Here is a 56,247-nt window from a genome sequence, read left to right as displayed (position 1 = left end):
GGTCGATAATTTGCAAATATTCTGTTTGACTGATTTTGTGAAACCCTATCCATAGGCCAAAACGATCAGCTAGAGAAATTTTTTCATCTAATACTTCAGTATTATTTATAGCATTTGCTTGTTGATTTTCAATTATTTCTCTAGCAAGTAAATGTTTTCGATTAGAAGTTGCATAAACAATTAAATTTTCAGGGCTTTGGATGAGTCCACCTTCTAAGATGGATTTTAAAAATTTATAATTTTGATCTTGTGAGTCAAAAGATAAATCATCGCAAAAAAGAATAAATCTATAAGGTTGATCTGCTAACAATCTGAGTAATAAAGATAAGGAATTTAGATCATTTTTATAAATTTCTATTAATTTTATTTTATGTATTTTTGTTATTTCTGTATGTACCGCTTTTACTAAAGAAGATTTACCCATTCCTCTTGCACCCCATAATAGACAATTATTCGCATTATATCCTTGTGCAAATTGTAGGGTATTTTGGTATAATAATTCTTTAGCACTATCAATTGTTTTTAGCAGATCTAATTGTAGATATTTTTTGTTATTTATTGGTATTAACGAAATTGTTTGAGCATCCCAAATAAAATTATCTGATAATTTTAAAATTTCGCTAGGATCTCTGACATGAGGCGAGGAAATATTTTCAATAGATGTTATTATTTTATCTAGGCGGTTAAGTAGCTCAGATTGAAAAAAGTCTAATTTTGTCATAATTTTCTTATAACATATTTAAATTGTATTATTAAAAAAAATCTTTATAATATGGATAACTTATTTGTAAGTTGATGTTTATTGTATAATCTAGACAATTATGCTATGAGAACATCAGTGAATTAATATATTAATCTATTTAGGAGAGTTATATGTTTATATCATATGCTAATGCTACAGTTGATGCAGGGGCTGGACAAAGTTCTATTTTATTCACTCTGTTACCTTTTGTGCCAATAATTGCAATAATGTATTTTTTAATTGTGCGTCCACAACGTATTCAAATGAAAAAAAGACAAGAACAATTAGCAGCTATTCGTCGTGGTGATACTGTAGTCACTGGTGGTGGAGTCGTTGGCAAAGTTACGAAAGTTATAGATGAATCTAATGAGCTAGAGGTGGAAATAGCAGAAGGTGTACGTGTACGTGTAACTCGTTATTCTGTTGCTGATGTTCGCGTAAAAGGTGATGTTATAACTGATGTAGAAACAACTAATAAAGAAGTTAAAAAACCTGCTAGCAAAAAAACTCGTAAAAAAACTGAAGAATAATTTATGAAAGAAATGGGATCGGCTATTAATATACGCGAGGCATATTTGCCTGGGACAACTCCTATCGATAGTTATGGTAATGGGGGTTTTAGTTTTGCTAAAATGTCACATAAAGGGTCGATAATTTGTTTGCCTTCAGGTATTTATAGTTGGTCACCTACTTCTTGTAATTTTACTATTGAAATGTTAGATCGTGTTTTTTTAGAAGCAGATCAAATAGAAATTTTATTATTGGGTACAGGTAAAGAGCTTCACCCTGTCAATAATGAGTTAAAGAAACAATTGCAAAAATTTAATATATCTGCAGATGCTATGAATACAGGTGCTGCAGTGCGTACTTATAATGTATTGTTAGCTGAAGATAGAGCCGTGGCTGCTGCTTTTTATGCTGTAGATTAAATTATGTCAGTATCTTTTTTGCGTCAGTTGAAAGACGCTCAATATCATCAATATCTTGCTCTATTATATGCTCCAATAAAATTGCGTGAGCCTCTAGCAATATTATATAATTTTCATTATGAAATCTCTCGTTTATTATATCAAACCTCTAATCGTGATTTAGCTAAAATTAAAGTGCAATGGTGGATAGATATTTTTGAAAAATTAAAAAATAACGAAAATGTTAGCAGCTATACACCCTTGGTAAAAAAGATAAATTTACTTATTAATGATTATCAATTACCTGTAGAAAAATTTATTGAATATTGTAATTCACAGTTATCTATGAATAGCGAAATGAAGGATATTGAAGATTTTACAATATATGCTGAAAAAACAAGGGGAAATATTTTATATTTAGCTATTAGAATATTTTTATTAAATAGAAAAAATAATCTTTCCTTTGATTCCATTAATAATATAATTACTAAAGCTGCTATAATATTATTAGGACAAGATATTCTGCGTAATTTTTATCATCCTTATACTAGAAGATTAATACCAGAAATCTTATTTAAAGCTGTTGCTATTGATAGTAATTTAACCATTCTCCAATTGTCTGAGGCGGAACAGAAAAAAATTTATAAAATCTTGTGTGAATTTATCTTTAGTAATTATAAAGATTTTACTATGATAACAGATGTTTTATTGAAAGAGGCTAATTTTTTATTTTTACCTATTTCTTTAACTAAAGGATATTATGATAATTGTCATAAGTTTGATAAAAAAGATTTAGTTAATTTTTTATCTATATCTAAATTAAAAAGTCAGCTTATTTATTTTTCTAGCTTTTATCTTGGTAAATTTCCTATTTTAGGTAATAAATGAAAATCCGATCTATTACATTAGCTAGATTTATTGTTATTCTTTAAAAGAAGTTTTCTTATTTTTGAATAAATTCTGAATGATTTTTCTAAATTATTAGCTTGTGTTATAGTTTATTTGCTTCTTTATTTTTGTATTAGCGCTTAGCAGCATATCTCTTTGCTGTAAGTATTTTTTACATAGAAATTAAGTTAACGGATCGTTTTCTCTATCTATTTGCACAGTGCATTTAGAAGAAATTAGATGTAAATATAACCTATATTTGAATTTTCCATATACCAGTAAATTATTAAAAGATTAATAGTCTACTGATATATGGGACGTTTACGAAAGGTATTGAAACAGAGCGTAAATTTCTGATTATATTTATAGCTATATTAATTGTTAGCTTCTTTTATAGGATATAAATTAGAATAATATTTTAATAAGCTGTTTAAGATGTTATTTTTTATCGCTTGTCGTATTTTTTCTTTTTCTTCGTCTGACATATTATAATGTTCAGTTGATTTTTTTGTCTCTGTTTTAGCTATAATTATAGCTTTTTTACCAGTAGCATCAGGTATTAATAGTAATTTATTAACAGGCATTATAGTTAAATATTGTAGTTGTTCTTGTGATAAATTTTTATCTGCTTTTTCGGCGGTGTTAGCGAAGCTAACGTTATTTAAATATTTTAATTTTTGATTGTGTTTTTTCGCAAATTGCTCTATGGATTCATTTTTTTCTATTTCTGGCATTAATGATTGTAACTGCTGAAAAAACTTCTGTTGAGTTTGTTCTTTTTGCCATGTTACTAAAACTTCTGATTTTACTTCATCGTATGCTTTTGGTGTTGCTTCAATTATTTCTTCTATTTGAAACCATATTGTTTTATTGCCCATATTTATGGTAGTGGGTAGATATAAGTCTTTTTCTTCTATTTCAAAGGCTTTATCTAATAAAGATTTTTCTTGTGGCGTGGTTATTTGTATTCCTTTGTTATTCTTGCCATTTTTATCTATGGTAATAGAATGTAGCTTAAAGTTAAAATTCTTTGCTAAGTCAGGAACTGTTAATCCATCTGCACGTGCATTATTAATTTCAGCATATAAATTTTGATTAGTGTCGTCTTGGATGAAGTAACTTAATTGTCTATATTCAGGCGATAAAAAGTTATATTTTGTTGTTTCAAAATATTCTTTTAGTGTTTCTTCACTTGGTTTAGCAATTTTTTTATAATCTTCAGCTGTTATTTCGTAATAAGCAAAGTTATTTTTTTGTGTATAACCTGTTTCTAAAGCTTTAAGTATTTTATCAGATACATGTAATGAATCTGATAAAGGGTAAATTAGTTGTTTGGTGAGCACTTCATTTTTGGTTGCTGCAAAATATTGATTGGCGGAAATCTGTAACTGGTTTAAAAAATTTTCGAATCTACTGCGACTAAAAACACCATTATTATTTTTAAATAAATTATTTTGTTGAATAAATTCTACAAAGGCTTTTGATGAGACTGTTAGACCTTGTGATCTAGCTGCTTCTGCAAGCAATAATTGAGCTTTGGTATTATTATATACATAATCTAGTAAGCCCATTTGCTCCATTTCTTCAATTGTCAAAGGTCTTTGTAGTCCATATTGTTTGGCTATAATTAGATTCCATTGATTTAATAATATTTGATATTCTGGTAATGTTATTTTGCTTTTGCCCGCTTTAAGAATATAGTTAGAGTTAGTTGCAGAAGAAAATAATTGGGGGATATTCCATCCTAATAAACCTAAAGCTGTGATAGTAAGAAAAATTTTTATAAGTAAAGAGTTTTTTGCTGCACGCAGTTTAGTTATCATGAAAATTACCCTATGTTTTATTCTGTCTGTTTGGCTCAACTTTTTGTTTTATTAAGTGTAAAAAACTTGCATTTTAATATGTATATCTACTATGTATACTTACAATATATACACAAAAGAGGAATCTTATGCAAAATGTAAAAAATCTTATTGTGGGTAATTGGAAAATGAATGGTTTTCTTAATTCCCTAGAGGAGTTAGTTACTATAGAGTCATCTTTAAGCTCAGCCGATAAAAATTTACCGTTTGAAGTAATTTTTTGTCTGCCTGATACCTTAATTTTTGCTGCTAATCAATTGAATCTACATATTTTGCAATTAGGTGCTCAAAATTGTTGTCATGAAAATAACGGGGCTTATACAGGAGATATCTCAGCAGAGCAGCTTAAAGATGTAGGAGCTAGCTGGGTTATTATAGGTCATTCTGAAAGACGATTAAATCACCATGAAACTAATCCGCAAATTGCAAATAAATTAGCACAAGCTTGGGAAAGTGATTTAAATACTATTTTATGTATTGGAGAATCGATAGACGTTTATGAAAAAGGGGAAACTTTAGAGTTTTTAACTAAACAATTAGAGCAAGTATTAAGTGATTCTGCTAATATTGATAAATTAACTGTAGCTTATGAACCAATATGGTCTATAGGTACTGGTAAAATTCCTACTTTAGTAGAACTTGATGAAATATATAATTTTATTCGTTCTTTTCTTATAGAAAAATTAGGTAAGGCAGCACAAAATATTCGGTTATTATATGGGGGGTCTGTGACTAGTAAAAATGCAGCTAATATCCTGAATATTAAAGATGTTAATGGTTTATTAGTAGGGAAAGCAAGCTTGCAAGCTGAAGAATTCTTAAAAATTTGTAAATTTAACTAATTAATGATTAAACATACTTATATTGACTTAAAAAATATGTTATTAGTCGATATATAATTTAATAAGCGAGAAATTTTATGCAAATATTTGTTGTTATAATATATCTTTTTGTGGTTCTAGCACTAATATCAGTGATACTTTTGCAAAAATCTGATGGCGGTGGTTTTGGTAGCAATAATTTTAATGCTAGCAGAGGTAGTAAGAGTTTTATGTCTCGTCTTACCGCAATTTTAGCAACTTTATTTTTTGGTTTGGCGATAATTTTGTTAATAATAGATAGCGTTAGTCATAAAGATAAATCTTTACATGACTTATTGCCAGAAAATAATGAGACCTTAATAGAGCAATTAGGTGGTGTGCCGGATTCCGCTGTTGATAAGATACCACAAATGGATGAAAAGTCACCGGCAAAAAAATCGGTTCCAAAAATTAAAGAGAAGGATAAAGATTCTTCTGGAGTACCAACAGGATTGTAATAATCCTCACTTAATATTATGATAGAGTTTATGTATGGTTCGTTATATTTTTATTACAGGTGGTGTTGTTTCATCATTAGGTAAAGGCGTAGCTGCGGCAGCCTTAGGCGCTTTGTTACAGGCTAGAGGTTATAAAGTTCGTATTAAAAAACTAGATCCATATCTCAATGTGGATCCTGGTACAATGTCGCCATATCAACATGGTGAAGTTTTCGTTACCGATGACGGTGCTGAAACAGATTTAGATCTGGGTCACTATGAGCGCTTTACTGGTCGTCCTGCTTGTAAAAATGATAATATTACTACAGGTCGCATCTATCAGAAAATTATTGAAAAAGAGCGTAGAGGTGATTATCTCGGGGCTACGGTTCAAGTGATTCCTCATGTAACTGATGTTATTAAAGAATTTATTGTAGCTGATAATGAATCGTATGATTTTGTTATTTGTGAAATAGGTGGCACAGTTGGTGATATAGAAGCCATGCCCTTTTTAGAGTCAATTAGACAATTAGGAAATGAGTTAGAGCGGGGCTCATTGTTATATATTCATTTAACTTTAATGCCTTTTATCCCATCTGCAGGTGAATTAAAAACTAAACCTACTCAACATTCAGTGAAAGAATTACGCTCTTTAGGTATTTTTCCTGATATATTGTTAGTTAGATCAGATAGAGATATTCCAGAAGTGGAGCGGGCAAAATTATCCTTATTTTGTAATGTTAGATTGTCTTCAGTAATTCAAGCTTTAGATGTTAAGTCAATCTATGATGTGCCGTTATCTTATCATAAAGAGGGTCTTGATATAGAAGTATTAAACGCTTTTGGTATGAATGTCTGTCCTAATTTAGATATGAGTAGATGGACAGAAGTTTCAAATAGAATCAATAATTTTGACGGACAAGTTAATATAGCTATAGTTGGTAAATATATTGAGTTAAAAGATGCATATAAGTCTTTGATGGAAGCTTTAGTTCATGGGGGCATAGCTAATAAAATAAAAGTTAATCTTGTTTGGGTGGATTCTGAGTCTTTAGTTAATGATAATCCACAAGATATATTGAAGGATATTCATGCTATTCTAGTACCTGGTGGTTTCGGTTACCGAGGCTCCGAAGGTAAAATTAAAGCTATATCTTATGCTCGTTTAAATAAAATACCTTTTTTTGGAATTTGTTTTGGTATGCAAATGGCTGTAATTGAAGCTGTTCGTAATTTGTTAGGTCGTGAAAAAGCGTCTTCAAGCGAGTTTGGTCCTACAGATGAGCCCGTAATAGGCCTAATGACAGAATGGATTAATGACGGTATTTTAGAAAAACGTACTATTACTAGTAATTTAGGTGGTACTATGCGTTTAGGCGCTTACGATGCCAAATTATTGTCAAATAGTAAAATAGCCAGCATTTATGGTACTACTGATATATCAGAACGACATAGACATAGGTATGAGGTAAATAGTAAATATATTGAAGATCTAGCGCAGGTAGGATTTATATTTGCAGGTATGTCTCCAGATGGGATATTACCAGAGACCGTTGAATATGTAGACCATCCTTGGTTTATTGGTGTGCAATATCATCCAGAATTGAAATCTCGCCCGTTTGATGTACACCCTTTATTCGCTTCTTTTATAGAGGCTGCTTTAAAATATAGCTATCAGTTAGGAGAATAATATGTCGGCGATTTTAGATGTTCTAGCAAGAGAAATTTTAGATAGTCGTGGTAATCCAACTATAGAAGTGGAAGTAACTCTAGAAAATGGTGCGTGGGGTCGTGCTGCAGTTCCTTCAGGAGCATCAACCGGAGCTTATGAAGCCGTGGAATTACGTGATAATGATAATCGTTACGGTGGTAAGGGTGTTGCGCAAGCAGTTTCATTAGTTAATAGTCAGATATTTGAACATATTGCTGGAATGGATGCTTGTGATCAATTACTAATTGATAGAATGTTGATTGAATTGGATGGTACAGAGAATAAGGAAAATTTAGGCGCTAATGCAATATTAGGTGTTTCGTTAGCTGTTGCTCATGCTGGTGCTGCTTTTACTGGTTTGCCTCTTTACCGTTATATTGGTGGGGTAGCTGCTAATATATTACCTACCCCGATGATGAATGTTATTAATGGTGGAGTTCATGCAGATAATCTGATCGATTTTCAAGAATTTATGATACTTCCGGTAGGGGCTGGTTCTTTTAAAGAGGCGTTGCGCTTTGGAGCAGAGATATTTCATGTATTAAAAAGTGAGTTAAAGTCTGGTGGTTTTAACATTAATGTAGGTGATGAGGGTGGTTTCGCTCCAGAACTTAAAGATACAAAACAAGCTTTAGATATTTTGTTGCAAGCTATTGAAAAGGCTGGCTTTAGCGCAGGTAAAGAAATATATCTTGGTTTGGATTGTGCATCTACAGAATTTTATAAAAATAATCTTTATCAATATAGCGGAGAAAATGTAAGTAGAACTAGAGAAGATCAAGTAGCTTATCTAGCAGATTTGGTGAATAATTATCCTATAATTACCATAGAAGATGGAATGGCTGAAGATGATTGGGAAGGGTGGAAACTTCTAACTGATACTATAGGACATAAATGTCAGTTAGTTGGTGATGATCTTTTTGTAACTAATAAAAAACGTTTGCAAATCGGCATAGAAAAATCTGTTGCAAATTCTTTATTGGTTAAAGTTAATCAAATAGGCACATTGACTGAGACTATAGAAGCCGTTTCTTTAGCGCATAGATCTGGTTATACAAGTGTTATGTCGCATAGATCAGGTGAGACAGAAGATGTAACTATAGCTGATTTAGCAGTAGCATTAAATTGTGGGCAAATCAAAACAGGATCTTTAGCTAGATCAGATAGATTAGCTAAATATAATCAATTATTACGGATAGAAGAAGATCTTGGCAATATGGCTAATTATGCTGGAATTACAGCTTTTAAATCGTTAAATCACTAGGTATTGCATGGTTATTCAGACAGAACAAAAAACACTTAGTAAATTTTGGCCTGTTAGTTTAATTATCTTAATTTTTGCTATTATTTTATATTTTTGTTATCATATTTACCAAGGCGATTTAGGAGTTAATGCACAGAAATATGTTGATACAGAAATAATTAAAACTGAACAAAAACTGATTGAGTTAAAACAAGAATTAGCTTTTTGGCAGCATAGAGTAAATTTACTTCGGGATGGTACCATTGATTATGATACTTTAGATGAATATATAAGACGTAGTAATGCTTTTATGGGTAAGAAAGAGCTTGTAATTATGATGGATAACTATAACACTGATGGCTTAAGGTAGTAGTTTAGTAATTAACCTGGACTTAGGATGTGGTAAATTAATTTGCCGCTTTAAGGAGAAATATATGAAAAAGCAAACAAAAAGTCTGACGTCAGATATGAATGATATTATTAAAATGGAAATTCCAATAGAAACCGCAGTTGCTTCTTTCTCAAAAGAGGAGGCTATATATGCTTATAGAGATATGAGTTTAATTAGGCGCTTTGAAGAGAGAGCAGGTCAATTATATGGTATGGGTCTTATAGGTGGTTTTTGTCATTTGTATATTGGACAAGAGGCTGTTGTAGTAGGCATACAAATGGCATTGATAGAAGGTGATCAAGTAATTACCTCTTATAGAGATCATGGTCATATGTTAGCTTGCGGAATGGATGCTAAAGGGGTTATGGCTGAATTAACTGGACGTAGAAATGGCTTTTCTAAAGGTAAAGGCGGTTCTATGCATATGTTTTCTCGAGAAAAGAATTTTTACGGCGGTCATGGAATTGTAGGAGCTCAAATTGCTCTAGGTACAGGTATTGCTTTTGCCAATAAATATCGTGGAAATAATAATTTATGTGTAGCTTATATAGGTGATGGTGCTGCTAACCAAGGTCAAGTATATGAAAGTTTTAATATGGCTGCCTTATGGAAGTTACCAGTAATATATATTATAGAGAATAATAAATATGCTATGGGTACTTCTGTTGCTAGAGCTGCTGCTGGTCCTGGTTTTGCTGCACGCGGTTTGCCCTTTGGTATTATAGGTAAACGTGTTGACGGTATGAATGTTCGTGCAGTAAAAGCTGCTGCTGATGAGGCTGTAGCTTGGGTTAGAGGGGGAAATGGTCCAATTGTAATAGAAATGGAAACATATAGATATCGTGGTCATTCTATGTCAGATCCAGCCAATTATCGTAGTAAAGATGAATTACAGGATATGAGAGAACATCATGACCCAATTGAAAATATTAGGGAGTTATTGTTGTCTGATTGGAAAATGTCTGAGGAGGACATTAAAGATATAGATAAAGAAGTAAGGAAAATAGTTCTGGATGCAGTAGAATTTGCTAAAAATGATCCAGAGCCAGATGCTTCAGAGTTGTATACAGATATTTTTCTTTAAAGGATTTGCTATGTCAATAAAAATTTTAATGCCGGCACTTTCTCCTACTATGGAAGAAGGTAAATTAGCTAAATGGAACAAAAAAGAAGGTGATCAAGTAAATATCGGTGATATCATTGCAGAGATAGAAACTGATAAGGCTACAATGGAGATTGAATCTGTCGATGAAGGTGTAATCGGCAAAATATTAGTTAAAGAAGGTACTGAAAATATAAAAGTTAATAGCGTAATAGCGATTTTATTGCAAGAAGGGGAAACTCTAGAAAGTGCAATAGAAGATATGGCGCAAAAAGATAGTCAATCAGATAATGTAGCTCAGATGCAGGATAATTCTGCGGTTGAATCGAAAATTGAAGCTGAATCTGCCGTTGATCCAGTAGTAAAAGCAGCACCAATGTCAGTAACTTTGTTAGATCCAGATATTCCAGCAGGGACAGAAATGGTGGAAATGACAGTTAGAGAAGCTTTAAGGCAAGCTATACAAGAGGAAATGCGTCGCGATGAAGATGTATTTTTAATGGGTGAAGAGGTTGCTGAATATAATGGAGCTTATAAAGTATCACAAGGATTGTTAGATGAATTTGGACCAAGACGCGTTATTGATACACCGATAACAGAACATGGTTTTGCTGGGTTAGCTGTTGGCGCTGCATTCACTGGTTTAAAACCGATATTAGAATTTATGACTTTTAACTTTTCTATGCAGGCGATTGATCATATAGTTAATTCTGCTGCTAAAACTCTTTATATGTCTGGTGGTCAAATGGGAGCACCGATAGTATTCAGAGGACCTAATGGAGCTGCGGCTCGTGTAGGTGCACAACATTCACAATGTTATGCTGCTTGGTATGGTCATATTCCTGGTTTGAAAGTTGTGATGCCTTGTAGCGCTGCTGATGCTAAAGGATTATTAAAGTCTGCTATACGTGATCCAAATCCGGTAATTTTTTTAGAGAATGAATTATTATATGGTAAAAAGTTTTTAGTACCGCAATTAGATGAATATCTGTTACCAATAGGAAAAGCTAGAATTGAAAGAAAAGGTAAAGATGTAACTGTAGTTGCTTGTGGTATGGGAATGGTTTATGCTTGTGATGCAGCTGATATTTTAGCTAAAGAGGGTATTGATGTGGAACTTATAGACTTAAGAACTATAAGACCGCTTGATTTACCAACGGTGATTACATCAGTGAAAAAGACAGGTCGTTGTGTCACGGTAGAAGAAGGATTTCCTCAGTCTTCTGTAGGTAAGGAAGTAGCAACTCTTATTATGCAAGAAGCTTTTGATTATTTAGATGCACCTATATTAACTATTGCAGGTAAAGATGTACCAATGCCTTATGCGGCTAATTTAGAAAAACTGGCTTTACCTTCTGTGGAAGAAGTAGTAACCGCTGTTAAAAGTGTCATGTATAAGCTTTAAGGAGATTGCTATGTCGATAAAAATTTTAATGCCAGCACTTTCACCTACTATGGAAATAGGAAACCTAGCAAAATGGTTAGTTAAAGAAGGTGATAAAGTAAATTCTGGTGATATTATTGCAGAAATAGAAACTGACAAAGCAACTATGGAATTAGAGTCTATTGATGAAGGTATAGTTGCTAAAATCTTAATAGCAGAAGGAGCACAGGCTGTAAAAGTTAATAGCTTGTTAGCTGTTTTAGCAGAAGATGGTGAAGAAATTGAGCAGGTAATAGCCGAGTTGGACGCACCAACAGCAGCGGTTAATACAGCAACAAAAGCAGAGGCGCCGGCAAATAATGCAACTACTGGAACAGAAGCAAAGCCGTTAACAGATACTATAGAAAAAACAAATAAAGAAGTGACTGTAACGGTAAATAATAATGATAAGCTTGTAAATAATCATTCTGGAAAGATTTTTGCTTCTCCTTTAGCTAGAAGATTAGCTAAGGAATATGGTCTAGAGTTAAGTGCGATACAGGCTACAGGACCTAAAGGTAGAATTATTAAAGTTGATGTAGAAAACGCTCGTAATCAAGCAACTATGTCTAATAATATTCCTTTAGCAACTGCTTCTGAAAAAGATATTTTAAGTTTATTTGATCCAGAAAATTATAATATCATACCGCATGATAATATGCGAAAAACTATAGCTAAAAGATTATTAGAATCTAAATTAACTGTACCACATTTTTATTTAACTATTGATTGTGAGTTAGATAAATTATTATCACTTAGACAAGAAATAAATGCAGATGCACCAATCATAGCTACTGAGAAAGGTAATGTTCCTGCATATAAGATATCTGTTAATGATATGGTATTAAGGGCTGTTGCTTTGTCTTTACGTGATTTACCTGCAGCTAATGTATCATGGTTAGATAGTGGTATGATACACCATAAACACGTTGATATCGGTGTTGCTGTTTCTATCGAAGGTGGATTAATAACGCCTATCATAAGGAAAGCAGAAGAGAAAAATTTAATAGTTATTTCGAAGGAAATGCAAGATTTAGCTAAACGTGCTAGAGATCGTAAACTTAAACCTCAGGAATATCAAGGTGGTACGACTTCTGTATCTAATTTGGGTATGTTTGGCGTTAAACAATTTTCTGCTATTGTTAACCCGCCGCAATCAACCATTTTTGCTATTGGAGCCGGTGAAAAAAGACCGATCATTAAAAATGATTCTATTGCAATAGCTAATATTATGTCAGTGACCATCTCTAGTGATCATCGGTCAGTAGATGGTGCATTGGCTGCTGAATTAGCTAAGATATTTAAAGGTTATATTGAAAAACCGTTAAGCTTATTATTATAAAATATGTTGTATGATTAGGGAGAGTTGTTTGTCAAAAGTTTATGATATTATTATAGTTGGCTCTGGTCCAGGTGGTTATGTAACAGCTATACGTGCAGCTCAATTAGGTTTTAAAACTGCTATCGTAGAACGAGAGCATTTAGGTGGTATTTGTTTAAACTGGGGTTGTATCCCTACAAAAGCCTTGTTGCGTTCTGCAGAAATTAAGCATTTTGCTGAAAATGCTAAAGATTATGGTTTAGAAATTAATGGTAATATTAAGGCAGATATCAATAATATTGTAACTAGATCTAGAGGTATTTCTAGTAGATTAAATGCCGGTGTTGGTTTTTTAATGAAGAAAAATAAAATTGATATAATTTGGGGCGAGGCAAAAATATTAAAAGCCACAGATAAAAATTCTCCGGCAGTAATAGAAGTTGCTAAAAGTAATAAAGAAATACGTCAACCTCAAGCTAATATACCTACTAATATTTTGCCTATAGGAAAATATCAAGCAAAACATGTAATTTTAGCTACGGGAGCTAGACCACGAATTTTACCATCAATAGAACCAGATGGTAAATTGATATGGACTTATTTCGATGCTTTAGTACCGAAAGCTATGCCTAAATCTTTAGCTGTTATTGGTTCTGGTGCTATAGGAATTGAATTTGCTTCCTTCTATTTAGACTTGGGATGCGAGGTTACTGTAATAGAACAAATGGCAAATATTTTACCGGTAGAAGATGCTGAAATATCAGTATTTGCTCGTAAAAATTTAGAAAATCGAGGAATGAAATTTTTAACAAATGCTAAAGTTAATAAAGTAGTTAAAAATAGTAATAATGTTACCTTGGATGTGGATATAGCTGGTAAAACTCAATCATTAACAGCTGATGTCTTGCTTTCTGCGGTTGGAGTTCAAGGAAATATTGAAAATTTAGGTCTAGAGCAATTAGGGGTAAAGACTGATAAGTCATCTATAGTAGTAGATGAATTTTGCCGTACTAATGTTAATGGTATTTATGCTATTGGAGATGTTGCCGGGGCACCTATGTTAGCGCATAAAGCGGAACATGAAGGAGTATTATGTGTAGAAAAAATAGCTAATTTACCTAATGTACATCCGTTAGATCGTTCTAAAATTCCTGGTTGTACTTATTGTAATCCTCAAGTAGCATCTGTTGGTTTAACAGAGGAAAAAGCTAAAGCTGCGGGTTACGAAATACGCGTAGGACGTTATCAATTTGCTGCTAATGGTAAAGCTATTGCTTTAGGTGAAGATAAAGGATTGGTTAAGGTTATTTTTGATAAAAAAACCGGACAATTATTAGGTGCTCATATGGTTGGAGCAGAAGTGACCGAACTTATTCAAGGCTTTGTTGTTGCCATGAATTTGGAAACTACTGAAGAGGAACTAATGCATAGCGTTTTCCCTCATCCAACTTTGTCAGAAATGATGAAAGAAGCTGTTTTAGATGCTTATGGAAAAGTAATAAATGCTTAACTTATATAAAGTTGATGTGTTATCTTAACTGTATATTTTAGTTATTCATTATAAATATTAAGGAATCATCATGGTTACAGTGGTTGATAATATTACTAATAGAAAAGTAAGACATCCAGAAAAAGCTAATAAACCAAATAGTCCATTGATGCAAAAACCTGCTTGGATAAGAGTAAAAGCTCCTACTTCTTTAGGTTATAAAGAAACAAGGGATATAGTAAAACAGAAAAAATTGGTGACAGTGTGTGAAGAGGCCGGCTGTCCTAATATAGGTGAATGTTGGACTCAAAAACATGCGAGTTTTATGATCTTAGGAGAAATATGCACTAGGGCATGCGCCTTTTGTAATGTCACAACAGGATTGCCCGGAGCAGTTGATCAAGATGAGCCAAAAAGAGTTGCTGAAGCTGTGGCGGTTATGGGGCTTAAACATGTGGTTATTACTTCGGTGGATAGAGATGATTTACCCGATGGCGGAGCAAAACAATTTGCTCAAGTAATTAAACAGATAAGAGAAATATCACCTGAGACTACAGTTGAAGTATTAACACCAGATTTTTTAAGAAAAGATGGTGCGTTAGAAATAGTTGTAGAAGCTGCGCCGGATGTTTTTAATCATAATCTTGAAACGGTAGCTTCTAATTATTTAAAGGTTCGTCCAGGAGCAAGATATTTTCATTCCATAAGGTTGCTGCAAAGAGCTAAAGAATTATCTCCATCATTATTTACTAAGTCTGGTATCATGTTAGGATTAGGTGAAGAACGAAATGAAGTGTTGCAACTTATGGATGATTTACGTAGCGCAGATGTAGATTTTATGACTATAGGTCAATATTTACAGCCTACTAGAAAGCACCATCCAGTAATAAGATTTGTACCGCCAGAGGAATTTGAATCTTATGCAGTTATTGGTAAAACTAAAGGTTTTTTACATATGAGTTCTAGTCCTTTAACTAGATCTTCACATCACGCTGGTGAAGATTTTGTAAAGTTAAAAGAGGCGCGATTACGATTGTTAAATCAGACAGTATAGTTTATTAAGTAATTTATATTAGCTGTTTAGTTAACCAGAAAAGTACAGCATTAGATAATTTTAAATCTTATGTTGTTATTGGTAAACTAAAGGTTTTTTATCTGTGAATTTTAGTTTTTAATCAAGTCTTTATCTTAAGCTGGTAAAGATTTTGTAAAGTTAAAATAGGTGTAGTTACATTATTACATCAGAAAGTATAGTTTGTTAGGAAGATTTATGAGTAAATTTCATACTACCCATTTAGTTAGACACAAAAGTGAGCAAATGTTTAATTTAGTTGCTGATGTGGAAAAATATCCTGAATTTTTACCTATGTGTAAAAAGCTAATTATAACGGATAGTTATACAGAAGATGATAAAGTTTTTTTAGTTGCTGACATGACAGTAAATTATAAAGGTTTTGAAGAAACGTTTACTTCTCAAGTTACCTTAGATAAAATAAATCATCTTATTAATGTAGAATATATAGATGGTCCATTTAAATATTTGCATAATTATTGGTCGTTTAAAGATGATAACGATATTAATACATGTCAAGTAGAATTTTTTATAGAATATGAATTTAAGAATAAATTATTGAATTTTGCTTTAAGTGGTATTTTTGATAAAATTTTTAAAAATTTTTCAGAAGTATTTGAACAAAGAGCTGACTTTTTATATGGTATTAAGTAATAATTTTATATTAAGTTATGTTCTATTTCTTCAATTGCTAAGGCTAGAATATGTTCTATGGCCATTTCTCTTAATGTATCTCTTGTTTTGTTGCCTAGCAGTAATTTTTTAACCTTAGTTTTGTATGATTTTACTGCAATAGCTATATAAATTAAGCCTACTGGTTTTTCATCAGTTCCACCAGTTGGACCTGCAATTCCTGTAATAGCAAATGCTAAAGTTGCATTAGCTTTTTTTAAGGCGCCTTCAGCCATAGCTGTAGCTGTTTGCTCGGCTACGGCTCCATATTTTTGTAAAATTTCTGATTTTACATCAAGTAAATTTATTTTAGCATCGTTAGAATATGTTATATATCCTTGATCAAAGATTTTTGATACACCTGAAATATTAGTGAGATAAGCTGCTAATAATCCTCCGGTGCATGATTCTGCAGTGGTAATTTTGATATTATATTTTAAACATAATTCTACTAGATATTTTATTTGTTTGTTAATAATTGAATTTTGAATCATTGTATTTCTCAGAAAAAATAAACAGTAACATTTGCAAAAGCGGCAATACCTTCTTTGCGTCCTATAAATCCTAATGTTTCGTTCGTGGTAGCTTTAATTGAGATTTTATCTTGTTTAATAGTTAATAAATTTTGTAAAAATTCCTTCATTTGTTCTACATAAGGAGCAATTTTTGGTTCTTCACAAATCAAGGTTATATCTATATTATTAATTATGCCATTTTTTTGTTTAATTTTATTAGCAGCAAATTCTACAAAAATTTTTGAGGGTGCATTTTTCCATTGTTGGTCTGAAGGGGGGAAATGTACACCAATGTCTTTTTCACCTGCGGTAGCTAATAGCGCATCTGCTAAAGCATGTAGGATAACATCAGCATCTGAATGTCCTTCTAGTTTTTGTGAATGAGGTATAGAAACCCCACAAAGAATAACTTTATCACCTTTAACTAATTTATGTATATCATATCCCATAGCGGTGCGAATATCAGGAAAATAATTTTTATGTTTTTCTAAATCTTCTGGAAAAGTAATTTTGATATTTTGGGGCTCACCCATAATTGTCACCATTGGAATATTGTAAAATTCAGCTATAGAAGCATCATCAGTGAAAGTCTGTTGTAAATTATTATTAGCCGCAATATGTGCTTTTAATATTAATGGAAAATAAAATAATTGTGGAGTTTGTGAAATAGCAAGTATATCACGATTTATAGTATTTACAATTTGTTTGTTTAAGTCAATCTTTTTAACGGTATCTCTAATAGGTAGAATTGGAATAACTCCATTTTTATCAGCCTTTATTATTAGATTATCTAATAATTTTTCAGTGATAAATGGTCTAGCGCTATCATGTATAAAAACATAATCAGGAGATCCATTGCTTAAATATTGTAAAGCTAGGTAAGTTGATTTTTGTCGGGTTTCTCCACCATTGACTAAAATTATTTTATTTTGATATTTTTTAATAATAGGTTGATATAAAGTAAGATCTTTAGGATTTACCACTAAGATTATTTCATTAATATAGTTTATATTGGTAAAAAGATCTAAATTATATTCTAAAATAGTTTTATTATTTATTAAGTGATATTGCTTTGCTCCATAAGGACTGTTAGCTCTACTGCCTGTTCCAGCAGCTAAAATTATAGCCGCTATTTTTTTATTAGTAATATTATTCATTATCATTATTACATATTTTGAGTCGTTTTTTTAGATTATATTTTTTGTCTATTAAGTCAGCAAGAGTTACCTTATTTAAACTATCAAAAAAGGCATTAAGTGCAGTGGACAGTGCTTGTTTTAAACCACATGAATTTATTAGCGGGCAATCCATCTCTTCTGTTGCTAAACATTCGGATAAAGCAAAATTTTCTTCTGTTACTTTAATAACATCTGCTAAAGTAATTTTATTTGGTGCTTTAGCTAAGGTTATGCCACCATTTCTTCCTCGTGTAGTTTTTATAAATCCATGTTCTACTAAAGGGGGTAATATTTTAAACATAAAAAGTTCTGAAGTAGAATATGATTTAGCTATTTCAGAAATTCGGCTTAATGATTCATTGTTAGTTGCACAATACATAAGAATTCGTATAGCATAATTAGTTTGTTTTGTTAGCCTCATTTTTTTGCCTCATTAATAATCAGCGTATTCTAAATATTTTTAGTTTAAATTTCTAGTATTATTTTATTAACTTACTTTTATTTGTGTTTACATTTATATAAAATTAGTTAACTCTTATTTGCGTTTGCATTTATATAAAAAATGTTTATACTCTTAAATATTTTAATAGAAATAGTTAGGAGATTTTACTGTGAATCCTATAGATAATACAAAAGATGTAAATTATAATCGTGAGGTAAATGGTTTTATGGGGCACCCCCGTCCATTAAGACCTCTATTTTTTACTGAATTTTGGGAGCGTTTCTCTTTTTATGGTATTCGGGCTATTCTAGTTCTTTTTATGACTGCTTTAATTCGTAACGGCGGTTTAGGACTAGATGCACATTCTGCTGGAGCTATAATCGGTATTTTTGCTGGTTCGGTTTATTTAGTGGCTTTGCCTGGTGGTTGGTTAGCTGATAATTGGTTGGGGCAACGTAGAGCTATATGGTATGGTAGTGTTCTAATGGCTTTTGGTCATTTATCTATTGCTTTGATGGGTATAGCCGGTACTAGGATGTTTTACATTGGCTTAGTGTTGATCTGTTTGGGGTCTGGTTTATTTAAGACATGTATTAGTGTTATGGTTGGTTCCTTATATAAAGAAGGTGACTCTCGTAGAGATGCAGGATTTTCAATTTTTTACATGGGTATTAATCTAGGAGCATTTATTGCGCCCTTGCTAACCGGATGGTTTGCGGCTCGTAATCAATGGCATATTGGATTTGGTATTGGTGGTCTTGGTATGCTAATAGCTTTAATAATTTTTAGAGTTTTTGCGATTCCATACATCGAGCGGTATAATAAAATCCTTAAAGGAGATGAATTCTGGGGACGTCCAAAAAATTATTCTCCTTTAGTGGCGCCTATATTAACCGGGCTAACGTTAGCATTCATAGTTTATGTGTATTTATTAGATACTGGTTATTTTACATTTAATCCAGTTTTAGTAGCTAGTTGGTTAGCAGTCTTAACAGGTGTATTTATCTTAGTTTATTTTTTCACAATTATGATCTTTGGTAAATTAACATCTATGGAAAGAAAAAAACTATGGCTATGTTTGGCCTTATTAGTTACTGCAGCGTGTTTTTGGGCCGCTTTCGAACAGCAACCAACTTCTTATAATTTATTTGCAGAACATTATACGAATTTAGTTTATTTTGGTTTTACTGTGCCGGTGGGCTGGATTCAATCGATAAATTCATTGTTTGTGATTAGTTTAGCTCCTTTATTTGCTTATATTTGGTTTGCTTTAGAGCGTCGCAATGTGAATTTTAGTTTTACTGCTAAATTTGTTGCTGCTTTAATTTGTGGAGCATTAGGTTTCACTGTTATGTTGTTTGCAGCGCTGCAAGTGATCTCTTCAGGAGCTTCGGTTTCCTTGTTGTGGATAGTAGTTAGCTTGTTTTTACTGACATGTGGAGAGTTGTTACTAAGTCCTATTGGTTTATCAGCAATGTCTGAGTTAGCGCCGTCTTCAATGAAAAGTCAAATGATGGGCTTATGGTTTGGCGGTAGCGCTTTAGGTAATGTAATAGCAGGATTAATAGGTGGAAATGTACATGCTGATTCTATAAATGATCTACCTAATTTATTTGGATCAGTTGTAGTCGCCTTAGTAGTTTGTGCTATAATATTGATCTTAGTTGCGATTCCGATCAATAGATTAATTAAAAAAGGTTAAGCTTTTTGATTACTAATCAGTTATTAATACTAATAACTGATTAGTATAAAATCTTTTAATTTAGATAAAATTATGTTAGTATAATCAAAATCTTTTGATATATGTAAGAAAAACTTGTTGTGGAATCGTTAATAAATTCCATATATATGGTGTACTCTGTAAAACAGATAATGTTAACAATGTTTTTCTTTAGGAATTTAAAATGAATAAAATGATAGAAACAGCAATGACATTAGTCCCTATGGTCGTTGAACGTAGTGCTAATGGAGAGAGATCTTATGATATTTTTTCACGCTTGCTAAAAGAGAGAATTATATTTGTTAATGGTCCAGTTGAAGATAATATGGCAGTTGTGGTTTGTGCTCAATTGTTATTTCTTGAAGCTGAGAATCCTAAAAAAGAAATTTCTTTATATATTAATTCTCCTGGTGGCGTTGTAACCGCTGGTATGGCAATTTATGATACTATGCAATTTATTCGTCCAGAAGTAACTACATTATGTATGGGGCAGGCAGCCTCTATGGGGTCTCTTTTGTTATGTGCGGGTGCGCCAGGGAAAAGATATTGTTTACCAAATGCTAGAATTATGGTTCATCAACCTTCTGGTGGTTTTCAAGGTCAGGCTTCTGATATTGAACGGCATGCTCAAGATATTTTGAAATTAAAGAAACGCCTTAATGAAACATATGTACATCATACTGGGCAATCTTATGAAATTATAGAAAAAACTCTTGATAGAGATCATTTTATGACTGCTGAGGAAGCAAAATCTTTCGGTCTAATTGATGAAATATTAACTAAAAGACCTCAACTGGTGACTGAAAATACAACAATATAGATGTAATTAATGCCTTAATTGATATTTTAGTATCAATTAATATTAATTCAAGGTATATTATAGGGTTGTAATTAGGAAAAGGACAAATAAATGAGCAAAAATGGAAAAGATAAAGATAAACTCTATTGTTCCTTTTGCGGAAAAAGTGAGTCAGAAGTCCGTAAATTAATAGCCGGACCAACAGTCTTTATTTGCGATGAATGTATTGAGCTATGTACAGATATCATGCGTGAAGAATTGCAAATAAATAAAGAAAAGACTCAGGAAGGTCTCCCTACGCCTAAGGAAATTGTCGCCGTATTAGATGATTATGTTATAGGTCAAAGCTATGCTAAAAAAGTTTTAGCGGTCGCTGTTCATAATCACTATAAAAGATTAGCTAATAGCTGTACTGACAAGAATCAAGATGTAGAGTTAGCTAAATCTAATATTCTGTTAGTTGGACCTACAGGATCGGGTAAAACGTACCTGGCGCAAACTTTAGCACGTATCATTGATGTTCCTTTTACTATGGCTGATGCTACTACTTTAACTGAGGCTGGTTATGTAGGGGAAGATGTCGAAAATATTATTTTAAAATTGTTACAGGCTGCTGATTATAATGTAGAAAGAGCTCAAAAAGGTATAATTTACATTGATGAAGTAGATAAAATTACTCGTAAAGCCGAAAATCCTTCTATAACTAGAGATGTTTCAGGTGAGGGTGTACAGCAAGCTTTGCTTAAGATAATGGAAGGTACTGTTGCTTCTGTGCCTCCGCAAGGTGGAAGAAAACATCCGCAACAGGAATTTGTGCAAGTAGATACTACTAATATATTATTTATTTGTGGCGGAGCTTTTGCTGGTCTTGAAAAATTTATTTCTGCTAGAGGTTATCCATCATCTATTGGTTTTAGTGCTAACGTACAATCACCAGAAGATAGAAGATTAGGAGATATTTTTAGAGATATAGAGCCTGAAGATTTAACTAAATTTGGTCTTATTCCAGAATTTATTGGTAGATTGCCAATAGTAGCAACTTTAGATGATTTAGATTTAGATACTTTAGTTGCTATATTATCTAAACCTAAGAATGCTTTGGTGAAACAATATCAAAAATTATTTAATATGGAGAATATTAATTTAACTTTCGAAGAAGATGCTCTATTTGCTATAGCTAAAAAGGCTTTGGAAAGAAAGACTGGAGCCAGAGGATTACGTTCTATATTAGAGAAAATATTGTTAGATACAATGTTTGAATTACCAAACTTAGAAAATGTGGTAGAAATTATTGTATCAAAAGCCGTGGTAGAAGGTGAAGAAAAACCTACATACGTTTATAAAAAAGCGAAGGTTTCACTTGAAACTATTGACAGTGTGAATGTGACAAAAAATAAATCAAAAATTTCTGCCGTTAAAAAATTGAAAACAGGTACTTAAATAATTTAACATTAATATTTATATATTGTGTAGCTGTGATTATTAATCGCCTTAATTTAGATAAGAAAGGTAGTATTATGGAAGAAAATAACTTAGATTGTTCTATACAGGAAGAATATATTTATCCAATGCTACCTTTGCGCGATATTGTTGTTTTTCCTAATATGATATCTCCTTTATTCGTCGGTAGAAAAAAATCTATCGCAGCGTTAGAAGAAATTATGCATAACGATCAGAAAATATTTCTGGTTGCGCAAAAAGATTCTTTAGAAGATACTCCAACAATAGATGATTTATACGAATATGGCACTTTAGCTAATGTCTTGCAAATGTTAAAATTGCCGGATGGAACCGTTAAAGTTTTAGTTGAGGGATTAGGTAGGGCTAAATTAGATTCTTTCAATGCTGATGGACCATATTATAAAGCAAAAGTAGAAATTATTAAAACCCCTGTAGAAAATTTTGTGCAGTTAGAAGCTTTGTCTAGAGCAGTTATTAATGACTTTGCTGAATATGTACAATTGAATAAAAAAATTTCCGTAGAAGTAATAGATGGTTTAAATAATATCGATGACTATGATAAATTAGCTGATACTATAGCTTCTTATTTGCAAATAAAATTGTCAGAAAAACAAGAGTTACTTTCTACTATTGATTTATTAGTTAGGTTTGAGCGTATCTTAGAGGTAATGCAAAATGAAATATCAATTTTGCATATGGAGAAAAAAATTCGTTCGCGTGTTAAAAACCAAATGGAAAAAACACAACGAGAATATTATCTTAATGAGCAAATGAAAGCAATTCAAAAAGAGTTGAACAATGGTGATGACACTGAAGATGAAATTTCAGCTTTAAAAAAACAAATTGCTACTGTTAATTTAAGTGAAGAAGCTAAAAATAAAGCTAACGCAGAAATTAAAAAATTAAAGAATATGTCAGCTATGTCAGCTGAGGCGGCGGTGGTACGTAATTATTTAGATTGGTTATTAAATGTACCTTGGAATGTAAAGAGTAAAATTAAAAAAGATCTTACTGTTGCTGCTAAAATTTTAGATGCTGAACATTACGGCTTAGAAGAAGTTAAGCAAAGAATTTTAGAATATTTATCAGTACAGGCAAGAGCAAAAAAATTAAAAGGACCTATTTTATGTTTTGTGGGTCCTCCTGGAGTAGGAAAAACTTCTTTAGCTGCATCTATAGCTAAAGCGACCGGTAGGAGCTTTGCACGTATAGCTTTAGGTGGTGTAAGAGATGAGTCTGAAATTAGAGGGCATAGACGTACTTATATTGGTGCTATGCCTGGTAAAATCATACAAGTAATGAAGAAGGCTGCTACTAATAATCCACTTATTTTATTAGATGAAATAGATAAAATGGGGCAGGATTTTAGAGGTGATCCAGCTTCTGCTTTGTTAGAGGTGTTAGATCCAGCACAAAATTCTACTTTTGTAGATCATTATTTAGAAGTGGAATATGATTTATCTAATGTTATGTTTATTACGACGGCTAATACTTTAGATATTCCTCCTGCTTTATTGGATAGAATGGAAATTGTTAGGTTATCAGGATATACTGAAGATGAAAAAATTGAAATAGCTAATAGGTATTTGTTACCTAAAGCTATAAGTGATCATGGTCTAAAAAAAGGTGAATTATCTTTAGAAGATCATATTATGGAAAAAATAGTGCAAGATTATACTAAAGAGGCTGGTGTACGTAATTTACAAAGAGAAATTATGAAAATTGTACGTAAGTCTTTGACTGAAATTTTACAACATAAAAAGAAATCAATTAATATCACAGATAAAAAATTAGCGGATTTCTTAGGTCCAAAACGTTATTTATTTGGTCAGATAGAAAAAGCTGATTTAGTAGGTATAGTTACTGGTTTGGCTTGGACACAAGTCGGTGGCGAATTATTAACTATTGAGGGTGTTTCTGTTGCGGGTAAAGGTCGTATGACTGTAACAGGAAATTTAAAGGAAGTGATGAAAGAATCTATTTTTGCGGCTAATTCCTATGTTAGATCACGTTGTTTAGATTTTGGTATTCATCCGAAAGATTTTTATAAATATGATATTCACATGCATGTTCCTGAAGGTGCGATTCCTAAGGATGGTCCTTCTGCGGGGGTTGCGATGATGACAGTTATTGTATCTATTTTAACAGGAATACCAATTAATAAAGATGTTGCTATGACCGGTGAGATTACTTTAAGAGGTAGAATATTACCTATAGGAGGACTCAAAGAAAAATTATTAGCTGCTGTTAGAGGTGGAATAAAGAAAGTTTTAATTCCATACGATAATTTAAAAGATTTAAGTGAAATTCCAGCTAAGGTAAAAAATAGTTTAGAAATTATACCTGTGTCTAATGCATCTGAGGTTTTAGATCATGCTTTAACACGTAAATATCATGCTTTGAAATTAGATGAAAATGAATTAATAATTCCAGATAATGAAATTATTTTTCCGATTGATGATGATCTAGCTACCTCTACTACTGCGCATTAGGTTGATTATTGGTGTTTTTCTGTGAATTATATGTTGTTTTTGAAAAAAAATTGGTTGGACTATTGTCTAATAATTTATAAAGATATTAAGGTATATGTACATTATAGTTATTATATGTAAGAAAGGAACTATTAATGAATAAAACAGAATTTGTGAATTTTGTCGCTGAAGAAGGTGGTTTATCTAAAACTGAAGCAACTAAAGCTGTAGATGTAGTTTTAGCTTGTATCACTTCTGCGTTAGCAAAAGGTGAAGATATTAGAATCCCTGGGTTTGGTAATTTTAGTGTTTCAGATCGCGCTGAATCTAAAGGAAGAAATCCTGCGACAGGAGCAGAGATTGTTATTCCTGCTCGTCGCGTACCGCGCTTTTCTGCTGGCAAAAACTTAAAAGATGCCGTGCAAAAATAATTATCTTTAATATTTAAAAAAGCCTGCAGTAATGCAGGCTTTTTTTTATAACTTTATATCATTTAACCACTTAGTAAAATCTTCTTTTGCTCTTGTAGTTATCAATTGTCTTTTTTGAATATTTTTTTCTTTTCCTTTTAATTTTTTTTCTGTTCCAGTTAGCAATTCTATTTCTGGAAATAATCCGAAATTAATATTCATTGGTTGAAACGATCTTTTTCCCTCACTATTATCTATTAGATGACCTTTAGTTATATGGTTAAGTAATGCTCCAAAAGCTGATGTTATTGGTGGTAAAGTTATCTTTTTATTATAGATATTAGCGATAGCAAAATATGCTGCTAACCAGCCAATTGTAGTAGATTCTACATAGCCTTCACAGCCGGTGATTTGTCCAGCAAAACGCCAATTAATGTTATTTTTTAATTGTAATGTTTGATTTAATAGTAGTGGAGAATTTAAATAACTATTGCGATGTAAACCTCCTAAGCGAGCAAATTCTGCTTTTTCTAAACCTGGTATTTGGCGAAATATTTTAGTTTGTTCTTTATATTTTAATTTTGTTTGAAATCCTACCATATTATATAGGGTTCCTAAGGCGTTATCTTGTCGTAATTGTAGCACAGCATATGGTTTTATATCTGGTTGATGTGCGTTAGTTAATCCTCTTGGTTTCATCGGACCATGTCTTAAGGTTTCTCTACCACGTTTCGCCATTTCTTCTATTGGAAGGCAACCATCGAAATAGGGTGTTTCTTCCCATTGGTGGAAATCAACTGTTTCACTTTCTAATAAAGCATCGATAAAATTATTATAATCATTTTTATCTAGAGGACAGTTTATATAATCTTTTCCGGTTCCATTTGTACCTTTTTTATCGTATCTAGATTGAAACCAACATATATCCATGTCTAAGCTGTTGTAGTATATTATAGGAGCGATTGCGTCAAAAAAGGCTAAAGAATTTGCACCTGCTACATTTTGTATTTGTTCTGCTAGTGCTGGTGACGTTAACGGTCCAGTCGCGATTATTACATTTTTCCAGTCTTCTGGTATTTGCGTAATTTCTTCATTAACGATAGTTACGTTAGGCATTGCTTTTAATTGTTCGGTAATTAATTTAGAAAAATTTTCTCTATCTACCGCTAACGCAGTTCCGGCTGGTACTTTACATTTATCAGCTGTTTGCATAATTATAGAGTTAGCTTTGCGTAATTCTTCATGTAATAATCCTACCGCATTATTTTCAGAATCATCGCTCCGAAAAGAATTTGAGCAGACTAATTCAGCGAATGATTCAGTTTTATGCGCTGGTGTCATTACTTTGGGTCGCATTTCATGTAATATTACGTTAATACCAGCTTTTGCAGCTTGTGCTGCAGCTTCAGAACCAGCTAATCCAGCTCCAATGATATGTAGTATATTGGATTCCTTGTTAGACATTATTTTACCTTAGCTTAAGTTATTGTGTGTAAATTTATTTTATAGTTAAAAAAAAGCTTTTAAAATAACATTTAAAATGTTATACACCTAATAATTAATTTGCGGATGTGGCGAAATTGGTAGACGCACCAGATTTAGGTTCTGGCGGGAAACCGTGGGGGTTCGAGTCCCTCCATCCGTACCAATATTTTTAAAAAATATAATTAAAGCAATCATTTACAGCATATTTTAGATTGTTATATAAGCTTTTCACTTGCTCTTGAGTTTGGGAATCAGCGGTAAGATTTTGTATGTATTTAGAAATTTATCATTTATAGTAGTTGATTTATTTCAATATATTGTCTGTAGCTTAAGCATTTTCATAATAATGACAAAATAATAATAGCTTGTTTTTAACGAATAAAATTTAAAGGTTGTAGCTATTAGTGGAATTTTTAACATTAGTTTCTCTTGTGTTACTAAAGGTAGCTTTTTTATTTGTAATTTATAAGTTTCTATGCTTTTAAGCACAAAATATAGTTATAAACTTTAGTCTATATTTTAATAAAATATTTTTGTTAGTTTAGAATCAATCGAGTCTGAATATTTTATTTTGATAAATTAGAGTAAATAAAATTAATTGTTGGTTTGGTTTTTATTGTGTATTTGCTTAAACAAAAAGCTAGGCATTAGCTTTAGACAATCTATTTTAGTAGATAGGCAGCTTATAGGATATTTTAAAATATAGTAATTTTTGATTAATCTTATTTTTACATTGAGTATTTTTAAAATGTAAAGATCTATTATTTTTTTCATTAGTTCTGCTGTCCTAATTGCGGCTTTAACTAAAGAGCAAAAAGTAACTATAACAACCTTAGCAAGGTATGAATAATTTTTTAGGATTTGCTATAATGCGTTTTATCTCAATGTATCTTAACGTAATATTATACAACTAAGAAAGTTTAATTAGTTTATCAGAATTACTTTTTAAAGCGTATTTTTGATATGTTATTATTTTGGTTAAAGTTTGTGTAATTGTAATAGAGGATAATTTTATAAATTAAGGTGAAATTTTATACTTATTGTAATATTATTAATGGTTGTTGCAAAGATAGGGAAATTTTTACTTGCTGTGTTAGGTATATTTATTATTAGTGGTTAATAACAGCAATCTTATTTTAATATAAAAGGCCTCAATAAATGAGACCTCTTATATTAAAATTTATAGAAAATATTTAGCTTATCAACTTAGATTTTCTAGTTTAGAATTTATAGACTAATTCTAGTTTTAGATTAACAACTTTAGATAGAAAATAGTGCTCAGTATTAAATTTTATTGCGTATTTATCAGCAAAAGTAGCACTTTCTACTCCCAACGACATATAAGGTTCAATATGTATTTCTTCTTTACTAAAGGATGCAGCTCCACCTACAACAAATGAAACTCCTCCTAGGAAAGAAGATTCTGGTATCGCTAATCGGCTTATTACTCCATATTTTAGAGTAACATAAGGATGGCTATCGTCACGAGGATAAGCGACATCAAAACCAATTTCTGATCCTACAGAAATAAAATTTATATCTTGAGTATAACCCAAGGTTAATCCTAGAACAGGAGATACGGTAGTGGATTTACCCTTCTTTATGTGTGACATGATTCCAGGTGATATAACAAGATGATTTCTACCACCAAGATTAACAGCTTTAGTTTTTATACCATTGATAGTAATGTCTTTTCCTATTTGGCTTAAAATTTCTTTATCGTGTGCGTAAGTTATGCTAGGCGCTAGGGCTACTAACATAAAGCTTAATATTAAATAAAATATTTTTTTCATTTTGATTATCCAGTATAAATAATATTAGTTATTTTATAACAATAATGTTTATACTAAAGTATAAAGTATTATTTAGATATCTCTAATATTAATTGTTTATAACTGTATTATATATAATGGGGTTATATTAACGATTATTTATATTAATAGAATATTTGTGGTAGTTGGTGTCTATATCATATTAAGAAATTATAAAAAAATTAAACTGTCATAAATAACTATTAAATAGTTTAGTTGAAAAATTTATCATTTAAACTCAGGCTAATAGATATGTGTCTTTGATTACAAACAGATTAATTAAGTGCTATTTTAATTACAAATATTATTGATATTGGGATCTAATAAAAGGAAAAGAAATTTTATGTTTAAAGATAATTTAATACAAAAAACTTGCGATAAATTTTCAAATATAGGGATAGCTAAAAAGATACTTAGTCATTACGTAACAGAATATATAGAAGAAAATTTACAACGTTGTCAGGATTTGAATTTTGCTAATATGTACCCTTGGCAAGAATTGCAGCTGCCTAAGAATTATTTTTTACAAAAAATAATTAATTATAAAGGTGTAACCTATCTTACCGGAGCTCGTTATATCTCTAAGGATATTACTAAGCCTTTTATAGAATTATTAGCTACCAGCTCTGTCCAGATGGATATCAGCCAGGACGTTAAAGAAATTTTAATAGAGGATTGGAAGGAAATAAAGCCTCTATTTATAAGAAATTTAATAAGTTCAGATAAAGTTCATGCAGATATAGATCAAGAAATATGGGCTGCTAATTTACAAGAAATGCAATCTAAAACTAGTATTACTGACTTATCAATTAAGCTTGCTAAGCCAGAACATTTATCTTTTCTTTTAGATGCCTTGTATAAAGCATATGCTAATATTGCTAATGCAGATAATATGTCTTTATCACCAGCTACAGCAGACGACATACCTGACTGGGTAAATAAAAAACAATTATATATTTTATGTTATTTAGATACAAAAGTAGGTTTTATAGCTTGTGAAGAAAAACGAGTGGGTTTTATGAATGGTCTTTACGTGGCTGAAGAGGTTATTTTGCCCGAATTTCAAGGTCGTAGGTTTGCATCTTTAATGCAAATGATGTTAGCGCAAAAGCTGTCTTTACATTATTCTCCTGATACATTATTTTATGGGACTATTTTATTTAATAATATAGCGTCCAAAAGATCAGCTATGCACGCAGGTAGAAAAAACATATTACAATATGAAAAGATTTACTAATCAATATATGCTTTAATTTATCTAAATATATTATTTTACAGATTATTATATGTGGCATCTTAATAAGAAGTTACTGGTTATTTTTAATAGTTAACTTGATTGCTCAATTAAATTAATGATAGAGTTAAAGACGTCTGCTATTATTTTTTTAACTGTAACTAAGGTTAGATAATTTCAAATTTTAGTAAACTGTAAATCAAATATATAGCAATATTATAAATAAAAAATAGATCTTTTGTTAGTGCGATAATTCAGAGAAATAATAGTTGATATATTTATTATTATATGTTAGTCCGAATTAACATGTAATAAGCTGTATCTTGAGTAGTTTCGATGTCAATTATAAGGAGAATAACAATCAAAGAATCAGAAGATTGTTTTAGTAAGTTTAATTTTAATAGTAAATTATTACATAATTTACAGAAAGTTGGCTTTCATTCTTTAAAAGATATACAAAAACAGGCAATACCATTAATTTTAGCTGGAAAAGATATTGTAGCCGTTGCGCAGACGGGCTCAGGTAAAACAGCTGCTTTTTGTTTGCCAATAATTAATAATTTATTATTAATGGGAGCGAAAAGAAAAGAAAAAACATCATATGCGTTGATATTAGTACCAACTAGAGAATTGGCGATGCAGATAGAAAATGATATAAAGTCATTTATAAATGGTACTCATTTATCTTTAACATTGATGGTTGGTGGGATTTCAAAAATACCACAAATTAAAAAGATTTCTACTGGTACTGATATTTTGGTAGCTACGCCTGGAAGATTGTTAGATTTATTACAAGAGCAACATGTAAAGTTAGATGAAGTAAATTTTTTAGTATTAGATGAAGCAGATCGTATGTTGGATATGGGCTTTATTCCTGATATTTTAAAAATATTAAAATATGTTAAAAAAGATAGTCAAAAACTTCTTTTTTCAGCAACTATGCCAACAGAGATAGTAAAATTATCTAAACAGATAGTAAAACAAGCAGTTTACGTAGAAGTATCTCCGCAAGGGAGTGTTAAAAAAACGATAGAACAAAAAATATATTATTTACCACATGTATTAAAGAAGCAATTTTTAGCTTTTTTATTAAGTAAGCCAAGTTGGAAATCAATAATAATATTTGTGCGTACTAAATATTCTGCGGATGGATTAGCTCGTATATTAGCAAAATATGGTTTCAATTCGTCTGTTATACATGGGAATAAAAGTCAAAAAGCAAGACAGGATAATTTAAATAATTTTAAGAATGGTCTTAGTAGAATTTTAATAGCAACTGATATAGTCGCAAGAGGAATAGATATAGCAGGGGTAGATTTAGTTATTAATTATGATCTACCTGATCAAGCAGATAATTATGTTCATCGTATAGGTCGTACAGCTAGAAACGAAAAATCTGGGGTAGCTATTACTTTATGTGATCTTGAAAAAGAAAAAGATAAATTGATAGCTATAGAGAAATTAATTAAAGAAAAAATTAAAGAAGAAAAAATACCGGAAGAATTTTCAGTTAAGGTAAAGAAAACTAATAATAGATCTAGTTCCAGTAGAAAATACAAAAATAAAAAGATATAATAATTATTATATCTATAAATTTATTGTTATTGCTCTATATAAAAGGTTAGTGTGTGTAAAGCTATGCAAGGCATGGTATTTTAACTTTTGTCCACCATATTAGCAGAGAGATTTATAATCTCTCTGTTTTTTTATAAAGGAGTTTTAACTTATAATGAAAATTTTAGAACTAAAGATACAAAGATATTAGGCTAACATCTTATGGCTCCTCGGGCCGGATTCGAACCAGCGACCGATCGGTTAACAGCCGATTGCTCTACCGCTGAGCTACCGAGGAACAATTTAAGTTATATCAGGTTGATATCATATGTAATAATCTATTGCAATTTTTTTTTTAATTTTTCTAATCTATATTGTGGATATATAAATAATTTTATTAGTTAGGTTGTGTGTTATGTTATCTAGGATAATTCCTAAAAGAAAGTTTCACCGGCAATTATTAGGAGTTTTCTTGATAATGTTAGGGGTGATAGGTCTATTTTTTATCGTTAGAGTGATGTTGATTATAGTTGGGTTACTTATTTTATTTTTAGATAGTAAATTAGGTAAAAAAATATATAAACTTTTAAAAAATTAAATTTTAAATAATTTAAGAATAAATAATTGATGATAAAATGTTAAATTTTATTAAATTATCTTGACGTATTAGTTCAGTTAGCTTAAACGATATATGAAAGGCCCTGTGGCGGAATGGTTACGCAGAGGACTGCAAATCCTTGTATCCCAGTTCGATTCTGGGCGGGGCCTCCAGATTTTAGTTTTAAGGCTATATGTTAACCTAATTTTAGGTGGTTTTGGTAATCTAGTTTTGGTAATAATATGATTACTTGTTAGATAACGTAATGAACCTTAAATTATTGACCGATTTTAGCGGTTGGTATAGTAAGATTTTTTCTCAAATTATAAAATATTAGTATATAATTATTGCGATATGCTTTTAGCTAGTCCAAAAGATAGGTATTTCTTTAATATAATTTTGTAAGATATTGTTTTGTGTCAGATGATGAACGGCTCTTATTGAGAGGTGTTAATATTGCATGTTTCGCAACTATCTATTGTCTTTGGTGGAATATGTGGTTATTGTAAAGAAAAATAATAATATAATCTTTTAAATTATCTCTAAGTAAATCGGGTAGTATTTTGTTAATTAATAATTATTTTTATGTTAATAAAAATAAAACAAGTTATTATGCTATCATAATAGTAGGTTTGGTAGATTATTACATAAAATTTATTTTAAGTAACTAAAGTTTAATAGTATTAATATAAAATCTTATGGAAAACTGGAAAAGGGATTCTATATAGAAAATTTATAATAAATTACCTGCTTATTTTATAGCTAATTTAATGATTCTAAGTGTTGATTATTTTAGCTGAATGGTTTTCCTAAATAATTGCTTTTAGGAAAAACATTTGTTAGTCTAGTGAATGTTTAGGTTGGAGACGATTAAGAGTGAGAAAGAATAAATTAAATTTTTTGAGTCAATTTGTTATTGTTTTCGGCTTATTAGCGCCGGTATCTGTCGCGGCTGATACCCTAAAAGATGCTTTGTCTTTAGTTTACAGAAATAATCCAACAATTTTATCATTTAGAGCTTCATTGCGTGCCTCTGATGAAGATATAGCAATTGCTCAAGCGGCATTTAGACCCGCTATACAGCTAACAGCGGGCGTTAGTGGAACTGGTAAGAATGCTGCGAGCGGTTATAATGTGGGGCCAGTCGCTAATATTAGCATTTCGCAAAATATTTTTGCGGGCTTTGCTGATGTGAACAATCTTTCTGCGACTCAAATGCAAGTGTTAGCTAAACAAGCTAAGCTGCGAAAGCTGGAGCAGGATCAATTATTACTTGCTTTATCTACTTATGCGAATGTTGCTAGTATGAGAGATATTATAGATATTCGTAAAAAAGATGTTGAAGCAATGAAGGCTAGAGTTCAATCGAATAAAGCTAGCTTTAGTATAGGTGAGGGTACAAGAACAGCAGTTTCACAGGCTGAGGCTGCTCTCGCTAGATCTCGAGCTGCGCTAAGTCAATCGTTAGCCACGCTAGATTCATTAGAAGCAAGTTATCAGCAAATCATAGGGGTTAAGCCTGGCAAATTAGATCCTCCTAAAGTTTATTTTAGTCTTCCTAATAGTCTTGAGGAAATGATAGAAATTGCTTTAACAAATCATCCAGCGGTTGTTTCCTCTGGGTTTGTTGTGCGGTCCTTAGAGCATGTAGTGAAAGCTAATATAGGGCGTCTGCTTCCGTCAGTAAATGTTTCTGCAGGGGTTGATTATCGAAATAATGCTTTTATAGATGCAAATTGGACAGATAAAGTAACTTCGAGTGTAGGTGTTAATGTTGTAATTCCTCTGTATCAAGGTGGTCGTTCTACTGCTCAAGTTAGAAAAGCTAAACAAAATTTGTCTGCTGCGATATTTGATCTTGATGCTGCTCGTTTGTCTGTGAGGCAATCAGTAATAGAGGCATGGTCAAAGTTGCAAGGGGCTAAGGCTGCTTTGGTTGCTAATAAGGCGAATATAGAAGCTAGTAAGATTGCTATGGAGGGTGTTCTCGCTCAAAATAAAGTCGGCGAGGCTTCTACTTTAGATGTATTAGTGCAGAGAAATTCTTTAACTGATGCACGAATAGCTTATATTAATAATCAAAGAGATATTATTATAGCTAGTTATAATTTGTTGGCCGCTATGGGGCAATTTACAGTAGAGGTGATCGGCTTGAATGTAGAGAGATACGATCCTGATGCGACATAACCTAGATATATGATTTTTGATATTCACCGCGTAAGTTTATAAGCGGGTAGCTTGCCTATTAATTAGTAATAATGATTTGGATAATTTAAAAGATTTTTTTATTGTTATTCTTAATTGGAAAGATATCTGATAAATAGATTGAAGTAAGCTCTTTTTTGTGTAAAACTTAATTAATATCGATCGCTTAGTGGTTTGGTACTTTGTTTGTTAGGGTTAGTTTGTTATTTTAATCAGAGCGGGAAATTATAATTGTTATAATGAAAGTTGCGCATAATGGCTAAGAACCGTGAAGATTCTGATCAATCTATTGAAGTATTACTTAAATCTATCAGAAAAGCTATAGAAGATGATAAGGCTTGGCAAGATAATAATAAAAATATTGGCGCTGATCACTCACATAGCAAAAAGAAAGACACGTTAGATTATGTTGTCAGAGATGATAATCATAAGCAAAATTTAGCCTATAGTGAAGCTAGTAGAGATTTTGGTTATATCAATAATAATTCTATTGCAGAATATTCTAATAATAAGGAAATATTTAAAAATATTCACAATCAACCAGATAATCGCACGACGGATCTGCGCCATGTAGGTTTAAAGTCAGATCATAATAAGCTTGGATATGAAGAGCAGCGGTTCATTAATAATGCTAATCTGGTAGATGAGAATCGTAAACAAGATAATAATATCAGAAATGTTATTATTAATGATGAACAAGAGAATGAGAAAAGATTATTTGAAAATTTATTCTCTAAAGATTTTCCAGATGAAATATCAAATAGAGAGAATAATTTTTCAAGACAAATATCAGAAGATGATAGAGAAAACCAAACTAGGTACCTAGAGAATGCTTTAGAAAAGTCAATTGAAAAATTTATCAATAGTAAAGAAGCGGATCTTATGTATCTTATACAAGAATGGATTAAAATGCATTCTTCTAAAATAATGGAAAGAGTTATTAGGGAAGAAGTTCAAGAAAAACTCTCTAAAATTTTTAAAGCCAAAGAATAAACATAAATAAATAGGCGTATTGATGGTAGATAAAATATATGACTTTAAAAAATTCGAACAGGAAATAATTTCTTTATGGGAGAAAGAGAATGCTTTTGTAACAAATTCTCCAAATATAGATCCTGCTAATAATTATTCTGTAATTATGCCGCCGCCTAATGTAACCGGTAATCTTCATGTTGGTCATGCGTTAAATGGAACCATTCAAGATATTCTGGTTAGATTTGAAAGAATGCGCGGAAAAAATATTTTATTCCAACCGGGCTTAGATCATGCCGGTATCGCTACACAGATGGTTGTAGAGAGGCAGTTAGCTGCGCAGGGTGAGCCAGATAGATATGAGCTAGGGCGCGAGAAATTTATAGAAAAAATTTGGCAGTGGAAAGAGGATTTTGGGGGGCAGATAGTTAATCAATATAGTCGTTTAGGTGTCTCTTGTGATTGGAGTCGGCAACGTTTTACTATGGATAAGGGTAGTAGTGAGGCTGTTATTAAAGTATTTGTCACCTTATACAAAGATGGATTGATTTATAAAAATAAGAGATTGGTTAATTGGGATCCTAAATTACTTACAGCTATTTCTGATCTTGAGGTCGAAGTAAAAGAGGTGAAAGGTCATTTATGGTATGTCAGATATCCATTAAAAGATAAAGTATTTAATCCTTTAGACGATACAACTTACGTGGTAGTGGCTACTACTCGACCGGAAACTTTATTAGGTGATAGTGGTTTAGCGGTTAATCCGAATGATGATCGTTATCAGCATATTGTTAATAAGTTAGCAATATTACCATTGGTTGGACGTTGTCTTCCTATAGTGGCTGATGAATATGTTTCTATTGAATCTGGGTCTGGAGTAGTGAAAATGACTCCGGCGCATGATTTTAATGATTTTGAGGTGGGTGAGCGTCATAATTTATCTGTTATTAATATATTAACGGAAGAGGCAAAATTAAAGTTAGTTGATAATGATGAATTTTTACAAGGTTTAGAGCTGAACGATAATTTACAATCTTTAATTACTCAATTAGAAGGTAAATCAACTACTGATGCGCGTAATATATTAGTAGAGTTATTAACTAAATATGAATATATAGAAAAAGTTGAAGAACATATTCATAAAGTTCCTCATGGCGATCGTAGTGGTGTGGTGATAGAGCCATATCTAACAGAGCAATGGTATCTTAATGTTGATTCTATGTCTAAACAGGCTTTGAAGGCTGTAAAAGATGGTGATAGCAAATTTATTCCTTCAAGTTGGGATAAAACTTATTATAATTGGCTTAATGAAATTCGTCCTTGGTGTATTTCTCGACAATTATGGTGGGGGCATCAAATTCCTGCTTGGTATGGCCCTGATGGTAAAATATTTGTAGAAGAAACAGAAGATATGGCCAATAAGGCGGCGTTAGAATATTATGGAACTAAGGTCAGCTTAGTGAGAGATCCAGATGTTTTAGATACTTGGTTTTCTTCCTCTTTGTGGCCTTTTTCGACTTTAGGATGGCCTAATAATACGGAAGTGTTGAATCAATATTATCCTACTAATGTTTTAGTGACGGCTTTTGATATAATATTTTTTTGGGTAGCTAGAATGATGATGATGGGTCTTTACTTTATTGGTAAAGTGCCATTTAAAAATATTTATCTTCATCCATTGCTTAGGGATAAATACGGGGCTAAAATGTCTAAGTCAAAGGGTAATGTGATAGATCCTTTAGCGCTAATGGATAGTTATGGTACGGATTCGCTTAGATTCACTTTAGCAATTATGTCAGTACAGGGTCGAGATGTAAGATTGGATGAATCAAGGGTAGAGGGATATCGTAATTTTATTACTAAATTATGGAATGCTACTAGATTTGCAGAGATGCATGATTGTTTTTCCGTAGATGATTTTAATCCTTCTGCCGCTAAATTAGCTATTAATCAGTGGATATTAACCGAATTATCTAACACTAGATTACAGGTTGAAACAGCTTTAGAAGCTTATAAATTTAACGAGGCATCATTAGCGTTATATAGATTTACTTGGAATAGTCTTTGTGATTGGTATATTGAGTTAGCTAAGCCAATTTTAATGGATGAAAATCATTTAGATCGTGATGAGGTTAGGGGGTGCTTGCGTTTTTGTTTAGAGGCTGTATATAAATTATTGCATCCTTTTATGCCTTTTGTAACAGAATTTTTATGGAATAATACATTGGTAGAGGGAAAAAGAGAAAAAATATTAGCTCTAGTTTCATGGCCAAATTATAGTTTTGATTATCCTGAGTCTAAAACTGAATTAACTTATTTGATTGATTTGATTAGTGTTATTCGTTCTGCTAGGGCGCAGATGAATGTTCCAGCTAGCGCGCAAGTTCCTTTGTGGGCGGTGAATTTAAATCAGGATCTGCAGAATTTTCTTAGTAGATATGAATTGTTAATTAAGAGGTTAGCTAGAGTTAGTGAGATAATTTCCTCTACTGCGCCAGCAAAAGATGCCTTACAAATAATAGTAGGTGGAGATAGTTACAATATTTTAGTAGGTGAATTTATTGATCTAGATGTAGAAAAAGCCAGATTGCAAAAGAAAAAAGATAAATTATTAGCTGAGCGTATGAAGTTAATGGCTAAGTTAGAAAATCCTAAATTTATCGCTAATGCTTCAGAGATAGTCATTAGCAATGATAAAAATAGGTTGAATGCGTTAGATGTAGAGATAGAGGCTTTATCTAGAGCCCTAGCTGGTTTTATTTAAATTAAGTTTACTTTTCTAATATGAGCCATATTGGTACATGATCTGAGGGTTTTTCTTTTGCTCTTGTTTCTTTTTGAGCATAAGCGTCTTTTAATTTATTTATTACTTCTGGAGATACTAAAGCGTGATCTATTCTAATGCCGTTATTTTTTTCCCATGATCGTGCTTGATAATCCCAGAAAGTATAAATTTCGTCGTCGCTTTTTGCGCGAATAGCGTCAATAAAGCCTAGATTGAGTAGTTTGTGGTAGTAACTTCTAGATTTTGGTAAAAATACGGCATCTTGTGTCCATCTTTCAGGATATTTTGCATCTTTTTCAGTTGGTATAATATTATAGTCACCTATAAGTATTAATTTCTCTTCTAGCTTTATTAGTTTTGTCGCATATTCGATAAAATTTTCCATCCAGTCGCATTTATAGTGATATTTTTCTGATTCTATCGGATTTCCATTTGGGCAATATATTGAAGCTATTCTTATAATAAAGTTATTTATATCAAATAAGGCTTCTATATATCTTGCTTGTTGATTATGATCATATTGATCTAATCCTTTTTTTACTTCAATTGGAGAGCTTTTAGAAAAAATAGCAACGCCATTGAATGATTTTTGTCCGTATGTTTCAATGTGGTAACCCAGATCGGCAAAAAGTTCGACAGGAAAATTTTCATCAGTAGATTTAATTTCTTGTAAACACAAAATATCAGGCTGTTCATTTTTTAGCCATTCTATTAAATTTTGTGCTCTGGCTTTGATTCCATTTATATTCCAAGAGGCTATTCTTATTTTTGTCATTATCATACTCACAATTATTAATAATAATATTATTAAGGCATTTTTCTTATTTAATTATTAATAATATTATTTTTTTTAAAAAAAATGTATAAATTATAATATTAATCTTGACGAATGAAAAAAATATCGTTATTGATAATCATAAGCTGATGTGAGCAATTTATTTTAAAAAGCCTTTTTTTAAAGATATTCCTCAAACACAGCTTATAAGTAAAAAAATAAAACATTGTTAGATGTATGAGACTTTTAGTCTCCTCTGCTTTTGTTGGTTTTTTCGTTATTGCGAATGCCATGTTTTTTTATATATTGAATTGTAACCTTTTAGGTAAATGTAATAGAAGAAGGAAGGTTGAATGCCTACCGTAAACCAGTTGATTCGTAAGCCACGTATTGCGCCAGTTAAGCGTAATAAAGTTCCGGCATTGCAAGCAAACCCACAAAAACGTGGAGTTTGTACTCGTGTTTATACAACTACACCTAAAAAGCCTAATTCGGCTCTTCGTAAAGTTGCGAAGGTTCGTTTAACTAACGGCTTTGAGGTTATTGGTTATATACCTGGAGAGGGTCATAACTTGCAAGAGCACTCTGTAGTTATGCTACGCGGTGGTCGTGTTAAAGACTTACCAGGTGTTCGTTATCATGTAATTCGTGGTGTTTTAGATACACAAGGTGTTAAAAATCGTAAGCAACGTCGCTCCAAATATGGTGCGAAGCGTCCTAAATAATTGAGAGACCAGAAATATGTCCCGACGTCATAGAGCAGAAAAAAGAGAAATAAATCCAGATCCAAAGTTTGGAGATGTGGTTATTGGTAAATTTATGAATTCAATTATGCTTGATGGAAAGAAATCTGTAGCTGAGCGTATTGTTTATGGTGCGCTGGATTTGGTTGAAGAAAAGAGCAAAAAAGATCCGTTAGAGGTTTTTCATCGTGCACTAGAGAATGTTGCCCCTCATTTAGAAGTTCGCTCTCGCCGTGTTGGTGGTGCTACTTATCAGGTTCCTGTAGATGTTAGAGCTGATCGACGTCAGGCGCTTGCTATACGCTGGTTGGTTTCTGCTGCGCGTTCACGTGGTGAGACAACAATGATGGAGCGTTTATGTGGTGAATTTTTAGATGCTTCCAATAATCGCGGTGCTGCAGTTAAGAAGCGTGAAGATGTTCGTAAAATGGCAGAGGCTAATCGTGCTTTTGCTCATTATCGTTGGTAGTTTAATTGTAGGGTGATTTTAGATGGCTCGTGAGTATAAAATAGAAGACTACCGTAACTTCGGTATTATGGCGCATATTGATGCGGGAAAGACTACCACTACAGAGCGTATATTATATTATACTGGTAAGTCTCATAAAATCGGTGAGGTTCATGATGGTGCTGCTACCATGGACTGGATGGAGCAGGAGCAGGAGCGTGGTATTACTATTACTTCTGCAGCTACAACGACTTTTTGGAAAGGTCGTAACGGTAAAGAGTGTAGATTTAATATTATTGATACTCCAGGGCACGTTGATTTTACTATTGAAGTTGAACGTTCTTTGCGTGTTTTGGATGGTGCTATAGCTCTTTTAGATGCTAATGCTGGTGTTGAGCCCCAAACAGAAACTGTTTGGCGTCAAGCAGCGAAATATTGTGTTCCGCGTATGATTTTTGTTAATAAAATGGACAAAATTGGTGCGGATTTTTTTCGTTCTGTTGAAATGATAGGTAGTCGTTTAGGTGCTAAGGCTTTGGTAATGCAGTTGCCTATTGGTGCGGAAAACGATTTTAAAGGTGTTATTGATTTAATAGAAATGAAAGCACTTATTTGGCGTGATGAAAGTTTAGGTGCATCTTGGGATGTTCTTGATATTCCTGCTGAATATATGTCTGATGCTGAGAAATATCGTGAAAAGCTAATTGAGATGGCTGTTGAAGTTGATGAGGCTGCAATGGAATCTTATTTAGAAGGTAATACTCCTGATAATGATACTCTAAGAGATTTAATTCGTCGTGGCACTTGTAGTGTTGATTTTCATCCTGTATTTTGTGGTTCTGCTTTTAAAAATAAAGGTGTTCAGCCTTTATTGGATGCTGTTATAGATTATTTGCCTTCTCCTGTAGATGTTCCTGCAATTAAGGGTATTGATCCAAAGACAGATGCTGAAATTACTCGCGAATCTTCTGATGAAGCTCCATTATCAATGCTTGCTTTTAAGATTATGAATGATCCATTTGTTGGTTCTTTAACTTTTTGCCGTATTTACTCAGGTCGTTTAACTAAAGGTGTATCTTTAGAAAATACTGTAAAAGGTAAAAGGGAAAGAATTGGACGTATGTTGCAGATGCACTCTAATTCACGTGAAGATATTGAAGAAGCGTTTGCAGGTGATATTGTTGCCTTTGCTGGACTTAAAGAGACTACCACAGGTGATACTTTGTGCGATCCTTTAAAGCCGGTTATTTTGGAACGTATGGAATTTCCTGAGCCGGTTATTGAAATTGCTATTGAGCCAAAGACTAAAGCTGATCAGGAGAAAATGGGTTTAGCGCTAAATCGTTTAGCTGCTGAGGATCCTTCTTTCCGTGTTAAGTCAGATACAGAATCAGGTCAAACTATCATAGCTGGTATGGGCGAGTTGCATTTGGATATTATTGTTGATCGTATGAAGCGTGAATTTAAAGTTGAGGCTAATATAGGTCAACCGCAAGTTGCTTATCGTGAGACGATTACTCGTCAAGCAGAAGTTGACTATACTCATAAGAAGCAATCTGGTGGGTCAGGTCAATTTGCACGTGTTAAAATTATTTTTGAACCACATGATGAGGATGATTTCTTATTTGAGTCTAAAATCGTTGGTGGTGCTGTACCTAAGGAATATATTCCTGGTGTTGAAAAGGGTATAGCTAGTGTGATGGGTTCAGGTCCGTTAGCTGGTTTCCCTATGTTAGGTGTGAAAGCTACTTTAATTGATGGTGCTTATCATGATGTTGATTCTTCTGTGTTAGCATTTGAAATTGCAGCTCGTGCAGCTTTCCGTGAAAGTGCGCAAAAAACAGGTGCTCAATTGTTAGAGCCTATTATGAAAGTTGAAGTAGTAACGCCAGAAGATTATGTAGGTGATGTTATTGGTGATTTAAATTCTCGCCGTGGACAAATTTCTGGTACAGATTCTCGTGGTATTGCGACTGTCATTAATGCGATGGTTCCGCTTGCTAATATGTTCGGTTACGTAAATAATTTGCGTTCTATGAGCCAAGGTCGTGCACAATATACCATGCAATTTGATCATTATGATCCGGTTCCTCCAGCGGTTGCGCAGGAGATTCAGAAGAAGTTTGCCTAAGATTAGGTGTGAAGATTAATCGTTGATAGCGAAGAAAGTAATGGAGAAGCCCAATGGCTAAAAGTAAATTTGAGAGAACAAAGCCGCACGTAAATGTTGGTACTATTGGTCACGTTGACCATGGTAAGACCTCATTAACCGCTGCGATTACAAAATACTTTGGTGAGTTTAGAGCTTATGATCAAATTGATGCTGCACCAGAAGAAAAAGCACGTGGTATAACTATTTCAGCAGCCCATGTTGAATATGAGACAGAGAATCGTCACTATGCCCACGTTGATTGTCCAGGTCACGCAGATTATGTAAAAAATATGATTACTGGTGCGGCTCAAATGGATGGCGCTATTCTCGTTGTTTCAGCAGCCGATGGTCCAATGCCGCAGACACGTGAACATATTTTGCTAGCTCACCAAGTTGGTGTTCCAGCTATGGTTGTCTTCATGAATAAGGTTGACCAGGTTGATGATGAAGAATTATTAGAATTAGTAGAATTAGAGTTACGTGAACTTTTAACTAATTATGATTTTCCTGGTGATGAAATTCCAATTATTAGAGGTTCAGCTCTTGCAGCTTTAGAAGATAGTGATAAGACAATAGGTGAAGATGCTATTCGTGCATTAGTTGCTGCTATTGATTCTTACATTCCTATTCCTGAACGTCCAATTGATCAGCCGTTCTTAATGCCTATAGAAGATGTATTTTCTATTTCTGGTCGCGGTACAGTTGTTACCGGTCGTATTGAGCGTGGTGTTATTAAGGTTGGTGAGGAAGTTGAAATTTTAGGTATCCGTGATACAGTTAAAACTACTATCACAGGTGTTGAAATGTTCCGTAAGCTTCTTGATCAAGGTCAAGCAGGTGATAATGTAGGCGCTTTATTGCGTGGTATTGACCGTGAAGGTGTTGAGCGTGGTCAGGTTTTAGCTAAACCTGGTAGTGTTACTCCTCATACTAAATTCCAGGCAGAAGCTTATATTCTAACAAAAGAAGAAGGTGGTCGTCATACACCATTTTTAACTAATTATCGTCCACAGTTTTATTTCCGTACAACCGATGTTACTGGCGTTGTTACTCTTCCAGCAAATGTTGAAATGGTTATGCCAGGTGATAATGTTGCAATGGATGTTACTCTTATTTCTCCTATAGCAATGGAAGAAAAACTTCGTTTTGCTATTCGTGAAGGTGGTCGTACTGTTGGTGCAGGTGTTGTATCTAAAATTATTGAATAATAATGGTAATGGTGCTATGTTATAGCACTCAATTAAGGGATGTAGTAAAATGAACGGTCAAAATATTCGTATTCGCTTAAAAGCGTTTGACCATAGGATACTAGATGCGTCAACCCGTGAGATTGTCTCTACGGCAAAACGTACTGGGGCTAATGTACGTGGTCCTATTCCACTACCAACACGTATAGAGAAGTTCACGGTTAACCGTGGACCTCATGGAAACAAGAAGAGTCGTGAGCAATTTGAGGTGCGTACACATAAACGTCTTCTTGATATCGTTGATCCAACTCCTCAGACAGTTGATGCTTTAATGAAGCTAGATTTGTCTGCTGGTGTTGATGTTGAAATTAAGCTGTAAGCAGGTGATGGCGGAAGGAACGAACCCTATGCGTTCAGGTGTTATTGCAAAAAAAATGGGAATGACTCGTATATATAATGATGCGGGAGAACATATACCGGTGACAGTTCTTCAAATGGAGTCTTGTCAGGTATTAGCCCAGAGAACAATTGAAAAAAATGGATATATAGCAGTCCAATTAGGTGCTGGTGTATCTAAAGTTAAAAATGTAACTAAAGCTCTTCGTGGACATTTTGCGAAAGCTTCAGTTGAGCCAAAAGCGAAATTTGCAGAATTTAGAGTTTCTGCTGAAAATCTGCTAGAGGTTGGTGCTGAATTGACAGCTGAACATTTTGTCGTTGGACAAAAAGTTGATGTTGTTGGTACCTCCGTTGGTAAGGGTTTCGCTGGTGTTATGAAACGTCATAATTTTGGTGGTCATAGAGCATCTCATGGTAACTCTATTACTCATCGAGCTCATGGTTCAACTGGTCAGTGTCAAGACCCTGGTAAAGTTTTCAAGGGCAAGAAGATGGCTGGTCAGATGGGTAATGTACGTGTTACAACACAGAATTTAGAAGTTATTTCTACTGATGTGGCTAGAGGTCTTATCTTAGTTCGTGGTTCAGTTCCTGGTTCTGCTGGTGGGTGGATTTTAGTTAAAGATGCTGTTAAAAGTCCTTTGCCTGAGAATGCTCCGAAGCCAGCTGGTCTTCGTCAGCTAGTGAAAGATGAGAATTTATCAAATGAAAATAATAATGATCGAGCTTCTGATGACGTTATTTCGCAAACTAGTGAAGGAGCTGAATAATGAATTTTGAGGTTACAACACTTGATGGTTCTACTTCAGGTAAAGTTGAATTGTCAGAGCATTTATTTGGTTTAGAGCCTCGTGAGGACATACTCCAACGTGTTGTTCGTTGGCAGTTAGCTCGTCGTCAGCAGGGAACACATAGTGTTTTAGGTAGAGCTGATATCGCTCGTACTGGTTCTAAAATGTATAAGCAAAAAGGTACAGGTCGTGCTAGGCATTCTTCTGCTAGAGCTCCTCAGTTTCGTGGTGGTGGTAAAGCTCATGGTCCTGTGGTTCGTAGCCATGCTCATGATTTGCCTAAAAAGCTACGGGCTTTAGGTTTACGACATGCTTTGTCTGCAAAACTTAAGTCTTCAGATTTAGTTATTGTTGATAGTTTTGCAGCAAGTGATGAAAAGACTAAATTTTTACGGAATCAATTAACTAAATTAGGTTTTGAAAATGCTCTTTTCATTGATGGTAAGGTAATTGATACTAATTTTTCTCGTGCGGCAAGAAATATCCCTAATATAGATATATTACCTGTACAAGGTATTAATGTATATGATATATTGCGACGTACTAAATTAGTATTGTCTAAATCAGCTTTAGATTTACTTGAGGAGCGTTTCAATGACAGATCTTAAACATTATGATGTAATATTAAGCCCTGTTGTTACGGAAAAATCAACTTTGGTTAGTGAACATAATCAAGTTATTTTCAATGTATCTAAAAAGGCAACTAAACCTGAAATTAAGGCCGCAATTGAGTCTTTATTTGGTGTTAAGGTGCTTTCAGTTAATACGTTGGTTCGTAAAGGGAAAGAAAAGCGCTTTCGTGGGCTGTTAGGACGTCGTTCTGATGAAAAGAAGGCTATAGTTAAACTTGCTGATGGCGATGTAATCGACGTATCGAGCAATCTTTAGGCAGGTTTAGGAGTAGATAAAATGGCATTAAAAAGTTTTAATCCGACCACACCCGGGCAACGACAACTTGTTATTGTAGATCGTTCTTCTTTGTATAAAGGAAAACCGGTTAAAAAATTAACAGAAGGTTTGCAATCTAAAGGTGGTCGTAATAATCTAGGTCGTATCACTGCACGTTTTCAAGGTGGTGGTCATAAACGCACTTACCGATTAATAGATTTTAAACGTCGTAAAGCTGATGTTAAAGCTTGTGTTGAGCGTATTGAGTATGATCCTAATCGCACTTCTTTTATAGCGTTAATTCGTTACGAAGATGGAGAATTAAGTTATATATTAGCTCCGCAACGTTTGGCTGTTGGTGATGTTGTTGTTTCTGGGGCTGTTGCTGATGTGAAGCCCGGTAATGCAATGCCTTTAGGGTCAATACCTGTAGGTACTATAGTTCATAATGTTGAATTAAAACCTGGTAAAGGTGGTCAAATTGCCCGTTCAGCTGGTTCTTATGTCCAGTTAGTTGGTAGAGATCAAGGTATGGTAATTTTACGTTTGAATTCTGGTGAGCAGCGTTTAGTTTCTAGTCTTTGTTATGCAACTGTTGGTGCTGTTTCTAATCCTGATCATTTAAATATTAAAGATGGGAAGGCAGGTCGCTCTCGGTGGCGTGGTAAGCGTCCTCATGTTCGCGGTGTTGCTATGAATCCTATTGATCACCCACATGGTGGTGGTGAAGGTCGTACATCTGGTGGACGTCATCCTGTTTCTCCTTGGGGTAAACCTACAAAGGGTAAGAGAACTCGTTCAAATAAAACGACAGATAAATTTATCATGCGCTCACGTCATCAGCGCAAGAAATAGGAGAGGAAGCTACTATGGCTCGTTCAGTTTGGAAAGGACCTTTTGTTGACGGCTATCTTCTAAAGAAGGCTGAGAAGGTTCGCGAAAGTGGTCGCAATGAAGTGATTAAAATATGGAGCCGTCGCTCTACTATTTTACCTCAATTTGTTGGCTTGACCTTTGGTGTATATAATGGTAATAAACATGTACCAGTCTTGGTTTCAGAGGAAATGATAGGTCATAAATTTGGAGAATTTGCTCCAACTCGTACTTATTATGGACATGGTGCAGACAAGAAGGCTAAGAGGAAATAAAGATGGGTAAATCTAAAACCCCACGTCAACTTGCTGAGAATGAGGCTAAGGCAGTTACTCGTATGATAAGAATTAGTCCTCAGAAATTAAATTTGGTTGCTACTTTAATTCGTGGTAAAAAGGTCGAGAAAGCTTTGGCAGACTTAACTTTTTCCCGTAAACGTATAGCTGCTACAGTTAAAAAGACCTTGGAATCTGCTATAGCTAATGCAGAGAATAATCATGATTTAAATATCGATTCTTTGGTTGTTTCTGAAGCTTATGTAGGTAAGGCAATGGTTATGAAGAGATTTCATGTTCGTGGTCGTGGTCGTTCTAGCCGTATAGAAAAGCCTTTTTCAAATTTGACGATTGTCGTCCGTGAAGTATTAAATAAAGAGGAGGCAGCATAATGGGTCAGAAAGTTAATCCAGTAGCGCTTCGTTTAGGTGTTAATCGTACTTGGGATTCTCGCTGGTATGCTAATACAGGTGAATATGGTAAGCTTTTACAAGAAGATATTAAAATCAGAGATTTTCTTGTAAAGGAATTGAAGGTTGCTGGTATTTCTAAAGTTGTTGTTGAGCGTCCTCATAAAAAATGCCGTGTTATCATTCATGCCGGTCGTCCTGGTTTGATCATTGGTAAAAAAGGTGCTGATATTGAGAAATTACGTGCCAAAATTTCAAAGATGACTGATTCAGAGACAATGCTAAGTATTGTAGAGGTTCGTAAACCAGAGACAGATGCAGTATTAATAGCTCAGTCCATAGCACAACAATTAGAACGTCGTGTAGCTTTTCGTCGTGCAATGAAACGGGCTGTTCAATCAGCGTTACGTTTGGGCGCAGAAGGTATCCGTATTAATTGTTCCGGTCGTTTAGGTGGAGCTGAGATTGCTCGTATGGAGTGGTATCGTGAAGGTCGTGTTCCTTTGCATACACTTCGTGCTGATATAGATTATGGTACAGCAGAAGCTTTAACCGCATATGGTATTTGTGGTGTTAAAGTTTGGGTTTTTAAAGGTGAAATTTTAGAGCATGATCCGATGGCATCAGAGCGTCGCTCTTTGGAGAATAATAAAGGTTTTTCTCCTCGTCGTAAAGATAATGCTTAATATAATGAATTGGAGTAAGAATCATGTTGCAGCCTAAGCGCACAAAGTTTCGTAAGCAATTCAAGGGTCGTATTCACGGTGCTTCGAAGGGTGGAACGGATCTTAATTTTGGTACATATGGATTAAAGGCTTTAGAGCCCGAGCGTGTAACTGCGCGTCAAATAGAAGCTGCACGTCGCGCTATCACTCGTCATATGAAGCGTGCTGGCCGGGTTTGGATACGTATTTTTCCAGATCTTCCAGTTACAAGTAAGCCGACAGAAGTTCGTATGGGTAAAGGTAAGGGCAGTGTTGACTATTGGGCAGCCCGCGTTGCTCCGGGTCGTATAATGTTTGAATTAGATGGTGTTTCTGAAGAGATCGCTAGAGAAGCTTTTCGTCTTGGTGCTGCTAAGTTACCAGTTAAAACGAGGTTTATTCAGCGTATTTCAGACTAAGGAGTTTATTTATGAAGGCTTCAGATGTAAGAGCTAAGACGCAAGATGAGTTAATTGAAGAATTAGGTCATCTCAAGAAAGAGCAATTTAATTTGCGTTTTCAGCAGGCAACCGGTCAGTTGGAAAAGATTTCTCGTGTTAAGCAAGTTCGTCGTGATATTTCACGTATAAAAACTATTATGCGTGAAAGAGCGGCTAAAAACTAAATTAAGGAATTAAGAAGATGCCAAAACGCATTTTGCAAGGTGTTGTTGTTAGTGATAAAAGCGACAAAACCGTAGTAGTTAGAGTAGAGCGTCGTTATTCTCATCCTTTGCTTCAGAAGATTGTTCGTCAATCTCGTAAATATAAAGCACATGATGAAAATAATCGTTTTAAAGTAGGTGATGTAGTTTCTATTGAAGAATCAGCACCTATCTCTAAAGATAAATGTTGGATTGTTGTGGAATAATCAATAATTCTATATTGAGTGTTAGATATTTATAAAATTTATAAAAATATGTGATAAATTTTATAAAATATTTAAAGGTTATTTGACAAGTGGTTACGAATGTGCGAAAAGGATGTTCATATTTGCTTGTTAGTTTATTTTGTTAAGTAAAGAAGGCGACCAGTCATGATACAGATGCAAACAAACCTCGACGTTGCGGACAACTCCGGAGCCCGTCGTGTCATGTGCATCAAAGTTTTAGGCGGCTCTAAACGTAGATATGCATCAGTAGGAGATATTATAGTTGTCTCCGTTAAAGAGGCTATTCCACGAGGGCGCGTTAAAAAAGGTGATGTGATGAAAGCTGTTGTTGTTCGTACAGCGAAGGATATACGTCGGTTAGATGGTAGTGTTATTCGTTTTGATAAGAATGCGGCGGTTCTAATAGATAATAAAAAAGAGCCTATAGGTACACGTATTTTTGGACCTGTTCCACGTGAATTGCGCGCTAAGAGTCATATGAAGATTCTTTCATTGGCGCCTGAAGTCTTGTAGGGGTTTAGGATGAATAAGATACGTAAAAATGATAAGGTCGTTGTTCTTACTGGTAAGGATAAAGGTCAGGTTAGTGAAGTGCTTAAGGTTATGCCTAAAGAAGGTTTAGCTTTGGTTCGTGGAATTAATATTGTAAAGCGTCATCAAAAGCCAACTCGTGATTCTGAAGGGGGTATTATTCCAAAAGAAGCCCCTATTCATTTATCTAATTTAGCGCTTTTGGATCCTAAAGATGGCAAAGCCACTCGTGTTGGTTTCCGCATCAATTCTGAAGGAAAGAAGGTTCGTGTGGCTAGGCGTTCAGGAGAATTGATCGATGGCTGATGTAAAATTAGAACCTCGTTTGAGAAAATATTATAATGAAGTTGTTAGGCAGGATCTTTTATCTCAGTTTAACTATAGTAATCCTATGTCAATACCTAGGGTTGATAAGATAGTTATCAATATGGGTGTAGGTGAAGCAACGGCTGATTCTAAAAAACCAGCATCTGCTGCTGCTGATTTATCTTTGATAGTTGGTCAGCGTGCTGTTGTTACTAGAGCTCGTCGTTCTGTTGCAACTTTTAAGGTTCGCGAAGGTATGCCAATAGGTGCAAAAGTTACCCTTCGTCGTGAAAAAATGTACGAATTTTTGGATCGCTTAATAAATGTTGCGTTACCAAGGGTTCGTGACTTTAGGGGTTTAAACCCAAAAAGCTTTGATGGTCGTGGTAATTTTGCCATGGGACTTAAAGAGCATATTGTGTTCCCAGAGATTAACTATGATAAAGTTAGTCAGATCTGGGGTATGGATATAATCGTTTGTACGACAGCGAAAACGGATGTTGAAGCACGTGAATTATTACGTTGTTTGAATTTTCCCTTTTCTAAGTAACGGCAATCGTAGCGAGGTATATTATGGCAAAAGTTAGTGCCGTTGAAAAGAATAAACGTCGAATGGAGTTAGTAAAACTCTATAAGTCTAAGCGTTCACGCTTGAAAGCGATCGTTATGGATCGTAATCTTTCTTTAGATGAGCGTTTTCGCGCAAATTTAAAATTGGCAGAGTTGCCACGCAATTCTGCTGAGAATAGGGTTCATAATCGTTGTGAAGTTACAGGTCGTCCAAGGGCTTATTATCGTAAGCTTAGGATGTCACGTATAGCACTTCGTGAGCTTGGGTCTCAGGGTCGTATTCCTGGTTTAGTTAAGTCTAGTTGGTAAGGGTATTATTATGGCTGTTTCAGATCCTATTGGAGATATGTTGACACGAATTCGTAATGCAATGTCTCGTCGTCATTTGCGCGTATCTACGCCAGCTTCGGGATTACGTGTTCGTGTTTTAGATGTTTTACAGGCAGAAGGTTATATCCGTGGTTATGAGCGGAAAGATTTAGATCATGGTAAAGCTGAGATAGATATTGAGTTGAAATACTACGAAGGTACTCCTGTTATACGTAAGATTAGTCGTGTTTCAAAACCTGGTCGTCGTGTTTATGTTTCTGCTAAAGCAATACCTAATGTGGCTAATGGTTTGGGTATTTCTATTTTGTCGACTTCGCAAGGAGTTATGGCAGATCATGAAGCCCGTGATCGAAATGTTGGTGGTGAGCTTTTGTGTCAGATTTTTTAATCTGCTAAGATGCTTGTTGGTTTGTAATAATTGAGTAAATTTACTCGGAAATAAAAGACAGGTTAAAAAATGTCTCGTATTGGAAAAAAGCCGATTATTATTCCTCAGGGTGTGACAATATCCGTTGAAGGTCAAATTGTTAAAGCTAAGGGCTCTAAAGGTGAGTTGTCTTATGTTGTTAATGATGAGGTTTTAATAAATTTTGAAGAAAATTCTATTTCTGTATCACCTAAAGATGATTCTAAAGATGCTCGTTCTAAGTGGGGTATGTCTCGTTCTATGATTGAAAATATAATCATAGGAGTTAAAGATGGCTTTGAAAAACGTTTAGAAATTAGTGGGGTTGGTTATCGTGCAGCAATGCAAGGTAAAGATCTTCAGCTTTCTTTAGGTTTTAGTCATGAGGTTATTTATAGAGTTCCTTCAGGTGTTGTTGTTTCAGTTCCTAAGCCAACAGAAATTGTTGTTTCAGGTATCGATAAGCAACAAGTAGGTCATGTTTCTGCGGAAATAAGGAAGTATCGTGGTCCTGAACCTTATAAAGGTAAGGGTGTAAGATATGCGAATGAAAAAATTGTTCGCAAAGAAGGTAAGAAGAAATAAGGGATCGTTATAATGTCATCTCAGAAAGAAAAAGTCCAACGTCGTGCTCAAAGGGTTCGTCGTAAAATTAAATCAGTTGCAGATGGTCGTTTGCGTTTGAGTGTTTATCGTTCAAATCAAAATATCTATGCTCAAGTAATAGATGATTCTAAAGGTCATACAATTGTTTCTAGTTCAACTTTAGATGCTTCGTTAAAAGGGCAATTGAAATCTTCTGCTGATAAAGCAGCCGCTGCTGCGGTAGGAAAGTTAATAGCTGAACGTGCTTTAGCTGTTGGAATTAAAGAAGTTGTTTTTGATCGTGGATCTTATATTTATCATGGTCGCGTTAAAGCTCTTGCTGATTCTGCTAGAGAAGGCGGACTGTTGTTTTAGTTGATAAGATATTTTGTTAATAATATTAGCAAAGTAGTGCTTCCGGAAAAGAAAAAGGATAGGATATGGCACCGAGAGAGAAAAATAGAGAAGATCGTGATAATGATCTAGTAGATAAACTAGTTCATATTAATCGTGTTGCAAAAGTTGTTAAGGGTGGTCGCCGTTTTGGTTTTGCTGCCCTTGTTGTGGTTGGTGATCAAAAGGGTCGAGTCGGTTTTGGTCATGGTAAAGCAAAAGAAGTTCCTGAAGCTATTAGAAAAGCTACCGATGCTGCTCGTAAAAGTATGATTTTTGTTCCTTTGCGTTCAGGTCGTACTTTGCATCATGATATTTCAGGTCGTCATGGAGCTGGTAAAGTATTGTTACGTTCAGCTGCTGTTGGTACTGGTATTATTGCTGGTGGTCCGATGCGTGCTATTTTTGAAGCTGTTGGTATACAGGATGTTGTTGCTAAATCTTTGGGTTCGTCTAATCCTTATAATATGGTGAGAGCTACTTTTGATGCATTGAGTCATCAGGTTCATCCTAAGTTAGTTGCTTCTCAGCGCGGTATCAAATATTCCACATTACAATCTCGCCGTCAGCATCTTATTGGTTCTGAAGAATAATAGTGTAGTTTATATTTTAGGAATTGATATTATGGTTAAGAAGAAAAACGAAACTTTAAAAACACTAACTGTGGAGCAGATAGGTAGTCCTATACGCCGTCCTGCTATTCAGCGAGCTACCCTTATTGGGTTAGGATTGAATAAAATGCATCGTCGTCGTGTTCTTGAAGATACTTCTGCAATTAGAGGTATGATCAAAAAAGTAGAGCATTTAGTCCGTATTGTGGATGAAGGGCGTTAAGGTAGGAGTGAAATTATGAAATTAAATGAACTACGTGATTGTCTTGGTGCTACAAAGTCTCGTAAACGCGTTGGTCGCGGTATAGGTTCTGGTGTAGGTAAGACTGGCGGTCGTGGTGTTAAAGGTCAGAAGTCTCGTTCTGGTGTTTCGCTTAACGGTTTTGAAGGCGGTCAGATGCCTATTTATCGTCGTTTACCTAAAAGAGGCTTTAATAACTTATTTAGTAAGAAATATAATATTGTTTCTTTGGATAGGATTCAATTTGCTGTTGATTCTGGTTCTTTAACTATTGATAAAGTTATCACAGCTTCTCTTTTAAAAGAATTAGGAATTATTCGTCGTTTGAACGATGGCGTTCGTATCCTTTCTACTGGAGATCTAAAGCAACCTTTAAATTTTGAAGTTTCTGGAGCTTCTAAAGTTGCGATTCAAAAAATTGAAAAATCTGGCGGATCAATTAAATTATTAACAGTATAGTTTTTTGAGGGAGTTTTCCCTCAAAATTTATTTTTTAGGAAGAACATAGGAGACAGTACAGTAATGGCATCATCTGCAGAGCAACTTGCATCTAATATGAATCTTTCCACTTTTTCTAAAGCTAAAGAGTTAAAAGCACGTTTGTGGTTTACCCTTTGTGCTCTTATTGTATATCGTTTTGGAACTTATGTTCCTATTCCAGGTATTAATGCTGATGCCTTATATAATTTATTTACACAGCATTCTGGTGGCGTGTTAGGTCTATTTAATATGTTTGCTGGTGGTGCTATAGGGCGTATGGCTATTTTTGCTTTAGGAATTATGCCTTATATTTCTGCCTCAATTATTATACAAATTCTTTCATCTGTGCTACCGCAGTTAGAAGCTATCAAAAAAGATGGTGAAAGCGGTCGACAATTGTTAAATCAGTATACTCGTTATTTGACGGTTTTATTTGCGGTTATTCAAGGGGTTGGTTTATCATTTGGCCTGCAGTCTAGTGCGGGTTTAGTTTCAAACCCTGGTAGCTTTTTTATAGTTTCTACTACTATTACCATTGTTGGCGGTACCGTTTTTCTAATGTGGTTAGGGGAGCAGATAACTTCTCGTGGTATTGGTAATGGTATATCTTTGATAATTTTTGCTGGTATAGTCGCTGAACTTCCTGCAGCTTTTTCTGCTACAATGGAGCTAGGAAGAACAGGTGCTTTATCAAGTTTTACTATTTTAGGTATTTTGTTATTTATCGTTGCAGTTATAGGTGTTATCGTTTATTTTGAACGTGCTCAACGTCGTTTGCTTATTCAATATCCGAAACGTCAAGTTGGTAGGCAATTGCTTCAAGGTGAGACATCTCATTTACCATTAAAGTTGAATACAGCGGGTGTTATTCCTCCGATATTCGCCTCTGCTATTTTATTGATGCCTACTACTATTGTTGGTTTTACTTCCGCTGAAAATATTCCTCAATGGTTGTCAGTAATTTTAGGTCAATTAAGTCATGGTCAATTGCTGTATATGATCTTATTTGCTGTGCTTATGGTGTTCTTCTGCTTTTTTTACACTGCTATTGTTTTTAATCCTACTGATACAGCTAACCAATTGAAACAACATTCCGGTTTTATTCCTGGTATAAGACCAGGCGAAAAGACAGCGGAATATATTGATTATGTTTTGACCAGAATAACAGTTTTAGGTGCTATATATATAGTTTGCGTTGCTTTGTTTCCTGAGTTGTTATTATCAGCTACAGGTGTTCCACTTCATTTAGGAGGTACATCATTGTTAATTATGGTTAATGTTGCTTTGGATACAGTGTCGCAGATTCAAAGTCATTTAATCTCACAACAATATGCTGGTTTATTAAAAAAGAGTCGTTTGAAGGGTAATCGTCAAGGAGGAAGACGTTTAAGATGAATATAATTTTATTAGGTTCACCCGGTTCTGGTAAAGGAACTCAAGCTAAAATATTAATGGAAAAATATAATGTTGCTCATTTATCAACAGGAGATATGTTGCGTTCTGCTGTAAAGGTTGGTGATGCATTTGGTAAAGATATTGAGGCTAAAATTAAAGAAGGTTTGTTAATATCTGATGCTATAGTTGAAAAATTAATTGCCGATTCTATTAATAATTTACCTGCAGGTAAAGGATTTATTTTAGATGGCTATCCTAGAAATTTAGTTCAAGCTGAGGGTTTAACTAAATTATTTTTAGATAAAAATATTAAGTTGGATGCAGTTATTGAAATTCGCGTTGATGAAGATATTTTATTTTCTAGAATTGAATCCCGTGTTAAAGATGCTCAAAGTACAGGGCAAGTAGCGCGGTTAGATGATTCTGTCGAAGTTTTAGAAAAAAGATTAGCTGAATATAGAAGTAAAACAGCACCAGTAGCAGCTTATTATAATAATCTAGGCAAGTTGGATGTTGTTGACGGAATGCTTACTATACCAGAGGTCACCGCGGCTATAGAAGCTAAAATACAAAAAAGATGTAAATAACAAGATTTTATGTCTTTCTATTGACTTTTTTGTAAAATTTGTTAAAAGTAAGAACTAGTAATTTAATATGTGTATATCCTTATTTAGGATAGAGTAGAATTTAAAGGAGATTAAGCGTGGCTCGTATTGCTGGCGTTAATATCCCTACGAATAAAAGAGTGGTTATAGCTCTTCAGTATATTCATGGGATTGGACCTAATTTTTCGCAGAAGATAGTGGATAGTGTTAACATTCCATCTTCTAAGCGTGTTAATGAATTAACCGATGCAGAAATTTTGCGGATCCGTGAAGCTATAGATCGTGATTACCAAGTAGAAGGCGATTTGCGTCGTGAAGTTTCTATGAATGTTAAACGATTAATGGATTTAGGTTGTTATCGTGGTTTAAGGCATCGTCGTTCGCTACCAGTAAGAGGTCAGCGTACTCATACTAATGCTCGTACCCGTAAAGGTCCTGCAAAAGCTATAGCAGGTAAGAAGAAATAATTCCTATTAAGTTCAGCTAAAATTAGCTGGTAGGTGTAGCCACTGGGGATACGGTGGTGTTGAGATCATGAAAGGTGATAATTATGGCAAAAGAAGCGACTCGTGTTCGTCGTCGTGAGCGGAAGAATATATCTTCAGGTGTTGCTCACATTAATTCTACATTTAATAACACAATGATTACTATTACAGATGCGCAAGGAAATACCATAGCTTGGTCTTCCTCTGGTTTGCAGGGTTTTAAAGGCTCACGTAAGTCAACACCTTTTGCAGCTCAAGTTGCAGCTGAAGATTGTGCGAAAAAAGCACAAGAACACGGAGTTAAAACGTTAGAAGTTGAAGTTTGTGGTCCTGGTTCTGGTAGAGAATCAGCGTTACGTGCTTTACAAGCTTCTGGTTTTACAGTTTTATCTATACGTGATGTTACGCCTATCCCTCATAATGGTACGCGTTTGCCAAAACGTCGTCGTGTTTAATTATTTGTATAGAAGGGTTATTGCTTCTATACAGATCCCCGTATTGTTGCCACGATAGGATAGTGGTAAAATAGGAAGGTATTATAATGATTGAAAAAAATTGGCAAGATTTAGTTAAACCGGCTGTTGTTTCTTATCATGAAAATATGTCTAATAAACATGTTACAGTTTCGGTGGAACCTTTGGAAAGAGGTTTTGGCTTAACTATTGGAAATGCGTTAAGAAGAGTGTTGCTTTCATCATTACGTGGGGCTGCTATTACTTCTGTTCAGATAGATGGTGTTTTACATGAATTTTCTTCTATCGCTGGTGTGCGTGAAGATGTCATGGATATCATTTTAAACCTTAAAGAAGTTGCGATAAGGATGGAAGGTGAAGATACAAAACGTTTGGTTCTTCATAAAAAAGGTCCCGGTGTTGTTATGGCGGGTGACATCCAATTAGTTGGTGATATTGAGGTGTTGAATCCTGAACATGTTATATGTACTTTGGACGAAGGTGCTGAAATACGTATGGAACTTAAGGTAGGTAAAGGTAGAGGTTATGTTTCAGCTGAT

General features: G+C 33.7%; 62 protein-coding genes and 3 tRNA genes (2 of these 65 only partly in view). 56 read left to right on the top strand and 9 right to left on the bottom strand.

Annotation, left to right across the window (positions count from 1 at the left end; all coding sequences use genetic code 11):
* Positions 1–721, bottom strand: the 5' portion of a protein-coding gene (locus AB6T46_RS06090; protein ID WP_370931254.1) for an ATP-binding protein. It extends 155 nt beyond the left edge of the window; 721 of the gene's 876 nt are visible here — the first part of the coding sequence; its start codon is at positions 719–721; its stop codon lies off the left edge, out of view.
* A 152-nt stretch (positions 722–873) separates the two neighbouring features.
* Here AB6T46_RS06090 and yajC point away from each other — a divergent pair, with 152 nt between their 5' ends.
* The 3 genes from yajC to AB6T46_RS06075 are packed head-to-tail and all read left to right on the top strand — an operon-like array spanning position 874 to position 2,538.
* Positions 874–1,272, top strand: a complete 399-nt coding sequence (gene yajC, locus AB6T46_RS06085; RefSeq protein ID WP_370931253.1) for a preprotein translocase subunit YajC — start codon at positions 874–876, stop codon at positions 1,270–1,272.
* A 12-nt stretch (positions 1,273–1,284) separates the two neighbouring features.
* Positions 1,285–1,671, top strand: coding sequence for an Mth938-like domain-containing protein (locus AB6T46_RS06080; RefSeq protein ID WP_370932057.1), 387 nt, complete (start codon positions 1,285–1,287; stop codon positions 1,669–1,671).
* A gap of 3 nt (positions 1,672–1,674) precedes the next feature.
* The gene (locus AB6T46_RS06075; RefSeq protein WP_370931252.1) at positions 1,675–2,538 is read left to right on the top strand and encodes a squalene/phytoene synthase family protein; all 864 of its coding nucleotides are present in this window, start codon (positions 1,675–1,677) and stop codon (positions 2,536–2,538) included.
* Between the two features lie 374 nt (positions 2,539–2,912).
* Here AB6T46_RS06075 and AB6T46_RS06070 read toward each other — a convergent pair whose 3' ends face one another.
* The gene (locus AB6T46_RS06070; protein ID WP_370931251.1) at positions 2,913–4,361 is read right to left on the bottom strand and encodes a peptidylprolyl isomerase; all 1,449 of its coding nucleotides are present in this window, start codon (positions 4,359–4,361) and stop codon (positions 2,913–2,915) included.
* Positions 4,362–4,489: 128 nt separating this feature from the next.
* Here AB6T46_RS06070 and tpiA point away from each other — a divergent pair, with 128 nt between their 5' ends.
* The 11 genes from tpiA to AB6T46_RS06015 all read left to right on the top strand — a co-directional run bounded on the left by tpiA (position 4,490) and on the right by AB6T46_RS06015 (position 16,103).
* The gene (gene tpiA / locus AB6T46_RS06065; protein WP_370931250.1) at positions 4,490–5,242 is read left to right on the top strand and encodes a triose-phosphate isomerase; all 753 of its coding nucleotides are present in this window, start codon (positions 4,490–4,492) and stop codon (positions 5,240–5,242) included.
* Positions 5,243–5,319: 77 nt separating this feature from the next.
* The gene (secG, locus tag AB6T46_RS06060) at positions 5,320–5,718 is read left to right on the top strand and encodes a preprotein translocase subunit SecG (protein WP_370931249.1); all 399 of its coding nucleotides are present in this window, start codon (positions 5,320–5,322) and stop codon (positions 5,716–5,718) included.
* Between the two features lie 34 nt (positions 5,719–5,752).
* Positions 5,753–7,387, top strand: coding sequence for a CTP synthase (locus AB6T46_RS06055; protein WP_370931248.1), 1,635 nt, complete (start codon positions 5,753–5,755; stop codon positions 7,385–7,387).
* A gap of 1 nt (position 7,388) precedes the next feature.
* A complete protein-coding gene (gene eno / locus AB6T46_RS06050) occupies positions 7,389–8,672 on the top strand; it encodes a phosphopyruvate hydratase (protein ID WP_370931247.1) in 1,284 nt (427 codons plus the stop codon).
* Between the two features lie 7 nt (positions 8,673–8,679).
* Positions 8,680–9,021, top strand: coding sequence for a septum formation initiator family protein (locus tag AB6T46_RS06045; protein ID WP_370931246.1), 342 nt, complete (start codon positions 8,680–8,682; stop codon positions 9,019–9,021).
* A gap of 115 nt (positions 9,022–9,136) precedes the next feature.
* Positions 9,137–10,126, top strand: a complete 990-nt coding sequence (pdhA, locus tag AB6T46_RS06040; protein WP_370932056.1) for a pyruvate dehydrogenase (acetyl-transferring) E1 component subunit alpha — start codon at positions 9,137–9,139, stop codon at positions 10,124–10,126.
* Complete coding sequence (locus AB6T46_RS06035) at positions 10,077–11,549, top strand: pyruvate dehydrogenase complex E1 component subunit beta (protein WP_370931245.1); 1,473 nt, start codon at positions 10,077–10,079, stop codon at positions 11,547–11,549. The genes pdhA and AB6T46_RS06035 overlap by 50 nt, the downstream gene beginning before the upstream one ends.
* A gap of 10 nt (positions 11,550–11,559) precedes the next feature.
* Complete coding sequence (locus AB6T46_RS06030) at positions 11,560–12,909, top strand: pyruvate dehydrogenase complex dihydrolipoamide acetyltransferase (RefSeq protein ID WP_370931244.1); 1,350 nt, start codon at positions 11,560–11,562, stop codon at positions 12,907–12,909.
* Between the two features lie 28 nt (positions 12,910–12,937).
* Positions 12,938–14,398, top strand: a complete 1,461-nt coding sequence (lpdA, locus tag AB6T46_RS06025) for a dihydrolipoyl dehydrogenase (protein ID WP_370931243.1) — start codon at positions 12,938–12,940, stop codon at positions 14,396–14,398.
* 70 nt (positions 14,399–14,468) lie between these two features.
* Entirely contained in the window at positions 14,469–15,431 is a 963-nt protein-coding gene (gene lipA / locus AB6T46_RS06020; protein WP_370931242.1) for a lipoyl synthase, read from the top strand.
* Between the two features lie 216 nt (positions 15,432–15,647).
* The gene (locus AB6T46_RS06015; RefSeq protein WP_370931241.1) at positions 15,648–16,103 is read left to right on the top strand and encodes a type II toxin-antitoxin system RatA family toxin; all 456 of its coding nucleotides are present in this window, start codon (positions 15,648–15,650) and stop codon (positions 16,101–16,103) included.
* Positions 16,104–16,108: 5 nt separating this feature from the next.
* Here AB6T46_RS06015 and AB6T46_RS06010 read toward each other — a convergent pair whose 3' ends face one another.
* From AB6T46_RS06010 to rirA, 3 genes are read right to left on the bottom strand one after another with little or no spacing between them, the layout of a single operon-like run.
* Complete coding sequence (locus AB6T46_RS06010) at positions 16,109–16,615, bottom strand: CinA family protein (RefSeq protein ID WP_370931240.1); 507 nt, start codon at positions 16,613–16,615, stop codon at positions 16,109–16,111.
* 8 nt (positions 16,616–16,623) lie between these two features.
* Positions 16,624–17,793 carry a bifunctional 2-C-methyl-D-erythritol 4-phosphate cytidylyltransferase/2-C-methyl-D-erythritol 2,4-cyclodiphosphate synthase gene (locus tag AB6T46_RS06005; RefSeq protein ID WP_370931239.1) on the bottom strand — a complete coding sequence of 390 codons (1,170 nt, stop codon included), beginning with the start codon at positions 17,791–17,793 and terminating at the stop codon, positions 16,624–16,626.
* Complete coding sequence (gene rirA, locus AB6T46_RS06000) at positions 17,786–18,235, bottom strand: iron-responsive transcriptional regulator RirA (RefSeq protein WP_370931238.1); 450 nt, start codon at positions 18,233–18,235, stop codon at positions 17,786–17,788. The genes AB6T46_RS06005 and rirA overlap by 8 nt, the downstream gene beginning before the upstream one ends.
* 190 nt (positions 18,236–18,425) lie before the next feature.
* On the opposite strand from rirA, the gene AB6T46_RS05995 reads away from it, so the two are divergent.
* From AB6T46_RS05995 to AB6T46_RS05975, 5 genes are all read left to right on the top strand, one after another.
* Positions 18,426–19,958, top strand: a complete 1,533-nt coding sequence (locus tag AB6T46_RS05995; protein ID WP_370931237.1) for a peptide MFS transporter — start codon at positions 18,426–18,428, stop codon at positions 19,956–19,958.
* A 202-nt stretch (positions 19,959–20,160) separates the two neighbouring features.
* A complete protein-coding gene (gene clpP, locus AB6T46_RS05990) occupies positions 20,161–20,796 on the top strand; it encodes an ATP-dependent Clp endopeptidase proteolytic subunit ClpP (protein ID WP_370931236.1) in 636 nt (211 codons plus the stop codon).
* A gap of 90 nt (positions 20,797–20,886) precedes the next feature.
* Entirely contained in the window at positions 20,887–22,215 is a 1,329-nt protein-coding gene (gene clpX, locus AB6T46_RS05985) for an ATP-dependent Clp protease ATP-binding subunit ClpX (RefSeq protein WP_370931235.1), read from the top strand.
* Positions 22,216–22,292: 77 nt separating this feature from the next.
* Positions 22,293–24,728 carry an endopeptidase La gene (lon, locus tag AB6T46_RS05980; protein WP_370931234.1) on the top strand — a complete coding sequence of 812 codons (2,436 nt, stop codon included), beginning with the start codon at positions 22,293–22,295 and terminating at the stop codon, positions 24,726–24,728.
* Between the two features lie 134 nt (positions 24,729–24,862).
* A complete protein-coding gene (locus AB6T46_RS05975; protein ID WP_370931233.1) occupies positions 24,863–25,138 on the top strand; it encodes an HU family DNA-binding protein in 276 nt (91 codons plus the stop codon).
* Positions 25,139–25,183: 45 nt separating this feature from the next.
* Here the strand turns inward: AB6T46_RS05975 and trmFO are convergent, their stop codons facing one another.
* The gene (gene trmFO / locus AB6T46_RS05970; protein ID WP_370931232.1) at positions 25,184–26,581 is read right to left on the bottom strand and encodes a methylenetetrahydrofolate--tRNA-(uracil(54)-C(5))-methyltransferase (FADH(2)-oxidizing) TrmFO; all 1,398 of its coding nucleotides are present in this window, start codon (positions 26,579–26,581) and stop codon (positions 25,184–25,186) included.
* A gap of 101 nt (positions 26,582–26,682) precedes the next feature.
* Here trmFO and AB6T46_RS05965 point away from each other — a divergent pair.
* Positions 26,683–26,765: transfer RNA gene (locus AB6T46_RS05965), tRNA-Leu, on the top strand.
* A 1,057-nt stretch (positions 26,766–27,822) separates the two neighbouring features.
* Here AB6T46_RS05965 and AB6T46_RS05960 read toward each other — a convergent pair.
* Positions 27,823–28,395, bottom strand: coding sequence for a hypothetical protein (locus AB6T46_RS05960; protein WP_370931231.1), 573 nt, complete (start codon positions 28,393–28,395; stop codon positions 27,823–27,825).
* Between the two features lie 361 nt (positions 28,396–28,756).
* Between AB6T46_RS05960 and AB6T46_RS05955 the strand changes: the two genes are divergently transcribed.
* Together AB6T46_RS05955 and AB6T46_RS05950 are read left to right on the top strand one after the other, a co-directional pair.
* Positions 28,757–29,650: a hypothetical protein gene (locus AB6T46_RS05955; RefSeq protein WP_370931230.1), complete on the top strand. Its 894-nt coding sequence runs from the start codon at positions 28,757–28,759 to the stop codon at positions 29,648–29,650.
* Positions 29,651–29,983: 333 nt separating this feature from the next.
* Positions 29,984–31,222 carry a DEAD/DEAH box helicase gene (locus AB6T46_RS05950; RefSeq protein WP_370931229.1) on the top strand — a complete coding sequence of 413 codons (1,239 nt, stop codon included), beginning with the start codon at positions 29,984–29,986 and terminating at the stop codon, positions 31,220–31,222.
* Between the two features lie 202 nt (positions 31,223–31,424).
* On the opposite strand, the gene AB6T46_RS05945 is transcribed toward AB6T46_RS05950, so the two are convergent.
* A tRNA-Asn gene (locus AB6T46_RS05945) sits at positions 31,425–31,499 on the bottom strand.
* Positions 31,500–31,898: 399 nt separating this feature from the next.
* On the opposite strand from AB6T46_RS05945, the gene AB6T46_RS05940 reads away from it, so the two are divergent.
* From AB6T46_RS05940 to AB6T46_RS05925, 4 genes are all read left to right on the top strand, one after another.
* A tRNA-Cys gene (locus tag AB6T46_RS05940) sits at positions 31,899–31,972 on the top strand.
* 703 nt (positions 31,973–32,675) lie between these two features.
* Positions 32,676–33,986: a TolC family outer membrane protein gene (locus AB6T46_RS05935; RefSeq protein WP_370931228.1), complete on the top strand. Its 1,311-nt coding sequence runs from the start codon at positions 32,676–32,678 to the stop codon at positions 33,984–33,986.
* 273 nt (positions 33,987–34,259) lie between these two features.
* Complete coding sequence (locus AB6T46_RS05930; RefSeq protein ID WP_370931227.1) at positions 34,260–34,997, top strand: hypothetical protein; 738 nt, start codon at positions 34,260–34,262, stop codon at positions 34,995–34,997.
* A 22-nt stretch (positions 34,998–35,019) separates the two neighbouring features.
* Positions 35,020–37,740 (top strand): valine--tRNA ligase, encoded by a 2,721-nt coding sequence (locus tag AB6T46_RS05925; protein ID WP_370931226.1) that lies wholly within the window; start codon positions 35,020–35,022, stop codon positions 37,738–37,740.
* A gap of 7 nt (positions 37,741–37,747) precedes the next feature.
* Here AB6T46_RS05925 and xth read toward each other — a convergent pair whose 3' ends face one another.
* Positions 37,748–38,527 (bottom strand): exodeoxyribonuclease III, encoded by a 780-nt coding sequence (xth, locus tag AB6T46_RS05920; protein WP_370932055.1) that lies wholly within the window; start codon positions 38,525–38,527, stop codon positions 37,748–37,750.
* Between the two features lie 362 nt (positions 38,528–38,889).
* Between xth and rpsL the strand changes: the two genes are divergently transcribed.
* The 30 genes from rpsL to AB6T46_RS05770 form a co-directional block, all read left to right on the top strand.
* Complete coding sequence (gene rpsL / locus AB6T46_RS05915; RefSeq protein WP_370931225.1) at positions 38,890–39,261, top strand: 30S ribosomal protein S12; 372 nt, start codon at positions 38,890–38,892, stop codon at positions 39,259–39,261.
* A 16-nt stretch (positions 39,262–39,277) separates the two neighbouring features.
* Positions 39,278–39,748, top strand: a complete 471-nt coding sequence (gene rpsG / locus AB6T46_RS05910; protein WP_370931224.1) for a 30S ribosomal protein S7 — start codon at positions 39,278–39,280, stop codon at positions 39,746–39,748.
* 22 nt (positions 39,749–39,770) lie between these two features.
* Entirely contained in the window at positions 39,771–41,858 is a 2,088-nt protein-coding gene (gene fusA, locus AB6T46_RS05905) for an elongation factor G (RefSeq protein ID WP_370931223.1), read from the top strand.
* Between the two features lie 53 nt (positions 41,859–41,911).
* The gene (gene tuf / locus AB6T46_RS05900; protein WP_370931222.1) at positions 41,912–43,087 is read left to right on the top strand and encodes an elongation factor Tu; all 1,176 of its coding nucleotides are present in this window, start codon (positions 41,912–41,914) and stop codon (positions 43,085–43,087) included.
* A 49-nt stretch (positions 43,088–43,136) separates the two neighbouring features.
* The gene (rpsJ, locus tag AB6T46_RS05895; RefSeq protein WP_370931221.1) at positions 43,137–43,445 is read left to right on the top strand and encodes a 30S ribosomal protein S10; all 309 of its coding nucleotides are present in this window, start codon (positions 43,137–43,139) and stop codon (positions 43,443–43,445) included.
* 28 nt (positions 43,446–43,473) lie between these two features.
* Complete coding sequence (gene rplC, locus AB6T46_RS05890) at positions 43,474–44,235, top strand: 50S ribosomal protein L3 (protein ID WP_370932054.1); 762 nt, start codon at positions 43,474–43,476, stop codon at positions 44,233–44,235.
* A complete protein-coding gene (rplD, locus tag AB6T46_RS05885; RefSeq protein WP_370931220.1) occupies positions 44,235–44,864 on the top strand; it encodes a 50S ribosomal protein L4 in 630 nt (209 codons plus the stop codon). The genes rplC and rplD overlap by 1 nt, the downstream gene beginning before the upstream one ends.
* Positions 44,851–45,144: a 50S ribosomal protein L23 gene (locus AB6T46_RS05880; protein ID WP_370931219.1), complete on the top strand. Its 294-nt coding sequence runs from the start codon at positions 44,851–44,853 to the stop codon at positions 45,142–45,144. Before rplD ends, AB6T46_RS05880 begins: the two co-directional genes overlap by 14 nt.
* A 21-nt stretch (positions 45,145–45,165) precedes the next feature.
* A complete protein-coding gene (gene rplB / locus AB6T46_RS05875; protein WP_370931218.1) occupies positions 45,166–45,999 on the top strand; it encodes a 50S ribosomal protein L2 in 834 nt (277 codons plus the stop codon).
* A gap of 14 nt (positions 46,000–46,013) precedes the next feature.
* Entirely contained in the window at positions 46,014–46,292 is a 279-nt protein-coding gene (gene rpsS, locus AB6T46_RS05870) for a 30S ribosomal protein S19 (RefSeq protein ID WP_370931217.1), read from the top strand.
* Between the two features lie 2 nt (positions 46,293–46,294).
* A complete protein-coding gene (rplV, locus tag AB6T46_RS05865) occupies positions 46,295–46,684 on the top strand; it encodes a 50S ribosomal protein L22 (RefSeq protein WP_370931216.1) in 390 nt (129 codons plus the stop codon).
* Positions 46,684–47,388: a 30S ribosomal protein S3 gene (gene rpsC, locus AB6T46_RS05860; protein ID WP_370931215.1), complete on the top strand. Its 705-nt coding sequence runs from the start codon at positions 46,684–46,686 to the stop codon at positions 47,386–47,388. Before rplV ends, rpsC begins: the two co-directional genes overlap by 1 nt.
* Positions 47,389–47,411: 23 nt before the next feature.
* Complete coding sequence (gene rplP, locus AB6T46_RS05855) at positions 47,412–47,825, top strand: 50S ribosomal protein L16 (RefSeq protein WP_370931214.1); 414 nt, start codon at positions 47,412–47,414, stop codon at positions 47,823–47,825.
* Between the two features lie 11 nt (positions 47,826–47,836).
* Positions 47,837–48,031 carry a 50S ribosomal protein L29 gene (gene rpmC / locus AB6T46_RS05850; protein WP_370931213.1) on the top strand — a complete coding sequence of 65 codons (195 nt, stop codon included), beginning with the start codon at positions 47,837–47,839 and terminating at the stop codon, positions 48,029–48,031.
* A 17-nt stretch (positions 48,032–48,048) separates the two neighbouring features.
* A complete protein-coding gene (gene rpsQ / locus AB6T46_RS05845; protein ID WP_370931212.1) occupies positions 48,049–48,276 on the top strand; it encodes a 30S ribosomal protein S17 in 228 nt (75 codons plus the stop codon).
* Between the two features lie 165 nt (positions 48,277–48,441).
* Positions 48,442–48,810: a 50S ribosomal protein L14 gene (gene rplN, locus AB6T46_RS05840; protein ID WP_370931211.1), complete on the top strand. Its 369-nt coding sequence runs from the start codon at positions 48,442–48,444 to the stop codon at positions 48,808–48,810.
* Between the two features lie 9 nt (positions 48,811–48,819).
* Positions 48,820–49,134, top strand: a complete 315-nt coding sequence (rplX, locus tag AB6T46_RS05835) for a 50S ribosomal protein L24 (RefSeq protein WP_370931210.1) — start codon at positions 48,820–48,822, stop codon at positions 49,132–49,134.
* Complete coding sequence (gene rplE, locus AB6T46_RS05830; RefSeq protein WP_370931209.1) at positions 49,127–49,684, top strand: 50S ribosomal protein L5; 558 nt, start codon at positions 49,127–49,129, stop codon at positions 49,682–49,684. Before rplX ends, rplE begins: the two co-directional genes overlap by 8 nt.
* Before the next feature lie 23 nt (positions 49,685–49,707).
* A complete protein-coding gene (gene rpsN, locus AB6T46_RS05825) occupies positions 49,708–50,013 on the top strand; it encodes a 30S ribosomal protein S14 (RefSeq protein WP_370931208.1) in 306 nt (101 codons plus the stop codon).
* 10 nt (positions 50,014–50,023) lie between these two features.
* Positions 50,024–50,422 carry a 30S ribosomal protein S8 gene (gene rpsH / locus AB6T46_RS05820; protein ID WP_370931207.1) on the top strand — a complete coding sequence of 133 codons (399 nt, stop codon included), beginning with the start codon at positions 50,024–50,026 and terminating at the stop codon, positions 50,420–50,422.
* A gap of 69 nt (positions 50,423–50,491) precedes the next feature.
* Positions 50,492–51,025, top strand: a complete 534-nt coding sequence (rplF, locus tag AB6T46_RS05815; RefSeq protein WP_370931206.1) for a 50S ribosomal protein L6 — start codon at positions 50,492–50,494, stop codon at positions 51,023–51,025.
* A gap of 12 nt (positions 51,026–51,037) precedes the next feature.
* Positions 51,038–51,400, top strand: coding sequence for a 50S ribosomal protein L18 (rplR, locus tag AB6T46_RS05810; protein WP_370931205.1), 363 nt, complete (start codon positions 51,038–51,040; stop codon positions 51,398–51,400).
* Positions 51,401–51,465: 65 nt separating this feature from the next.
* The gene (rpsE, locus tag AB6T46_RS05805; protein WP_370931204.1) at positions 51,466–52,011 is read left to right on the top strand and encodes a 30S ribosomal protein S5; all 546 of its coding nucleotides are present in this window, start codon (positions 51,466–51,468) and stop codon (positions 52,009–52,011) included.
* A gap of 31 nt (positions 52,012–52,042) precedes the next feature.
* Positions 52,043–52,252 (top strand): 50S ribosomal protein L30, encoded by a 210-nt coding sequence (gene rpmD, locus AB6T46_RS05800; protein WP_370931203.1) that lies wholly within the window; start codon positions 52,043–52,045, stop codon positions 52,250–52,252.
* Positions 52,253–52,267: 15 nt separating this feature from the next.
* A complete protein-coding gene (rplO, locus tag AB6T46_RS05795; protein ID WP_370931202.1) occupies positions 52,268–52,729 on the top strand; it encodes a 50S ribosomal protein L15 in 462 nt (153 codons plus the stop codon).
* Between the two features lie 63 nt (positions 52,730–52,792).
* A complete protein-coding gene (gene secY / locus AB6T46_RS05790) occupies positions 52,793–54,145 on the top strand; it encodes a preprotein translocase subunit SecY (protein ID WP_370931201.1) in 1,353 nt (450 codons plus the stop codon).
* On the top strand, positions 54,142–54,732 hold the full coding sequence (locus tag AB6T46_RS05785) for an adenylate kinase (protein WP_370931200.1): 591 nt from the start codon (positions 54,142–54,144) through the stop codon (positions 54,730–54,732). Before secY ends, AB6T46_RS05785 begins: the two co-directional genes overlap by 4 nt.
* Positions 54,733–54,848: 116 nt before the next feature.
* Positions 54,849–55,217: a 30S ribosomal protein S13 gene (gene rpsM, locus AB6T46_RS05780; RefSeq protein ID WP_370931199.1), complete on the top strand. Its 369-nt coding sequence runs from the start codon at positions 54,849–54,851 to the stop codon at positions 55,215–55,217.
* Positions 55,218–55,300: 83 nt separating this feature from the next.
* Complete coding sequence (gene rpsK, locus AB6T46_RS05775; protein WP_370931198.1) at positions 55,301–55,690, top strand: 30S ribosomal protein S11; 390 nt, start codon at positions 55,301–55,303, stop codon at positions 55,688–55,690.
* A gap of 86 nt (positions 55,691–55,776) precedes the next feature.
* Positions 55,777–56,247: the 5' portion of a DNA-directed RNA polymerase subunit alpha gene (locus AB6T46_RS05770; protein ID WP_370931197.1), read on the top strand. It continues 543 nt past the right edge of the window; 471 of the gene's 1,014 nt are visible here — the first part of the coding sequence; it begins with the start codon at positions 55,777–55,779; the stop codon falls past the right edge of the window.

The sequence above is a fragment of the Bartonella sp. DGB1 genome, assembly GCF_041345015.1.
In the GTDB taxonomy this organism is placed as follows: domain Bacteria; phylum Pseudomonadota; class Alphaproteobacteria; order Rhizobiales; family Rhizobiaceae; genus DGB1.
This window is presented reverse-complemented; position numbering and strand designations above follow the sequence as displayed.

What these genes read in the sequence shown, in the direction of transcription:
- AB6T46_RS06045 (WP_370931246.1), top strand. Translation starts at nt 8,680, where the DNA reads ATGGTTATTCAGACAGAACAAAAAACACTTAGTAAATTTTGGCCTGTT.
- AB6T46_RS05955 (WP_370931230.1), top strand. Translation starts at nt 28,757, where the DNA reads ATGTTTAAAGATAATTTAATACAAAAAACTTGCGATAAATTTTCAAAT.
- tuf (WP_370931222.1), top strand. Translation starts at nt 41,912, where the DNA reads ATGGCTAAAAGTAAATTTGAGAGAACAAAGCCGCACGTAAATGTTGGT.
- rplR (WP_370931205.1), top strand. Translation starts at nt 51,038, where the DNA reads ATGTCATCTCAGAAAGAAAAAGTCCAACGTCGTGCTCAAAGGGTTCGT.
- rpsQ (WP_370931212.1), top strand. Translation starts at nt 48,049, where the DNA reads ATGCCAAAACGCATTTTGCAAGGTGTTGTTGTTAGTGATAAAAGCGAC.
- rpsK (WP_370931198.1), top strand. Translation starts at nt 55,301, where the DNA reads ATGGCAAAAGAAGCGACTCGTGTTCGTCGTCGTGAGCGGAAGAATATA.
- trmFO (WP_370931232.1), bottom strand. Translation starts at nt 26,581, where the DNA reads ATGTCTAACAAGGAATCCAATATACTACATATCATTGGAGCTGGATTA.
- rplE (WP_370931209.1), top strand. Translation starts at nt 49,127, where the DNA reads ATGGCTGATGTAAAATTAGAACCTCGTTTGAGAAAATATTATAATGAA.
- AB6T46_RS05785 (WP_370931200.1), top strand. Translation starts at nt 54,142, where the DNA reads ATGAATATAATTTTATTAGGTTCACCCGGTTCTGGTAAAGGAACTCAA.
- rplN (WP_370931211.1), top strand. Translation starts at nt 48,442, where the DNA reads ATGATACAGATGCAAACAAACCTCGACGTTGCGGACAACTCCGGAGCC.
- AB6T46_RS06030 (WP_370931244.1), top strand. Translation starts at nt 11,560, where the DNA reads ATGTCGATAAAAATTTTAATGCCAGCACTTTCACCTACTATGGAAATA.
- lon (WP_370931234.1), top strand. Translation starts at nt 22,293, where the DNA reads ATGGAAGAAAATAACTTAGATTGTTCTATACAGGAAGAATATATTTAT.
- secG (WP_370931249.1), top strand. Translation starts at nt 5,320, where the DNA reads ATGCAAATATTTGTTGTTATAATATATCTTTTTGTGGTTCTAGCACTA.
- rpsL (WP_370931225.1), top strand. Translation starts at nt 38,890, where the DNA reads ATGCCTACCGTAAACCAGTTGATTCGTAAGCCACGTATTGCGCCAGTT.
- rplF (WP_370931206.1), top strand. Translation starts at nt 50,492, where the DNA reads ATGTCTCGTATTGGAAAAAAGCCGATTATTATTCCTCAGGGTGTGACA.
- rpsC (WP_370931215.1), top strand. Translation starts at nt 46,684, where the DNA reads ATGGGTCAGAAAGTTAATCCAGTAGCGCTTCGTTTAGGTGTTAATCGT.
- rpmD (WP_370931203.1), top strand. Translation starts at nt 52,043, where the DNA reads ATGGTTAAGAAGAAAAACGAAACTTTAAAAACACTAACTGTGGAGCAG.
- AB6T46_RS05880 (WP_370931219.1), top strand. Translation starts at nt 44,851, where the DNA reads ATGACAGATCTTAAACATTATGATGTAATATTAAGCCCTGTTGTTACG.
- rpsG (WP_370931224.1), top strand. Translation starts at nt 39,278, where the DNA reads ATGTCCCGACGTCATAGAGCAGAAAAAAGAGAAATAAATCCAGATCCA.
- rplB (WP_370931218.1), top strand. Translation starts at nt 45,166, where the DNA reads ATGGCATTAAAAAGTTTTAATCCGACCACACCCGGGCAACGACAACTT.
- fusA (WP_370931223.1), top strand. Translation starts at nt 39,771, where the DNA reads ATGGCTCGTGAGTATAAAATAGAAGACTACCGTAACTTCGGTATTATG.
- rpsJ (WP_370931221.1), top strand. Translation starts at nt 43,137, where the DNA reads ATGAACGGTCAAAATATTCGTATTCGCTTAAAAGCGTTTGACCATAGG.
- lipA (WP_370931242.1), top strand. Translation starts at nt 14,469, where the DNA reads ATGGTTACAGTGGTTGATAATATTACTAATAGAAAAGTAAGACATCCA.
- rplD (WP_370931220.1), top strand. Translation starts at nt 44,235, where the DNA reads ATGAATTTTGAGGTTACAACACTTGATGGTTCTACTTCAGGTAAAGTT.
- AB6T46_RS06080 (WP_370932057.1), top strand. Translation starts at nt 1,285, where the DNA reads ATGGGATCGGCTATTAATATACGCGAGGCATATTTGCCTGGGACAACT.
- rplV (WP_370931216.1), top strand. Translation starts at nt 46,295, where the DNA reads ATGGGTAAATCTAAAACCCCACGTCAACTTGCTGAGAATGAGGCTAAG.
- AB6T46_RS06005 (WP_370931239.1), bottom strand. Translation starts at nt 17,793, where the DNA reads ATGAATAATATTACTAATAAAAAAATAGCGGCTATAATTTTAGCTGCT.
- rirA (WP_370931238.1), bottom strand. Translation starts at nt 18,235, where the DNA reads ATGAGGCTAACAAAACAAACTAATTATGCTATACGAATTCTTATGTAT.
- rpsH (WP_370931207.1), top strand. Translation starts at nt 50,024, where the DNA reads ATGGCTGTTTCAGATCCTATTGGAGATATGTTGACACGAATTCGTAAT.
- AB6T46_RS06075 (WP_370931252.1), top strand. Translation starts at nt 1,675, where the DNA reads ATGTCAGTATCTTTTTTGCGTCAGTTGAAAGACGCTCAATATCATCAA.
- AB6T46_RS06070 (WP_370931251.1), bottom strand. Translation starts at nt 4,361, where the DNA reads ATGATAACTAAACTGCGTGCAGCAAAAAACTCTTTACTTATAAAAATT.
- AB6T46_RS06015 (WP_370931241.1), top strand. Translation starts at nt 15,648, where the DNA reads ATGAGTAAATTTCATACTACCCATTTAGTTAGACACAAAAGTGAGCAA.
- rplP (WP_370931214.1), top strand. Translation starts at nt 47,412, where the DNA reads ATGTTGCAGCCTAAGCGCACAAAGTTTCGTAAGCAATTCAAGGGTCGT.
- tpiA (WP_370931250.1), top strand. Translation starts at nt 4,490, where the DNA reads ATGCAAAATGTAAAAAATCTTATTGTGGGTAATTGGAAAATGAATGGT.
- rpsE (WP_370931204.1), top strand. Translation starts at nt 51,466, where the DNA reads ATGGCACCGAGAGAGAAAAATAGAGAAGATCGTGATAATGATCTAGTA.
- rplO (WP_370931202.1), top strand. Translation starts at nt 52,268, where the DNA reads ATGAAATTAAATGAACTACGTGATTGTCTTGGTGCTACAAAGTCTCGT.
- secY (WP_370931201.1), top strand. Translation starts at nt 52,793, where the DNA reads ATGGCATCATCTGCAGAGCAACTTGCATCTAATATGAATCTTTCCACT.
- AB6T46_RS05975 (WP_370931233.1), top strand. Translation starts at nt 24,863, where the DNA reads ATGAATAAAACAGAATTTGTGAATTTTGTCGCTGAAGAAGGTGGTTTA.
- AB6T46_RS05960 (WP_370931231.1), bottom strand. Translation starts at nt 28,395, where the DNA reads ATGAAAAAAATATTTTATTTAATATTAAGCTTTATGTTAGTAGCCCTA.
- eno (WP_370931247.1), top strand. Translation starts at nt 7,389, where the DNA reads ATGTCGGCGATTTTAGATGTTCTAGCAAGAGAAATTTTAGATAGTCGT.
- rplX (WP_370931210.1), top strand. Translation starts at nt 48,820, where the DNA reads ATGAATAAGATACGTAAAAATGATAAGGTCGTTGTTCTTACTGGTAAG.
- AB6T46_RS05930 (WP_370931227.1), top strand. Translation starts at nt 34,260, where the DNA reads ATGGCTAAGAACCGTGAAGATTCTGATCAATCTATTGAAGTATTACTT.
- rpsS (WP_370931217.1), top strand. Translation starts at nt 46,014, where the DNA reads ATGGCTCGTTCAGTTTGGAAAGGACCTTTTGTTGACGGCTATCTTCTA.
- rplC (WP_370932054.1), top strand. Translation starts at nt 43,474, where the DNA reads ATGCGTTCAGGTGTTATTGCAAAAAAAATGGGAATGACTCGTATATAT.
- AB6T46_RS06010 (WP_370931240.1), bottom strand. Translation starts at nt 16,615, where the DNA reads ATGATTCAAAATTCAATTATTAACAAACAAATAAAATATCTAGTAGAA.
- AB6T46_RS06055 (WP_370931248.1), top strand. Translation starts at nt 5,753, where the DNA reads ATGGTTCGTTATATTTTTATTACAGGTGGTGTTGTTTCATCATTAGGT.
- pdhA (WP_370932056.1), top strand. Translation starts at nt 9,137, where the DNA reads ATGGAAATTCCAATAGAAACCGCAGTTGCTTCTTTCTCAAAAGAGGAG.
- rpsN (WP_370931208.1), top strand. Translation starts at nt 49,708, where the DNA reads ATGGCAAAAGTTAGTGCCGTTGAAAAGAATAAACGTCGAATGGAGTTA.
- yajC (WP_370931253.1), top strand. Translation starts at nt 874, where the DNA reads ATGTTTATATCATATGCTAATGCTACAGTTGATGCAGGGGCTGGACAA.
- clpP (WP_370931236.1), top strand. Translation starts at nt 20,161, where the DNA reads ATGAATAAAATGATAGAAACAGCAATGACATTAGTCCCTATGGTCGTT.
- AB6T46_RS06035 (WP_370931245.1), top strand. Translation starts at nt 10,077, where the DNA reads ATGATCCAGAGCCAGATGCTTCAGAGTTGTATACAGATATTTTTCTTT.
- clpX (WP_370931235.1), top strand. Translation starts at nt 20,887, where the DNA reads ATGAGCAAAAATGGAAAAGATAAAGATAAACTCTATTGTTCCTTTTGC.
- AB6T46_RS05950 (WP_370931229.1), top strand. Translation starts at nt 29,984, where the DNA reads ATGTCAATTATAAGGAGAATAACAATCAAAGAATCAGAAGATTGTTTT.
- rpmC (WP_370931213.1), top strand. Translation starts at nt 47,837, where the DNA reads ATGAAGGCTTCAGATGTAAGAGCTAAGACGCAAGATGAGTTAATTGAA.
- AB6T46_RS05925 (WP_370931226.1), top strand. Translation starts at nt 35,020, where the DNA reads ATGGTAGATAAAATATATGACTTTAAAAAATTCGAACAGGAAATAATT.